The organism is Nonomuraea turcica (assembly GCF_030718205.1).
Classification (GTDB): domain Bacteria; phylum Actinomycetota; class Actinomycetes; order Streptosporangiales; family Streptosporangiaceae; genus Nonomuraea.
Genome location: NZ_JAUZQF010000007.1, coordinates 1 through 57671, shown reverse-complemented (window position 1 = coordinate 57671; position 57671 = coordinate 1). Strand labels below are relative to the sequence as shown.

Here is a 57671-nt window from a genome sequence, read left to right as displayed (position 1 = left end):
GCCCGGATGAGAACCCCGACTGGACGTCCGCCGCGAACGCCGGCGATTACACCGCCCGGCGGCTCACCTTCTACGCCCGGCCCTCGCTGGCCCGGGTGGACACCGCCCCCGTTTCGCGGCAGGTCGTCTCTCGCCCGGGCCGGACGGCCACCAGCGTGTCTGTGCCGGTCAGCGGGGTGGCACTGGACCCTGACGTCACCGCGGTCGAGCTGCGGATCACCCGCGACGGCCGGCGGACGACCAGACGGGCAGCCGTGTCACCTGCGGCACCGCGGTTCTCGTTGACCCTCTCGCTGCCTGTGGCGCTGACGTCGACCGACCTGGAACTCATCGCGCACACCTCCGACGGCGGCAGCCGCCGCATCGGACGCGCGCTCGACGTCGTCGCCGGTGACGTCATCGTCGTGCAGGGGCAGTCGAACGCGCAGGCCGGCCAGCAGGCTAACTCGACGTCGTCGGAGGAGGACCGGTCCCGGTGGGTACGTACCTTCGGCACGTCCAACAACAACACCCCGCGGCTGGCCGCCGCGATGGGCGGCTGGACCTACGCCATGGGCGACAACGTCCAGCGGGTCGCGGCGATCGGCCAGTGGGCGGTCCGGATGGGACAGCTGATGTCGGCCGAGCTCGGCATCCCGATCGCCATCGTCAACGGTGCCCGTGGTGGCCAGCCGATCAGCTACTTCGCCCGCAACGACGGCGACCCCACCGACGGCGCGACCAGCTACGGGATGCTGTTGCAACGGCTCGCCCGGGCCGGCCTGACCGGGCCGGACGCCATCGACGTCATGCTGTGGTACCAGGGTGAGGCTGACCGCGACAAGGCTGAGGTACACGTCGCCGGCTTCACCGAGCTGGTCGCGGACTGGCGCCAGGACTACGGCGCCGACTTGCCGGTATACGTTCACCAGGTCCGGAGCTCCCCATGCGACCAAACCATCCCGGTGGCGCTGCGTGACGCCCAACGGCGGCTGCCGGACACCATCGACAACCTGCGGGCGGTGTCGACGACCGGCCTCAACGGCCACGACGGTTGCCACTTCCACTACATCGACGGCTATCGCACCCTAGGTGAGCACAACGCGGCCATGCTCCTCGACGACCTGTACCGCCCGGGGGCCCCGAAGGTGGCGCCGCCCAACCCCAGAGCGGCTCACCGGGTCGACGGCAACCCGAACCAGCTGGCGGTGGCACTCCGCTCCCCGGCCGGCCCGCTGACCGTCGAGGACGGCGCCGCCGCGGACTTCCTGGTGCCGGGCACCGTCGTGGAATCCGTACGCTGGCAACGCGGCCGTGGTCTGGTGCTGACGCTGGACCGGCCGGTACCTGCCGACGCCACCGTGGCCTACATCGCCCACCGTCGCGCCGGCCCCCGCGTCGTCGACGCCCTCGGCATGGGGCTGCTTGCCTTCCAGATCCCCGTCGAATAGCCACATGACCGTCATCGTGCCGGGCACCACGTGCGGTGCCCGGCGCGCGTCTGGCCCTCTGCCCGCACCGCCGCCCGGCAGGCTCGACCGCCCAGCCGGTCATCTCCCGGCACCACTCCAATAAGCGATGTCACTGTGACGACAGATAGGCAGCCTCGGGCTCGCTGAGGTCCTCGAGCAGGCAGACCGGTAGCTCAATCAGCTGGCGCATGACCAGCCAAGCCGGCCCGGGGCATGGCCGGGACACCCGAGAACCCGTCCAGCCGGCCGGGACAGTCCGATTCCCCGGATCCCTGAGGCGAAGGAGCTGGTCGACGAAGGGAAATACTTCGTCGTTCGCGGACCCAGGCAGAGCGGCAAGACCACCTCTCTCCAGGCGCTGGCCGCCGAGTTGGGCGCCGAGGGTGAGCACGCGGTGGTGTACGTCTCCTGCGAGAGCGCCTCCACCAAGGCTGCCGAGGACGCCCCTGCCGAAGTGCGTATCCTCTCCGAGATCGCGGCCACGGCCCGGCTGTCGGGCCTCCCGGACGGCTGCCTGCCGCCGGAGCCGTGGCCGGAGGCTCCGGGAGGCACCCGGCTGCTCAGAGGGCTCTCCACGTGGGCGGCCGAGTGCCCTCGCCCGATCGTGCTGCTTTTCGACGAGATCGACGCCCTCCAGGGGGACGAGCTGATCAGCGTTCTGCGGCAGCTCCGCCACGGGCACAACACCTGGTCACTGCCCTTCCCGCACAGCGTGGCTCTGTGCGGGATGCGGGACGTGCGGGACTACAAGGCGGCCTCCGGTGGCGATCCGTCCCGGCTGATCGGGCCATCGCCGTTCAACATCCTGGCCAAGTCCATGAGGCTGGCGGATTTCACTTTCGAGCAGGTGGCCGAGCTCTACGGTCAGCACACGGACGCCACCGGTCAGGAGTTCACGCCGCACGCGATTCAGCGGGCCTTTCATGCCTCTCAGGGGCAGCCGTGGCTGGTCAACGCCCTGGCCAGGGAGATCATCCGGGAGATGCGCGTCCCAGCCGCGCAGCCGATCACCGATGAGCACATGAACGTGGCGGTGGAGCGGCTCATCGTCACCCGGGCCACCCATCTGGACTCGCTGGCCGCCAAGCTGCGCGAGCAGCGCATCCAGCGTGTCGTCGAACCGCTGATCACCGGTGGTGTCCTGGCTTCTGACGTCTACGACGACCTGGCCTATGCCCGCGACCTGGGGCTGATCACCCAGTCCAACCCCATCCAGGTCGCCAATCCGATCTACCAGGAGGTCGTGCTGCGGGTGCTGGCCCAGCGGGCCGAGGCCGCCATCCGCATCGACCGGGCCGCGTTTCTCACTCCGGACGGACGGCTGGATATGCGCGTGGTGCTGGCCGGGTTCGTGGAGTTCTGGCGGCGCAACGGGGAGATCCTGGAAAGCGGCGAGACCTACCACGAGGCGGCCTGCCATTTGATCTTTATGGCCTGGCTGCACCGGGTGGTCAACGGTGGCGGGGTGATCGACCGGGAGTTACGCGCTCGGCAGGGGCCGGATGGACATCTCGACGGCTACCTCGACCGCCTCGATCTGAAACAAGGCACGCTCGTCGTGTTCGACCGACGCCCCACCGCGCCGCCCCTCCTCCAACGCGCCGCCCTCGAGCAGGTCACCAGCCCAGCCGGGCATGCCGTCACTCTCGTCCGCGCCTGACTTCCGCGTCCCGGATCATTCGGCAGTCCCGCATGGAGGACGCCGCGCTGCGGCGGGTCCGGCGCGGTGGTCGGGTCCGTTGGCGGTAATTGCGAGCAGCAGAGCAAGAATCACCTTTACGTCGGGTCGGGCATTGCTGAATATAGGTGATTCTTTGGCTCGTTTGAGTGTTTGCGAGAGACCTGATTCGCCATTCGCACTGTCCACGGCCGGTATTGGGCTTGGCGCGACTATTACGGCAGAGCCCATTTATTGATCGTCAGGCACGGTAAGTAACCGAAAGTCTGCAACAACTGTGCAGGCGGGCGGAGGCGCCCCTTCCAAAGGAGAGACCCATGACTTTCGCAACGCAACCATTCCAGACCCAACAGTACGGCCAGCAAATTCCGCCGCACCTCCAACTGCAGCAGTACGGCCAGCAGATCCCGCCGCACCTTCAGCAGCAGCAGTACGGCCAGCAGATCCCGCCGCACCTTCAGCAGCAGTACGGCCAGCAGGGCATGACACCCATGGGTGTTCCCGGTGGTATGCAGGGTGCACAACTGCAGCCCTTCCAGGTGGCGGGCGAGCAGATCTTCCCGCAGGAGCACCAGACGAGCCCTGTGACTTTCTGGGACAAAATTGCCCGCTGCGGTCTGCGGTACGGGCCGGGCGTTGTCCGGCAGATCCTCACGACCGTCGAGCAACAGCAAATGCAGCAGCCCATTGGCCAGCAGATGCCGCAGCTTCAGCAGTTTGGTCAGCAGTTGCCGCAGCAGCCGTTCGGTCAGCAGATGCCGCAGCAGTATGGTCAGCAACTGCCTCAGCAGCAGTATGGTCAGCAACTGCCTCAGCAGTTCGGCCAGCAGTTGCCAGTCGGTCTGCAGGGGCAGATGATCCCGCAGCAGATGCAGCCCATCGGCGTGCCGGGCCAGATGGTCTCCCAGCAGCAGCCGGCCTTCGCGGGCATCGGCCAGTAAGCGGGGATCGGATGGAGCCGATGGTGGGACAGGAGCGCTGGTCGAGCATGCCCTTCGGGGGCGTCGCCCTGGCGCCGCAAAACCCGCAGCAGCAGTGCGCGATGGCGCTGATACAGCTGCACGGCTGGCTGCAGGCGACGCTGCCGCAGGCGCCTCAGCTCGCCGAGGCCATCCCGCCGATGGTGCAGGCCGTGCGCCTGTACCGAAACCTGCAGTTCGAGGCGTGCATGGCGCAGGTGCAGCACGTGGTCAACCTCGTCGGCGGGGCAGGTCAGCCGGGCCGGCCATCGCAGTGATCAAGCCATCGGAGGAGCCCGGATCGGCCAGTGGTCGGTCCGGGCGCATGCCGTACATGATCGGCGGCGAGCCGGCGGTGCTCGCCGACCTGGCGCGGGCGCTCGGCGGGGATGCCGAGGTGACGGTACGGCGTATCGTCGGGCCGCCGGAACGACCCACCCTGATCGCGGTGGACATGCCTGCGGCGCGGGCCGAGGCCCTGCAAAAACAGCACGGATCCCGCCTCACGATCGAGCCTGATTTGCCTGTTGAGCTCTTTTAAGCACAGAAAGTGGCGACAGACGTCATGACCAACAGCACTGGTTCCCATAACAACAACAACGAGTCGCGGCCGCGGTCGTCGGGGCGGGGCAAGCCGGCGCAGCAGCAGGAAGTGCAGTCACGCACGCGGCAGTACATGGCGGCGGTCCTGCCGCGGCCGTACTTGGAGACGATGGGGGTGAACGCGCACCCGCTGGATGCCGCCGACCTGCGTGACATGCTGGAGCGCGACACGCAGGTCGAGGTGCTGCGGCATCTGGAGATGCGCCAGAGGGCCGGGGTCGGGCTGATGGGCGTGCCGGGCGTCTCCTTCCCCAGCGTGACGGTGGTGCGGATGAGCCGCGAGAAAGCCGAGTCGCTGAGCAGGCAGTTGCCCCAGGTGCATGTCGAGCGTGACCGGTTGCTCACCTACACGCAGGTGTCGGCCATGCCGCGCAGGGAGACACGTCACCAGGTCGTCGAGCCCTTGGGTATCGAATCCACCTTCACCTTCTTGGTCACCGATCCCGGCGGCAAGCCGGTGCCCGACGTCACCATCATGGTCAACGGCTATCTCTGGCCCGCGCAGACCGTGACGGGGGCCGACGGGCGAGGCACGGTCACGATGACCGGCGAGACGCCGGAGTCGATCGCCAGTGTGCTGGTCAAACCCCGCAGCGGGTATTGGAGCCGTATCGTCGACCGGCCGGACCTCAGGCCGGACCGCGACAACCTGATCGTGCTCAAGAGGCTTTCCGACACCTTGCCCGGCTTCCCTGACCGGCAGCTGTTCGGCTGGGGGCAGCAGGCCATGCAGCTGCACCGGCTGCCTCCCACCTTCCGGGGGGCGGGTGTCAAGATCGCAGTGGTCGACTCGGGCGCCGCCGTGGCGCACCCGGACCTGGCCGGCGAGGTCGTCGAGGGATGTGACCTGTCCGCTCGCAAGGCAGGCGGCTGGAAGACCGACAAGGTGCACCATGGCTCGCATTGCGCCGGAGTCATCACCGGCGCCGACAATGGCCAGGGCATCGTGGGGTTCGCTGTGGAGGCGGAGGTCCACGCCTGCAAGATCTTCCCGGGCGGGCGGCTGAGCGACCTCATCGAGGCGCTCGACTATTGCCTCGCCCAGGAGATCGACGTCGTCAACCTCAGCCTCGGCACCAAGGAGTCCTCCCCGCTGGTGGCGGCCAAGATCGAAGAGCTGCGGAGCGCGGGTGTCGCCTGTGTGGCCGCGGCCGGCAACGACGGCGGGCCGGTCAGCTTCCCCGGCAACCTGCCGATCGTGCTCACCGTCGCGGCCATCGGCAAGGCCGACACGTTCCCGGGCGACAGCACCCACGCCGACCAGATGCGCCAGCCGCCCACCGGCGAGGGCTATTTCTCGGCCGAGTTCACCTGCTTCGGTCCGGAGATCGACGTCTGCGCTCCCGGTGTGGCGGTCGTGTCGGCGATACCGCCGGACGGTTATGCGGCGTGGGACGGCACCTCCATGGCCGCCCCCCATGTCACCGGCCTGGCCGCGCTCGTTCTGGCCCACCACGTCGACTTCACCAACGGGTTCAGGCACCGCGACGCCAGACGCGTGGACCGCCTCTTCCAGATCATCAAGTCCAGTTGCACGCCACTGAACTTCGGTGATCCGCTCCGCACGGGCATGGGGCTGCCCGACGCCGTCCGCGCCCTGGCGCCGTCGCTGCCCGGCGTCATTCCGCAACCGTCCGAGATCCAGGCGATGATGGACCAGCTCACCAGCGAGATGATCTTGGCTGGGCTCCTGCCGCAGCAGACGACCGGGCTTACGGCGTATCAGCCCATGGCTGGCGTCTATGGCGCGCAGCCGAGCCAGGAGATGTACGGAGCCGGTCCCGTCACCTCTCCTCACCCGTACGGCTGGCGGTAGCCAGCACGTCTTCACAGATCCGGATTCAGCGCAGGGTCGCGTCGGCGAGGAACTGGGCGAAGCGTTGCGGCGTGTCGGCACTGGCCCACATCGCGCGCTGCCTGTCGGCACCCGTACCGCGCAGGGCGAGCCGGTGGAGCAGCCGGGCGATCGCATGGGGATCAGGCAGGCGGTTGAGTACGCCATCCAGCAGGAGGCGGTGCGGCACCATGGATCCGGTGTACGGATCCACGGTATGCGCGAGCAGGCCGTGCCGGGCGGCGGCGCGCAGTTCGTCGGCGATCCGCCGGTTGCTGATGGCCTTGATCGGTACCTGGCGTCTCTCGTCGCTGATCGCCAGCGCGACCAACGCCTGTGCCAGTCCGGCCACCAGGATGGTGTCCTCGACCGTGAGGCAGGCGTCCATGATGCGCAACTCCACGGTCGGGTAGCGCGGTGACAGGCGGGCGTGGAAGTAGACGCCTCGCTCGTCCAGCGCATCCCCCCGGAGGATCAGCCGGCGTACGGCGGCGTCGTAGTCTGCTGCGGATCGCCAGACACGGGGAGGCACCGCCGACGGCCATCGGGTCCACCGCAGGTAACGGCTGCTGGCCCAGCCGGTGTCGCGACCGTCGGCGACGGGCGAGTTCGCGCTGAGGGCCAGCAGCGTGGCCAGGTACGGCCGGAGCCTCGACAGGACCCGCACGCCCAGGTCCCGTGACGGGATGCCGACGTGCACATGGCAGCCACAGGTGCCGGGGCCCGCGGCCAGGGCGCCATAGCGGGCGACCAAGCGCAGATAACGGGGGTCGGCCGTGACCGGGCACAGGGCGGAGCCGCGCTGCGGTGCCATACCGGTGGCGACGAGATGGCAGTCCAGCGCCGTCGCCGCGCCGGCGGCAAGCCGTCGCGACCACGCGAGCTCCTCCGCCACCTGCCCCAGATCCGTGCACACACCGGTGACGGTCTCCAGCTGGTAGCGCAGGAACTCGTACTTGACCCGCGGCTCGCCACCGAGCAATGACAGGATCCCGGGCGCCCGGTCGACCGGGCACCCGTCGGAGCGGTCCAGCAGGAGGAACTCCTCCTCGACGCCCAACGTCAGCGTTGGTCTTCCGGAACGCTCCGCAGTGGTGGACGTGCCGCCCGCTCTCATCGCAGCCTCCCGACGTACCGGCCACTTCGCGGCAGATGATCACTCACCTCGATGGCGCAGACTCCGGCTCGGCCTCCGCCGCGTTATGGGCTGACACCGGTCACTACCCTCACTTCGAAGGTCTTGTCCAAGAACACCACGGGAACCACTCAGCTGATCGAGATCCGGGCCCGCGCCGACCAGGCGGCGCGGGCCCGTTAAGTGATCAAGGGCTGATGGTTCAGGCCCCGGTCAGACAGGCATCGGGGCGGAGGGCGAAGTCGGTGGTCACCGTCTTTCCCATCTTGATCCTGACCTCCTTGGTCTGGGGTATCCAGCCATCCCTGGCCACGATCACCTCGACCGGGTTGGCGCTGAACGGACCCCAGATCGCGTACGTGCCGTCGGTGCCGGCCTTCAGGGTGTACGTCCAGCCGTGCTTGCCGTTGACCTGGACGGTCGCGCCCCGCAGGGCGGTGGCGCCGGTGCCCTGGCAGTCGACCCCGGTGACGCTCCCGGCCAGCTTGCCCCAGGTAGAGGGCGGCTTCACGGTCATCGTCGCGCCGATCGGCGCAACCGGGTACGGCGTGTCGGACCTGACACCCAACTGGGCGGTGTAGGTGCCGGGCTGCTCCACTTCCGCGGCCGTGGTCGCGTCCAGGGTGACCGTCACGGTGACGCTCTGCCCGGGGCTCAGCGTCGCGGTGGCCGGTGTCATGGACAGCCAGGGCACGTCGGTGACCGTGGCGCACTGGTCGAAGCCGGGCAACATCTCTCCCTGCGGCGTGGGAGTGAACCCGCCGGTGGACCCGCCGATCTTCACGAATCCACAGGCCGCCCCGGACCGGTATCGGGCGTGGTTGGCGTTGGGCAGTGCCGTCCAGGAGTTGGCCGCCGGGTCGTACGCCCAGCCCTGGTTGGTCACCGTCGTGTTGTTGTTGATGACGCCGGTGGACAGCAGCAGCAGCCCGTTCGCGGTGTCCGCTCCCGCGGCCCAGAGGTCGACGGGGAGATCGGCCATCGGGGTCCACGCGTTGCTGCCGGGGTCGTAGGCGTAGGTGCTCTTCAGCGTCGTCGTCCCGCTGCCGCCGGCGCAGTACACCGTGCCGTTGATCCCGCCGCAGCCCTGCCAGGCCACCGGGACCGGGTACGGCGCGACGGTGGTGAACGTGTCGGCGGCCGGGTCGTACCTGACCACCATGTCGGATCGTGCGCAGGCGCCGTTCGTGCAGCCGCCGATCAGGTAGATCTCCCCGTCGACCACGGCCAGGCCGGGTGCGGCACGCGGCGCGGGGTTGACGGCCGCCTTGGCCGCCCAGGCGTTGGTGGCCGGGTCGTAGACGTAGACCTTGGCCGAGGTGGCGCCGGCCGGATCCCAGCCGCCGAAGACGTACATCTTCCCGTCGACGAAGGCCGCGGCCGGTTTCTCCAGGGCAACAGGCAGGTCGGCGATCCTGGTCCAGGTGGCCGTCGCCGGGTCGTACGCGTAGCCGTTGGCGAGGTTGGCGCCGCCGGAGACGCCGCCGACCGAATAAACCTTGCCGTCGTACGCCGCCGCCGCGTTGTCCATCACCGCCACCGGATAGTTAGGGGTGTCGATCCACGGGGGTGCGTACGGTGACGGCTCGAACGGGACGCCGGGCTTGCTGTCTCCTCGCCAGCCGGCCGAGACCCCGCCGCCCTTGACCATGTTGAGCTGCAACGGCGCCCCGCGCGGGCCGAGCATCTCGAACGCGCCCTGCCGCTCGGTGAGCTCCACCGTCGCCGGTGCGTTGCCGGTGTTGCGTATCGTCGTCTTGACCGTCTTGACCTGGCCCATGGTCTGGGTGCCGTTCACCGATGGCTCGGTGACGGTCAGCCGGCCCGCCTTGAGGGTGAATTCCGCTCGGGTCGCCTGGTCGGCCGCCACGTCCACCGAGGAGGAGACGGGTGTGTAGTTCCCCCGCGATCCGGTGAACTGGTGGCTCCCGGTCACCGAGGAGTACAGCCAGTAGAAGCCGTCGCCCAGGTTGTCGTCGTCGGGCGTCGGCGCCGTGGTGGCCTTCTCGGCCGGTTTGCCGTCACTGGTCACGGTCGCGGCGTTGAGGCCGTCGCCGGTGTTGCCGTCGAGCACCCGGCCGACCACGAGTCCTCCGGGGATCGGATCGCAGGTCCGGTTGAGCAGCGAGACGTTGTCCAGCTCCCACCACCACGCGTACGAGCCCCGGTAGTGGAACCGGATCCGGACGTCGGGCTTCCCGCCGGCGTTCGGGATCGGCACTTCCTCCACGACCGGGCCGCGCCGGCTCGCGGTGGTCCAGGTCGACGCCGTGCTCCAGGTCGTGCCGCCGTCGACGCTCACCTCGACGTTGGCGAACCCGTTGAGTGCCCGGTAGTCGCTGTTGAACCGCAGCACGGGCGCCGGTACGCCGGTCAGGTCCAGGGACGGCGTCATCAGATCGGTGTCGATGGTCGTGCCCGATCCGGCCGCGTCACTGTCGGCGATGGCGTACTTGCCGGTGCCGCCCGTGAGGTTGCCCCGGTTCTTCGGGTCGGTGAACGCCCAGCCGCCGCTTTCCGTGCGGTTCACCACGCTCCAGCCGTCCGGTGCCGACTCGGCCTCGAACGCCTCCGTGATCACCGGAGTGCCGTACGTGAACCGGTATCCGGCCGCGGAGCAGGTGTTCTCCACGGGCACGGCGACGTCCTTGGCCTGGTCGCCGTCACCGACCACCAACGGCTCGGTGACCTCCTGGTACGACGGGTACATCGCCTTGACCGTCAGGCCGTACGTGCCGCTCGGCAGCTCCACGCTGTACGCCCCGGTGGCGGGGTCGGTGAACACCGGCGCACCGGGCTTGCCCGCCACGTCGATCCGCGCGTAGAGAGGCCAGCCATGTCCCGAGCCGTCCTTCACCACGCCGGAGACCCGGCGCTTGGGCACGGCGGCGAGCGTGAAGTCGGCGGTCACCGTGCCGCCGTCGGTCACCGTCACCGTCTTGGTCTCCGTCGCGTACCCGAAGGCGGAGACGGCCACGTCGTGCTCGCCGACGGGCAGGCTCAGCCGGTAGGCGCCGTCCTCGCCGGTGACGGTGCCGCTGCCGCCCACCCGTACGGATGCGCCGGCGATCGGCTCGCCCGCCTCCGTGGTGACCTTGCCGAACACCTGGCCACTCGGGCCGGCCACGCAGTTCGGGAACTTCATCGCCCCGACCCGGGTGTGCCAGTCGGCGGAACTGGTCGCCGCCAGGTATTCGGAGGTGAACCAGAACGTGCAACCATCGGTCGGGTCCACGGACATGGAGCTGTAGTCGCCCCAGCGGGCCGCCGAGTGGGTCTGCGCCCCCGTGCCGGCGATCAGGGTCCGCTCGCTCTGCCCGAGCATGCCGAGCGGGTCGCCGGAGAGCCGGCCGGCCACCCGGATCGAGGGGAATGACGTGCTTCCCGAGGCGGAGTATCCGAACGCGATGTTGCCGGCGACGTCGATCGCGCCGCTGGCCATCCAGCGATGCTCGGCGTCGGGGGCGTAGGTGCCCTGCTGGTGGATGGTCCAGTCCGCGGGGCCGGTGCTTCGCAGCTCATACCAGCGCACACCGGCGTGGTCGGTGCCGTCGGCGTCCACAGTGTGGTTGAGCGCGATCGAGGCGTGGTCGCCGAAGTTGCGGTACGCGGCCCGGTACATCAGCCGATCGGGGATCGAGTCCAGCCTGGCTGTGGTGCCCTGCTGGGGTATGCAGGAGCGGGCGTAGTCGCACATGTTGGAGTCGAACGGCTCGGTCTCCAGGAACCGGCTGGGCGCCAGGTTGTTGCCGAACGTGGAGTTCGCCGGGTTTCCCCAGTCCACCTTGAAGTCCCACATCAGCAGCCGGTCGGTGGGAGAGATGCCCCAGGCGTCGTCGTCGAACATCACGAACGGGTTCGGCGCGCCGGCCGGCGGGGCCTGGCCCTCCACGTCGGAGGGCAGCAGGCCGCCGAAGTCCGGGCCGAGGTGGAAATACACCATACGGGCCGGTTGCCCGGTGAGCATCTTCTCCCGCTCGAACGCCACCGCTCCGGCGCCGGCGAACGACGGCGAGAACTCGTTGGTGGTCATGTAGTACGCGTCCGGCCAGATCCCGTACTTCGGGTAATCGTTCATCCGGCTCTGGTGGTAGAAGAAGTCGTAGCGGTAGTAGGCCCCGGTCGGATCGGGGGTCTGCGAGATCGCCATGCACTGGTGGTAGCCGGCGGACCCGCCGGGCAGCGCGAACTGGGTGACCATCCACCTGTCGGCGGCCTCGTCGTACAGCACCACCGGGTCACCGTCGTTGGTGGTTTCGCACGGCCCGCCGAATCCGCTGAACAGTGCGTTGGCGGGCAGGGGGCCGAGCAGGAGTCCGCCGCTCTTGTTGTAGACCGCGTACGAGAGATTAACCATCTGCACGTAGTGGCCGGGACCCACGTCACCGTTGGTGTCCGGGGGTAATACGCCGTTGACGTTGCCGACACCTTCGAAGTCGACGGTGAACTCTGGGATCTGGGTAGCGGTCAGTTCCTGTTGCACCACGTTACTGCCCGCTTTGGCCGGCGCCTTCTCCACTTCGCGCGGCAGCGGCCGGCTCGACTGCTCCGCGATACCGGCGTTCACGGCACGATTGCGGCTCGGGGGAAGATCCCGTAATTTCCCAGAAATATCGTGTTTGATGGCTTCACGTACTTCGGGCTTGGGAGCGGCCGCTGTCGTGGCCGTCTGACCAGCAGGTTGTGCGGCGGCCGGCAGGCCGCTCAGGAGCGTGAGCAGGGTGGCGGCAGCGGCCACCCACGATCCCGCTCGTAATAATCCAGGGCGCTTCTTGCTCAAGAGGGAAAACCTCCTCTGGCGGCCTATAAGGGTGTCGGCCGCCGAAAGATACGGAACGGGACACCTTTCTTTGCGGTGGGGTTACAGCCCGCCGCAAAGTCCGGGGCGATGGGGCTGCGTGGTTGTCGCAGTCCGCGCTCATCGTCAACTGCAGAGGTTCTTTCCTCAAGATCAGAATAGGTGTAATAGTGGGGCAGAATCGGCCCGGAAGGGCTCAGGTTTCGTCTTGACTACAAAAGATGAAGAAGGAAAGTTTCTTATTGACTCTCCCCGGCCGCGATTGCTTTCCTTGGCGCATGAGCGTTAACCCGGCGGATGACTTCGGCGAACAGCCGGTCATCTTGTGCGTGACCGCCAGTCGCGCCAAGCGAGCACGAGTGGCTCGATTGATGAGCGGCTCCGGCACCGTGCTGATGTTTCCCGACCTGGAGTCGATCCGTAGCGTGCTGTTCAGTGCGCAGGACGTCACCTCCGCCCCGGTGACCGGGACGGAGGCGGTGGTGCTGGGCAGCCTGGTCATCGATCCCGACCGGCAGCAGGTGAGCTGGGCCGGCACCGCCCTTCCCCTGACCCGCATCGAACGTGACATGCTCGCGGTCCTGGCCGCCCCGCCCCTGCGCGTGTGGACGTACCAGCAGTTGTACGAAAGCGTGTGGGGCGCCGACTATCTGGATGACGCGTCCGCGGTCCGCTCGGCGGTCAAGCGGCTGCGCGCCAAACTCCGCGACGCCGGCGTGACCGTCGTCGTCGAATCGATGCGCGGGGTGGGATTCTCCCTGGCCGGCGACCTATGCCTCACCCGGCCACCAGAGGGTGACCAGTTCGCGGCCGGATGAGCCGAGGTCGGACAGGCATTCCTCGGTGAGACCGGCGTTCGTCAGCGCTGCGGCGACGTCGTCGCGGCGCTCCGGTGGCAGGCAGAGGCGGCGGCGGGTGACGTCCACGAGGGTCGCGAAGCTGCCGTATTCGGCCATCGCCGGGCGGGTCCAGTGCTCGGCCTTCACCTGCAGGCCGAGCGCTTGGAGGATCTCGATCACCTGCTCGGCCGTCGGGCCTTCGGGCCGGTCCAGGCCGTGGAACTGCTTCCAGTACGGGTTCAGATCGGCCAGCGGGTGCCGTACGGTGATCTCCGCGACCACCCGGCGGCGAGCGTGCCCGGTCAGCGCCGCGATGAACGGCGCCAGATCCGCCACGTTGTAGATCACATGGTGGCAGAGCACCACGTCGGCCTCCGGCACTGTGGCGGTGGCCTCGGGCCAGGTGCCGCAGACGACCACGGGGGTCAGGCCCAGCGGCGCGGCGCGGCGCACCAGGTCGTCGAGGAGCGGCTGGTGCGAGTCCACCGCGGTGAGAGCGGTGGTACGGGAGGCCAGGGGCAGACTGGCCGCGCCGGCCCCGGCGCCGACGTCGAGCACCGAGCCGCTGGGCCCGAGGGCCTCCATCGCCCGCTCGTACGACGGTCCGCAGGGCGCGGCCAGATAGTGGTCGGCGCGGCGGGCGAAGACCTCGTCCGGCAGGACCCAGGGCGACTCGGTGACGCCGGACAGGATCGACTCGGGAATGCGCCATGCCGCCAGGTCCTCGGCCCAGGCACGGAGCAATGCGGTTGCGCGCACGATCCCTTCCCCCTTTCTCATGTGACCGCTCCTAGCCTGCGCCTGAGCGTGCGGGAGGCCAAATCGACCAGCAGGATCACCGCGAGAACGGCGATGACCAGGGTCGACAGCTCGTCGTAGCGGAAGAGCTTGAGCGAGACCGCCAGCTCCTGACCGATTCCCCCGGCGCCGACGAAGCCGAGCACGGTCGAGGTGCGCAGGTTGCACTCCCCCTGGTAGAGCAGCAGCGAGGCCAGGCCGGGCGCGGCCTGCGGCACCACGGCGAGCGTGGTGGTGGCCATCCGGCCGGAGCCGGTGAGGCGCAGCGCCTCGACGGGCGCGGGGTCCACCGCCTCGAGTTGCTCCGCGCAGAGCTTGGCCAGCAGCCCCGCCCCGTGCACGGCGAGAGCCAGCGATCCCGCGGCCGCTCCGGGCCCGAGCATCGCCACGAACAGCAGCGCCCACAGCAGGTCGGGGACTCCGCGCAACGCCGCCGCGGTCGTCCTGGCCGCCGCTCGCAGGGCCGGCGCTGCCTCGACGTTGCCCGCGATCAGCACGGCGAGCGGCAATCCCAGCAGGGCGGCGAAGAACAGGCCGGTCAGCGAGATCTGCACGGTCTCCACGAGCGCGCCGGCCACATCCGCCAGGAACGCGCCGGACAGGTCGGGGGACAGGAAGCCCTCGAGGAGCAGGAGGGCTCCTCCAGCCCCGTCGGCGAGCGCGCCGATGCTCAGCCCGGTGCCGTGCACGGCCCAGCCGAGCACGAGGGCGAGCATCAGGGCATGTCCCCAGCGCGGCCACCCCGGACGCCGGCTCATCGGGGACGTCCCCCATCGCCATAGACTCCCGCAGCCGTCGTCTCGTCGAGGGATGGCCCGTCGTGAACGAGCCTGCCGTCGCGCATGGCCAGAATGCGCGGAAAGCGCCGGGCCACGGCCAGGTCGTGGGTGGCGACCACGACCGTCATCGATCCGGCCGGCGAGCAGAGGGCGTCGACCACGGCCGCCGCGGTGACCGGATCCAGCCCGCTGGTCGGCTCGTCGGCCAGTAAGAGCCGCGGACGGGGGAGCAGGGCGCGGATGACGGCCACCCGCTGGCGCTGCCCGCCGGACAGCTCCCGGACGCGCGCGGGCAGCGAGTCCGTGATCCCATGCCGGTCGGCGAGGGCCGCGAGCCGTTCCTCCTGCGCCGCCGGCACCCGGCCGCCGAGCACCCTCACCCAGTCGCGCAGGGTCCAGGACGGGCTGGTGCCCATGGTGGCGTTCAGCCGCGCCGACAGCCCGGGCACCAGATCTCCGCCCTGCCGGACGAACCCGCTGGCTCGCCGGATCGCCCGCCGCTCGGCGGCGCTGCCGTACGGGTCCGACCCGCCCACCCGGACCGTGCCCGTGATGGGAACCGCGCCGAGCAGTGCCCGCAGGAGCGTGGACTTGCCCGCGCCCGAGGGCCCGAGCAGCGCCACCTGCTCACCTTCCGCGATCCGCAAGGTGACCCGGTCGACCGCGCGCAGCCGCCGGTCGGGGAAATCCACGCTCAGCTGTCGCGTCTGGACGTCGATGTCCGCCTCCGTTCCGTAGGCTCACTGCTTGACGGTGAGCAGCCCGAGGTCGGCCGCGGCGCGGCGGACCTCGTCATAGTCGGCGGCGGTGACCGTCACATAGCGTTTGGCCCGCATCAGGTCGAGCAGCGCCGGATCCTCGATCGAGGTGAAGGCCTCGGTCAGGACGGCACGCGCGCGCTCTCCGAGCGCCGCGCGCATCACCCACGGATAGCCCTGGACCCGGCGCTCGGCGATCACGCGCAGCTGCCCCGCCGGGATCTTGCCCTCTTTCTCCAGACGCCGCAAGATGCGCAGCTCGATCCCGCCCGCGTCGGCCTGCCCGCTCAGCACCGCCTGCGCGGTGGCGTCGTGCCCGCCCGTGAACGTGACCTTCCGCAGTGGCGGGCACTCGTCCACGCGCCGCGGCGAGCACGTCGCACCCGCCTCGGTCAGCATGATCCGCGGGTAGAGGCTGCCCGACGTGGAGCTGACGTCGCCGAAGGCGAACGACCGGCCGGCCACGACGATGTCCTTGCGCAGATCCTGGTACGGCGCATCGGCGCGGACCACGACCGCGGAGACGTACTGCGGCGTCTCGGTGGCGTGGTCGACCTCGGTGACCAGGGGAGTGAGCTGGACCTGCTGCTCGGCTTGGACGTAGCTGAGCCCGCCGAGGTAGGCCAGGTCGATCCGGCCCGCGGCGAGCGCCGCGACGACCCCGGCGTAGTCGGAGGCCACGAACAGGTTCACCGGCACGCCGAGCCGGCGTTCCAGGAACGTCGCGAACGGCTCGTACTTCGCGCGCTGTTGTTCGGGGGAGATGTTGGGGATCAACCCGACACGCAGCGTGTCAGGGATCGCCTGCTCGTTCGCGGACCCGTTCACGGAGGTCTCGCCCGCACCTCCACACCCCGTGATGAACGAGGTGGCCAGGAGCAGCGCGAGCAATAAGTGGCGCATAACGGTACCTAACCACGGACGTATGGGGAGGTGCTTACGAAGCTGTGACGTCGTCCGGAGCGTCGCTGACGGTGGAGATCATTCGGCATACCGTGAGCTGCATGAGTGCCGTGCGATTGCTGACGGCCGATCAGGCGCCGCTGCTGGCCCGCCCCTTCTACGGGAACGGCGATCCGGGGCCTATCGTGACCGCCCTGGCTCATGTGCCCGAGCTGCTGGAGGTGGCGCTGCCGTTCATCGGAGCCGCCCTCGGCCCGTCCGCCCTGTCGTGGCGGACCAAGGAGCTGGTGATCGTGCGGGTCTCGGCGCTTGCCGGTTGCCGCTACTGCGTGCAGACCCACACCGCGGTCGCGCTGGATGCGGGCCTGTCCCGCGAGGAGATCCTCGCGCTGCGCTTGTCCGGCGACTATCGGGAGGTGTTCGCCGACGCCGCCGAGCGCGCGGTGATCGCCTGGTCGGACGCCGTCGCGGGAGGGCATGGCCCGGTGCCCGACCAGGCGCGGGCCCGGCTCCGCGAGCATGTCGCCGATCACGAGATGGTGGAGCTGACCGTGGTCGCGGGGACCACCCTGATGCTCAACCGCGTGGCCACGGCGCTCGACCTGCCCACCGCGCCCGACACGCTGTCCAGGCTGAGGCTGGAGGACCTGCTGTGAAGGTGAGGGGATCCGATGAGCACAGTCGCTGAGGCGGTGGCAGAAGGACGGCTTCCCGGCCGGGTCTGGATGTATGCCGACTACCACTGCAACCTCGCCTGCACCTACTGCCTGACCGAATCCGCGCCGCAGGTCGCGCGCCGCGAGCTCGGCCACCAGCGGATGGTCGAAATCGCCGCGGAGGCGGCGCAGCTGGGTTTCACCGACCTCGGCGTCACCGGCGGCGAGCCGTTCCTGGTGATGGGGTTGCCCAAGACTCTGGCGGACATGGCCGAGCACCTGCCCGTGCTGGTGCTCACCAACGGCACGCTCTTCACGCCCAAGCGGCTCGATCGGCTCGAGCCGATCCTGGGGCGGCCGGTGGCGATGCAGATCTCGCTGGACCGCCCCGACCCCGACGCCAACGACGAGATGCGCGGCCCGGAGAACTTCGGCAAGGTCGTCGAGGCGATCCCACGACTGGTGGAGCGCGGCGTCAAGGTGCGCATCGCCACCACCGTCGAGTCGATCGAGGACGCCGAACTCGACCGCCTCTGCTCCCTCCACCGCGACCTCGGCGTGCCCGACGAGGACCACATCATCCGGCCGATCGTCCGGCGAGGCCGCGCCGCCGACCACGATCTCGGCGTGATGGCCCGGCAGCAGGACCTGCCCGCCGAGCTCACCATCACCACGGACGGGGCGTTCTGGAGCCCGTTCGGCCCCACCGTGTCCGCCGGCGTGGTCGACACCGATCTGCTCATCACGCGCACCACCCGTCCGCTCGGGGTGCCCGCCCGTGCTCTGCTCCGCCTCGTCGAGAACCGGCCGGCCGGCGAGGACGTGGCGCTGAACATCCGTTGAGCGTGAGCCGTACAGTGTCCGGTCGGGCACTATCTGACAACCCCGCCCCGAGGTTGGGTAGGGGGCAGCCTCTCTTCGAGGAGTATGCCGATGTCCGACGTCGCCACCCTCTCGCGCGGTGCTCCCGCCACCCTGGCGGTGGTGCGCGTGGCCACTGCGCTGTTGTGGATACAGAACGCGGGCTGGAAGACGCCCGGCGACGGGTTCGGCCAGACGTCGCCGCCACGCGGCCTGTTCCTGTTCACGGGGTACGCCGTGCAGTATCCGGTGCTCCCGCCGTACTCGTGGCTGGTCGAGCACCTGGTGCTGCCCAACTTCACGATCTTCGGCTGGCTGGTGCTGCTGGTCGAAGCGGGGCTGGGGGCCTTCCTGCTGGTGGGGCTCGCCACGAAGTGGTGGGCGCTGATCGGCATCGGGCAGACCTTGGCGATCACGCTGTCGGTGCTGAACACGCCGAACGAGTGGCACTGGGCGTACTTCTTGATGATCATGGTGCATCTCGCGCTCTTGGCGACGGCGGCGGGACGCTACTACGGGGCGGACGGACTGCGGGACCCGGAGCGCCGCGTCGGCTGGGCGCCGGATCGGTACGCGCTCGCGCTCGGCATCGCCTCGGTGGTCAGCGCCGTGTTCGTGGTCACCGGCGGCGACTGGCGCTTCGTCGAGATGACCCCGGTGACCGCGTCCGTCGGGGTGGTGCTCGGCCTGGTGGCCTGCCTGGCCGCGCGCCTGGGCCGCCCGCCGCTGGTGCTCGCCGCAGGCGCGCTGTTCCTGGTGGCGGCCGTGGTGGTGCTGGTCGAGCTCGGCTTGGAGCTTTCGCTGACCGGCGCCACCGCTTCCGTCTTCAGCCTGTGGCTCGGCCTCGGTGCGGGACTGGTGGCGGCGGGGCGTGCGGGAAATACCGCGTGACGGCTGGATCCCACGCGACCCTTGCCTTCCAGAGGGTTGAGATACCTGCTTGAGGCGGCAAAATCGCCGGCGGATGTGACTTTCGTGCCGGTGTGCGGGCACGTGTCGAGGCGAGGGGCCTGGTGCGGTCGCTCCGTCGGCGACCGGCCGAGGCCGCGGTGCCGGCCTCTCATCCGCGAGTGTTTCTGCTGCTGAGGACCTGATATGACACGTCGCGTTCGGGATGTGATGACGAAGGATGTCGTGATGGTGAGCGTCGATTCCACGCTGGTGGCCGCGGCGCGGGAGATGCGCGCGTACGACATCGGAGACGTCTTCGTCATGGAGGATGGACGGCTGGTCGGGGTGTTGACCGACCGGGACATCGTGGTACGGGCGGTTGCGCAAGGCCTGTCACCCGACCTCGTTTCGGCCGGTGACATCTGCAGCCGGACGCTGGTGACCGTCGCTGCCGACGATGGCGAGTGGTACGCCGTGGAGTTGATGCGCCTGCACGCGATCCGCCGGCTGCCGGTGCTCGACAACGACCGGCCGGTCGGGGTGTTGTCGCTGGGCGACCTGGCCCTGGATCTGGAACGCGACTCCGCCCTGGCCGCCATCAGCGCCGCACACCCCAATACCTGAGATCCGAGACGCGCCTACCTCGACGGCTGGCCGATCGCGTGCCGGCGCTGGCCCTCGATGTACGACTTGAGCCGCATCAGATCCTCCTTGAGCTTGGTAGCCGGGTCCGCGCCCAGCAGTCGCGCGACCGCATGGCCGGCCGCGCCCACCACCGGGTTGTAGGACAGCCGCACCTGCACCCGCGTCCTGCCGTCCTCTTCGGGCGTCAGCCGCACCGTCCCGGCGTGGGCGATGAGCTGGCCGTCGGCGGACTTCCACGCGATGTGCCGGCCCTCCTCGCGACTGGTCTCGATGGCGTCGAGCCTGATGAGCCGGCCGGCGGGGCCGGTGATCTCCCAGTGCGAGCGGAGGCCGTCGGCCGAGCGCCGGACCTCGCGGACATCGGGCATGACCGTGGCGAAGATGGAGTAGTCGCTGACCAGCGGCCAGATTTCCTCCGGGCTCGCCGCGATCGAGATGGCGCGGTTGACGTCGATGGCGCGCCGGCCGGCGTTGATGCCCGTGAGTCTGCGGAGCGGGAGGTTGGTGGCGGCGCGGGCGGCGAGCACGGCGCCTGCGCCGCGCAGGGGCCAGGCGATCGCCGGGCGGAATCGGCGGGCGAGGACCCACAGGGCGGCGGCGGCCGTACCGGTGACGAACCTGGCCGAGGGCGCCCAGTGCTGATGGAGCAACTCGGGAGCGGGCGGCCGGGCACGGCCCAGGCCCTGGAGCTGGGGCACGTTCGACGGGTCCCGGTGCACCTTCCACCTCGCATCGACGGCCTTCACCCCGGGGATGCGACGGATCGCGCGCTCCGCCGGTCGCTCCTCGCGGCTGAGCACGTCGCCCTCAAGCCGCGCGACGCGGTTCTCCACGCTCACATGAACGGCGTGTGGATGGGTCAGATAGCGGCCGAGCTCCGCTCGCACACGTTCATGCAGGATCCGGTCGTCCGCGGAACGGCCGGTCAGCCTGAAGCGGGCCTGCGCGGCGATCCCGCGTGAGCGGTTGCGCAGATCGCGGCCCACGCGGCCCAGACCGTGCGAGAGCGCGTGAACGGCGTGCGAGGCCTGATCGCGAACCTTGGCCCGGCGGCTGCGCCCACGGTCAGGGTCGAGCAGATACTCGATGGTGGCGCCGGCGGCGGCGCCGGTGCCGATCATGCCCACGGTCCTGGTCCACGGGCGCCCTGCCGCGGTGGCCACGCCCGAATCGAGATCATGAGTGGCCATGACGTCCCCCTTCCTCGCCTCCTGACCGCGGCTACCCCAGCCCGTGGACCGCTAACGATCTGCTCGCCGGCCGTCGGCCGACTCCTCCCGCCCCATCGGGGTAGAGGAGTCCCTCGTGAGCTTGAACGTGACGCAGAAGTTGATCGCCGCACATCTGGCGAGTGGTGAGCTGCACCCAGGTGAGGAGATCGGGCTGCGGATCGACCAGGCGCTGATCCAGGACGCCACCGGCACGATGGTGATGCTCGAACTGGAGGCTCTCGCCCTGGACCGGGTACGCACCGAGGTGGCCGTCCAGTACGTCGATCACAACCTGCTGCAGACCGACGAGCGCAACATGGCCGACCACGTGTTCCTCCGCTCGGCCTGCCGCCGGTTCGGCATCTGGCACTCGCGCCCGGGCAACGGGGTGTCCCACCCCACCCACATGCAGCATTTCGGCGTGCCGGGCAAGACGCTCGCCGGGTCCGACTCGCACACTTGCGCGGCCGGCTCGCTCGGCATGCTGGCCATCGGCGTCGGCGGCCTGGAGGTGGCCATGGCCATGGCCGGGGAGCCGCTGTTCGTCACGATGCCCGAGATCTGGGGCGTACGGCTCACCGGCGCGCTGCCGCTGTGGGTGAGCGCCAAGGACGTGATCCTGGAAATGCTGCGCCGTCACGGCGTACGAGGCGGCGTGCACCGGATCATCGAATACCACGGGCCCGCACTCGGCACGCTGACCGCGATGGACCGGCACGTGATCGCCAACATGGGCGCCGAGCTGGGCGCCACCACCACGGTCTTCCCCTCCGACGAACGGGTCCTGGAGTTCCTGCGCTCGCAAGGCCGGGCCGGCGACTTCACCGAAATCCTGGCCGACCCCGGCGCCGCTTACGACCTGCACGACGAGATCGACCTGTCCACGCTCGAGCCGCTGATCGCCCGCCCCGGCTCGCCGGGAAACGTCATCCCCGTACGGCACGCCGCGGGCGAGCCGGTCCACCAGGTCGTCGTGGGATCCTCGGCCAACCCCGGCCTCCGCGACTTCGCGGTGGTGGCCGACATCCTGCGCGGCAGGCAGGTGCACCCCCAGGTATCCCTGGACGTGAACCCCACCTCCCGGCAGATCCTCACCGATCTCACCAAAATGGGCGCCATCACCGCGCTCCTCGAGGCCGGCGCCCGCATTCACCAGACCGGCTGCCTGGGCTGCATCGGCATGGGCCAGGCGCCCGCCGTAGGCCGCAACAGCTTGCGCACCTTCCCCCGCAACTTCCCCGGCCGCTCGGGCACCCACGACGACTCGGTCTGGCTCTGCTCACCCGAGACCGCCGCCGCCGCGGCGCTGACCGGCGCCATCACCGACCCACGCGACCTCGGCCTCGACCCTCCACGGGTACGCCTGCCGCGGACGGTCAGCGCCGGCACGGCCCTCCTCGAACCGCCGCTGCCGGCCGGCCAGGCACGCGAGGTGGAGCTCAGCAAGGCCCCGAGCATCGGCTCGCTGCCCGAGCTCGACCCGCTGCCCGACTCCCTCACCCTGCCGGTCGTGCTCACGGCCGGCGACGACCTGTCCACCGACGAGATCATGCCGGCCGGCGCCCGGGCGCTGCCCTACCGCAGTAACATCGCGGCGCTGGCCGACTTCGCCTTCACCCAGATCGACCCGGACTATCCGCGGCGGGCCCGCGACGCGGGCCCGCACGCGATCGTCGCCGGCCGCAACTACGGCCAGGGCTCCTCACGCGAGCACGCCGCCATCGTGCCCCGCTACCTGGGACTCCGCGTCGTCATCGCCAAGTCCTTCGCCCGCATCCACTGGCAGAACCTGGCCAACTTCGGCGTGCTGCCGCTGGAATTCGCCGACGAATCCGACTACGACGCCATCGGCGGCGAACTCCATTTCGAAGGCCTGCGCCAGGCGGTCGAAACCGGCACCGAACTGACCGTGAACGGCGTGGTTCTCCGGCACCGCCTCTCCCACCGCCAGCGCGCCATGGTCCTGGCCGGCGGCTGGATCCCTTTGCTGAGACAGCATGCATCGAGGTAGTGCGCGACCTGCTGGGTAGGGGGACGGCGACCACACGATCCATCCACTACTGGGAGGCCGCACATGGGTCAGGGAATCGGCAAGACCGTCCGGGACGTGATGCACGAGGGAGCGCAGTGCATCGGCGCGCATGAGTCCCTGCGCAGGGCGTCGCAGATGATGCGCGACCTGGGGGTCGGCGCGCTGCCGATCTGCGGGGACGACGACCGGCTGAAGGGCATCATCACCGACAGGGACATCGTGATCAAATGCTGTGCCGAGGGCAAGGACCTCGACCGGACCGTGGCGATCGAGCTCGCCAGGGGCCTGGTGTGGGTGGAGGCCCGCAGCAGCGTGGAGGAGGCGCTGGAGAAGCTGGAGCAGCACCAGATCAAGCGCCTGCCGGTGATCGACCAGCACCGCATCGTGGGCATGGTCAGCGAAGCGGACCTGGCCAAGGAACTGCCCGACAACAAGCTCGCCGAGTTCGTCCACCGGGTTTACGCCCCCGCGTGAGACGGCATCTGCCCGGGGACGGCGTCCCTCCCAAGTCACCGCCCCCGGCTGGTCCCCTCGGAGGCCACACCATCATCATGCGTCCCCCGACCGGTGATGTGAATGATCTTTGCGCGGTTGGTAGAGACATTTGTGCACTCTTGACCGGTGAATGCCCATCTGTCGGTCAGCGTACGGCCGACGTGGCGATGTCCTCCTCACCACTGCGGTCGGGGCGTAGCCCAGGCGCCAGGCACACGGTGACCAGGACCGAGGCCGCCGCCATCGCGGACATGGCGAGGGAGGGAGAGGTGTATTGAGCGAGGGCGCCGGCCAGAGCGGCTCCGACGCCTTGCATGGTCATCATGCCGGAGGAGTGCAGTCCCAGGGCTTGTCCCCGTACGTCGGCGGGAGTGAGCGCGACCAGCCGCTCCTGTAGCAGGAGGCTGGCCGCATACCCGATGGAGGCCAGCGTGATGGCCACCGCCGCCATCGGCAGCCCGGGACGCAGGATGAAGATCAGGTATGGAACGGCCAGCAGCAGCCGCAGCGGGGCGGCGAGCCGTTCCCGCCACCGGGCCGGGACGAACCGTCCGATGAGCACGTCTCCGGTCAGCATGCCGAAGGCGGCCAAGGCGAACAACAGGCCCGCGTGCTCCGGCGCGTACGGCACGAAGAGCGCCTCGCAGCCGACGATCAGCCCGTTCGGCACCCACAGCGCCAGATAGACGTACCGGCGAGGCGCCGATGACCACAGCCGGACGTTGTTGCGCCACGTGGCGGCGACGGACGGGCGGCCGGAGGCGCGTGCCGGCCTGCGGGCCAGCCCCACGTACGCGATCAGTGCGGCGGCCAGGTCGAGGATCGCCGCGGCGAGCAAGGTGCCCTGCGGGGACAGGGCGCTGACCAGCAGGCCGCCGAGGGCGAACCCCACGATCTGCGTGATGCCCACCGACATGTTGAGCACGGATCGGCCGAGCAGGTAGCCCTGGCGCGGAAGGATCTCGTTCAGCAACCCGAAGCGCACCCCGCCACCCAGCGAAGCGACCAGCCCGAGGCCGAACAGGACGGCGAAGAGCGCCCACACCGGCAGGCCGGGGATCGCCATCACGGCCGTCCCGACCCCGAAGGCCGCGGCCAGGGCGGTCAACGCGGCGCGCGGCGGCAGCCGATCGGCCGCCGACATCAGCGCCGTCGCGCCGATCACCTGGGCGAAGGAGGCGCCGAACATGCTCAGGGCCGACAGGAGCGGCGACCTCGTCGCCGCGTAGACGAGCGTGCCCAGAGCCAGCCCGCTCACCGTCGAGGCCATCGTCTGTACGGCGGAGGCGGCGAACAACGGCGTGAACTCCGGCGCCCGGAAAAGGTCCCCATACGTACGCATGCGGGAATCTCATCGGCCTCAGCGGCTGGACTGTTAAGGTTTCGCAAGGGGGCGAAACATGGGCTGGTGGGAGGTCAACGCGGACACCCTTGCCAGGAGCCGGTTCGTGATCTCCCCTCTCGCCGAGACCACCGCCGGCTTGCTGACCTTGGCGAAGGGCGTGGCCGCGCATCCGAGAGAGCATGCGTGGCTCGATGCCCACCTGCCGGCCTACCGACGCCGGCTGTCCACCGACCCGGTCAGCGCGCTGCTCGTGCGTGCCGCGCTCGGCCACCGCTGGATCGCCGACTTCCTCGTGCCCACGCCCGCCGGCGACGGAGAGGCGACGTTCGAGGACGAACTGGAGCGCATACGTACGACTCCCGCCGAGATCGTCCACACGGACCTGAAGGTGTCGCTGGGCGGGCCGCTTCCCGCCGCGCTGGACCGCACCGATCTGGCCGAACGTGCCGCCGACCTCCTGGCGTGGGTATGGCGGGAGGCGATATCGCCTTACTGGCCGCGGCGCCGCAGGGTCATCGAGACCGACATCGTCGCGAGGTCGGAGCGGTTGAGCCAGGGCGGCTGGGCCGCGGCACTGGATGACATGCGACCGGGGATGCGCTGGCTGGGCGAGGGCCGGCTGCAGATCAACGCACACGACAACCCGCCCAGGGAGCTGTCCGGTGCTCAGTTGCTGTTCGTGCCGGTGACCCCGAGCTGCGGGTGGGTCAGCTGGCACCTGCCCCTCCGGTACGCCGTGATGTACCCGTGCAGGGGCGCCCTCGCCGAACAGGACCGGTTGCCGGTGCCTGACGCCCTGGGCAGGTTGCTGGGGCCGGCCCGGGCGGGGGTGCTCGTTCTTCTCAACAGCCCCAAGAGCACGACCCAGCTCGTGGCGCTGACCGGCCAGGGGCTCGGGTCAGTGGGCCGCCACCTCAAGATCCTGCTGGATGCCCGCCTTGTCCGGCGGCACCGCATCGGCCGGTCCGTCTTCTACTCCCGGACGAAGATCGGCGAGGCCTTGATCGAGGGCCAACGAGACGACTGACGCCGGCGGGCACGGCGGCCCGCCGTCGCCGGCTACCGGTAGGTGAGGTCGGATGAGGAGTAGATGCAGTTGGTGCCGTCCGCTCCGGTGCCCACCTGGGTGGGCTCGTCGCCGGTGTTGTTGCCGTTGTACTTGCGGCAGATCACCATGGCCCGGTTCGGGTCGTTGACGATCGTGATCCCGGTGAACCGGGCGGTGTCACCGTAGTTGACGTTGACGCCGGCCACCGTGTTGCCCGGGCGGGTCAGCGTGACGTTCCGGATCACCACGTTGCGCTGGTACTGCGTCGAGCAGTTGCCGCACGAGCGGTAGAACGTGCCGAAGTTGCTGGCCTGGAAGTTCTGGACGGTCAGCGTTCCGGGGCCGTTGTGCTGGAAGACCTTGTCGCCGGCCGACCGGGCGCCACCACCGTCCACGAGGAAGGCGGGCGAGCCGCTGCCGCGGAACGTGGCCGCGTCCTCGCCGACGTCCTCCCACCACACGTTGCGCAGCGTGCAGGGGCCGGTGCAGTGCACGCCGTCGCCGGCGGGCGCGCCGATGATGACGTTGGAGAGCGTCGCACCGGGGGCGAGCCGGAACATCGGGTCCTGGCTCTCCTCCTGGCTGCCGTCGCCGATGCAGCAGTAACGGCGCATGCCGCCGTCCAGGCCGCTTGCCGGCACCTCGATGGTGCCGTTCACGCCGACCTGCCCGGTCGGTGTCGGCCAGCTCGGGGTGGGCGGTGGCTGGCTGCCGACCTCGAAATCAAGGTAGTCGAGGTTGGGGAGGCCGGCGGCAGTGGTCGGGTTCAAGCGGATGGTGTTGCCGCCGGCGTTCACCGAGACGGTCACGGTCTTGGTGACCCAGGTCGACCACGCGCCGGTGCCTTCGAACGATGGGGTCTGGACGGTGGATCCGTTGACGATCAGGCCGGCGGGCCGCGCCGTGGTGGTCCCGTTGGCGAACCGGATGCCCAGCGTCGCGGTGCCGGCGGCGGAGGCGTTCACGGTGAACTGGGCGTAGGCGCCGGAGGCGTTGTTGCCGTTGCAGAAGCCGCTGCCGGAGTAGCCGGCCCAGTTGGAGTCGATGGTGCCGGTGCAGGTCGCCGGCGAGGTCTCGGCCTCGTAGCGCGTGGGCGCGGCCTGCGCGGCCGAGGGTGAGAGTGCGACGAGTACGCCGGCTAACAGGCCGGCGCACGCGATGACGGTTTTCAAGCGCATCGTTCGTCTCCGTGGGGGCTCGTCGTAGGTGCCTATCGGGGCTGGTAAGCGCTTTCCGTACGGTGAGCAGAGTTAAGCACCCACCACCGGGCGTGGAAAGGCGTCATGCGGCGACCTCCTCGCCGCGGCGCGGCCGACCCCGCCGGGAGCGGGCAAGTCGGGCGAGGTCACGGGCGGCAAGGCGGTGGGGAAGGGGAGGACTGTCCTCAGGCTGTGCAGGTGAAACTTTCACGAGAGGTGATGCCCGTGAGGGGCCTTCATGCCTCGGTGGGCGCTTCGGTCGAGGGCTCAGCGATGAGGAACGCGGGTGTCCACCGGCTGAGCGCGGCGCCGAGGACGCTCCCGGCGGTGGCGCTGCCGAGGACGATGCTCCAGGCGATCGGCCCGAGCGGGGTGCAGCCGAAGAAGCGGCTCACGATCGGCGTTTGGATGACGGCGGCGAGCACGGCGGCCGAGCTCAGACCGGCCGTCAAGACGTTGCGGTCCAGGCCGCCGGTCAGCAGGGTCTGGCCGAGCTGGGTGCCGACCAGGGCCGCGAGTGCCACGGTGGAGGCGCGGCGGGAGCGGCCGGTGAGGCGGGCGGCGAGCCACGCGCCGCCTGCTCCGGCGGTGGTGGCCAGGGCCCGGGTCGTCATCTCCTGGGTGAGCGGCTGGCCGAGGGAGATGTCGGGGCCCTCGCGGAGCAGGTGCGCGACGTCGTACCTGCTGGGCGGGCGCAGCGCGATCGCCAGCGCGGGCGCGAGGTCGGTGAGCAGGTTGACGAGCAGCAGCTGGCGGGCATTGAGCGGGGATCGGCCGGTCAGGGCCGTGCCGAGCACGGTGAAGGCGATCTCGCCGAGGTTGCCGCCCAGCAGGATGCCCAGCGCGTGCCGTACCGACGACCACATGGCGCGGCCCTCCACCAGCGCCTCGATGATCGTTTCCAGCCGGTCGTCGGAGACCACGAGGTCGGCGGCGGCCTGCGCGGCCGGGGTGCCGCGGCGGCCGAGCGCGATGCCGACATCCGCCAGCCTGATGGCGGCGGCGTCGTTGGCCCCGTCGCCGGTCATCGCGACGACCTTGCCCAGCCGCTGGTACGCCTGGATGATGCGGACCTTCTGCGCCGGGCTGCACCGGGCGATCACGTCGATCTCCGGCAGCCGCCGGTCCAGCGTGGCGTCGTCGAGCCGGTCGATCTCCGCCCCGGTGATGATCTGGTTGGGCTTGTGTCCGGGGTTCATGGTCGCCGCGATCGCGTCGGCCGTCGCCGGGTGATCGCCGGTGATCATGACGGTCTGCACACCGGCTTCGCGCAGGTGCTCGACCGCCGGGGCCGCGCTGGTGCGCACCGGGTCGGCGAGCGCGAGGAAGCCGAGGAACACCAGGTCGCGGATCGCGTTCTCGTCGACCTCGTCCGGCGTGATCGCCATGCGGCGCTCGGCTACGGCGAGCACCCGGTGGCCGGCTCCGGCGAGCCGCTCGGCCAGCTCCGTCATGGCCGCGCGCTCACCGTCCGTCAGATCTCGCTCGGAGCCGGCCAGCAGGCGCCGCCGGCAGCGGGACAGCACGACCTCAGGTGCGCCCTTGACGCTGAGCAGGGTGTCCTTGCCCGACCGGCCGAGGGTGGCGTGGAAGCCGCGCGACGGCTCGAACGGCAGCACGAGGAGCTTGTGCCAGCCGCGGTGCCCGGTTCCCGGCCGGATCCTGGCCCGGCGCGCGCACTCCACGACGGCGCGATCGGTCCGGTGCGCCAGGTCATGGGGATGCCGCGCGTCCGGGCTGGCCCGCAGCGCCGCCGCGACCACGGCCCGGCACGGATCGTCCAGCGACTGCGGCGGGCAGCCGTGGGCGCCGTCGTGAACCTCGCGCACCGCCAACCGGCCTTCGGTCAAAGTGCCGGTCTTGTCGAAGCACAACACGTCCACCCGCCCCAGAGCCTCGATGGTTCGCGGGTTACGCACCAGCGCGCCGAGGTCGGCCAGCCGGCGGGCGGCGGCCAGCTGGGCGGCGTTGACCAGGAACGGCAGCCCTTCGGGCACCGACGCGATCGCCAGGTTCACCGCCGCGCCCAGACTCTCGCGGACCGACGTGCCGTGCAGCAGCCCCGCCCCGACGACCGCGGCCCCCGACCCCAACGCCACCGGCAGACTCCGGCGGGTGAACCGGCGCAGATGGACCTCGACGCCGGTGGTGGGCGCGCTCTGCCGGGCGGCCGCCATGCTGCGCCCCACCTCGGTGTCCGCGCCGGTCGCCACGACGACCGCCACGGCCCGGCCGGCCGCCAGCGTCGTGCCCTCGTACAGCATGGAGCGGCGCTCGGCGACCTCCGCGGCGACCACCGGCGCCGGGTCCTTCACCACCGGCAGCGACTCCCCGGTCAGCGACGACTCGTCGGCCTCGACCCCCTCCGCCTCCAGCAAGCGGCAGTCGGCGGGGACGACGTCGCCGGGACCGAGCCGGACCACGTCGCCCGGCACAAGCTGCTCCGCGGTGACGACACGGTCGATGCCGTCGCGGCGGACGGTCGCCCCGACCGCCGATCGCGCCATCAGGTCGGCCAGGGCACGGTCGGTGCGTACCCGCTGCACGGCGCCGGTCAGCGCGGACAGCCCGGTGACCCCGGCCACCAGCCCGGCGTCCACCAGCGATCCGACGACCGCGCTCAGCGCCGCCCCGCCGGCCAGGATGGGGGTCAGCGGATTGGCCAGCTCTTCCATGAACGCCGTGCCCAGGCTGGTGCCCAACGGCTCCAGGCGACCGCCGGCCCGCCACCGCCGTCGTGCCTCGTCGCCGGTCAGCCCGCCATCGGTGGTGTCGAGCCGGCGAAGAACGGCCGCCGGCGGCATCAGGTGCCACGGCGGGCGCGCGGCGGCGCGCGTGGGCGTACGCGTGTGCAGGTGATGGGCGCGCCACACCCCGTCGAAGAAGCTCAGCGCCGCGCCCGCGTTGACCGCTGCGATACTCCGCGCGGCCGGCCGCGCCGGCCCGCCCTCCAGCGCGGCCACCGCGCCGATGCCGGTGGCCGCCTGCGCCAGCATGATGCAATCGCGGTCCACGCAGCGAGCCGCCGCCACGGCCTCCACCAGCAGAACCACCGTCCCGAACTCCGATCCGACCAGCACATGCGCGCCCCACGGCGGCGGCGAGCCGTCCTGGTGCACGCCGATGCCGCAGTCCGCGGCGCCCAGCGCCCGCCGATCACTGGAGATCATCATGACCGCTCCGCCGTCGGCCTGGAGCTCGCGGACCGCGGCGGTCAGGCCACGGGAGCGCTCCACCACGGCGTCGGCGTAGCCGGGCCGCGCCCGCTGGTCGTCGGTGGCCAGCACGATTCTGAGGCCGGCCCGGCGTGCCGCGCCGATCACCGCGTCGAGGCCCGCCGCGGTCTGTCTCTCTGCCGCCATCACGGCATCCAGCCGCCGGCCCCTGGCCAGGCCGAGGACCACCTCGGCCCGGCCCTTGGCCAGCCGCCGCCGCTCCCGTGCCCCGGTGCGGCCGCGCAGCTCCAGCTCCTCGACCGGCCCCAGCACCCACTCGCCAGAACGGCGGACGGTCCGGACGTCGTCGGGCGCGAACAACGCGAAACCGGCCTCGGCCACCTCGCCGGCGTCCACCCCGGCCAGCGGGACCAGGTCGGTCAGCTCCCACCGATTCGAGCGCAGGGCGACCTCGTCCAGCATGAGCGTGTCGAGGCGGCCCAGCAGACGCAGCACCGCCCGGTCCATCACCAGCGCGCCGCTCCGTGCCAGCACCGTCCCCAAGTGGGAGGCAAACGCGGCCCGCCCCGCCTCGGTCGCCTTGGGCAGCGTGGCAAGACCCACGGCCGCCGCCCGCCGCCACCCCACCAACGGCATGGCCGCGGGCACCGCGGCCGCCCCGAAGGCCAGCACCCGCCGCTGGTAACGCTCCACCGGGCCGTCGGGCAGCCGGCACGGGCGCTCGACCACCACGGGATCGGCTCCGGCGTGCTCGGGACCGCGGATGAACCGTGGCTCGGCCTCCTGCCACGCCTGCTGAGAGGCCCGGGCCTCCTGCCACTGGCCGATCCGCTGGGCGACGTCCAGCACCACGCCCGACCCGCCCGCCGCGAGGGCGTGCGTCAGTCCGGCGGCCATGGAGACCAGCGACTCCGCCCGCTCCTGCCCGTGCAGGTGGTCGGCGGCCACCTCACGCAGCCCTGGATGCAGCGAAGCGGCCGAGATGAGACCGGCCAGCTCGGTCGGCAGCGGCGCCCACGGCGCCAGCCGGGTGAGACCGGACAGGGCCAGCGCGGCCGTATCGACGGCCAGGTTCGGCAGCGCGCGGGTACGCGCAGGGCCCTCGGCGGGGTGGTGCAGCTCCTCCTCGGCGATCTCCTCATCGACGTTGATCGGAGCGGACTCGGCCTGCGCCACCAGAGCCACCAGCTCCCGGCGCGGCGGCGGCGGGTCGGCCAAGGCGACCACCACCCGGCACGCCGGGGCGTTCACCCGAGCCCACAGCACCCCCGGATGCCCCTGCAGCGTGCGCTCCACCCGGCGCGCCACGCGGGCGCCGCCCGGGCCGTGCACACCGTGCGTCTCGATATGCAGGCGACCGGGGCACTCCCACACATCCCGCGCATCGCGCTCACCACCCAGCAGCCAGCCTGCCACCCCGGTGACCAGACCCACCGCGCCAGAGACTGGGGCCGGTGCCCGCAGCCCCATCAACGCCATGTCTCTCCTTCCCGCACGTTCTGTGTCTGCTAGTGCCCGAGCCGGCTCTAGTCATGCCAGGGTGTCGTCGCGGGTGGAGGCATCGTTCACGTAACGCTGCACATGCTGGGGGAAGGTTCGCTGAAATGCCCGGGTTCTTCGTGGCCCGGGTTGAGCGCCGGGGTGCCGGCCGGAGCGAGGCGCTAGGTCAGTGGGCGTCCTCGTACTGCTTCACGACGCTGGCGGCGATGCGGCCACGCTCGCTCACCGGCAGACCTTGCTCCCTGGCCCACCGCCTGATCTCAGTGGACTTCTCACGGCTGATGGCCCGGCCGGTGGCGGCTGCCCCACGTCGCCCGCGAACGGCCCTGTCGGCGCGGACCGGGCGTGCCTTGGTGATGAAGACGGCGAGGGCTTTCTCCAACTTCTCCCTGTTCTGACCCGACAGGTCGATCTCGTAGGTCGTCCCGTCGAGAGCGAACGTTGTGGTTCCGTCGGCGTCACTGCCGTCGATGTCATCGATAAAGGATTCCACGATGCGCTTCACCATGATGTTGCTCCAATTACGTTATGGTTGCACGTACTGTAGCGCCCTTCAGTACATTATGCATCGGCTGGAGCCTGGCCTTCGAATCATGAGCTCCACGAACTGGCCCTGGACCGCAAAGGCCTTCACGCCTACATTCATGAGCCCGGACAGATACTGGTCGCTGATGTGGTCATGCACCCTAATCTTCCGGCCCAACGGGGGTCTCGGCGATTGAAGTCATGCGGTAACCCTCCCGAAGTCAATGGCGATGAGATCGGTTGTGTTGAAGGGGAATTCAACGCTTGCTCAACTGTATCGGCATTGACGGGCTTGCTGTGGGCGTGCGGGAGACCATGAAAATTCCGGTACGCCCGTTCGGGACTCTCGTGTCGTTTGCCCGGAGCGCTCGCGGCTTGAACGACGCGGCATTCGCCAGAACGGCCGCCTTCGGCGCGGTGTCCGATGGCGGCCGCGGTCAGGGAGGGCGGACCTGTACGTGGTCTGAGCGATCAGGACGGGACGGTCAGGACGCGGTCGAGGATCTCTGTGAGGTTGGACGTGCTGGTCGCGAAGTTGAGCCGGGCGAACGCGGCGGTGTCGACCGTGGTGTGCTGGGAGAACTCGGCTCCTTCGCTGAGCTTGACCCTCGCCAGGCGTTCGAGGCGTTCGGCGGGGGCGGCGGTCCCGATCGGGCTTGCCGTGAAGTCGAGCCAGCTCAGGTAGGTGCCCTGCGGGGAGTGGTAGCGCGCATCCCAGGGCAGCGTCGCCGCCCACTCCTCGACCAGGCGCCGGTTGCGCTCCAGGGTGCTCATCAGGGCGGCCAGCCAGTCGTCGGAGCGGCGCCAGGCGGCCACGGTGGCGACCCGGCTGAGGGTGCTCGGCGTTCCGAAGAAGTCGAGCGGGGCCTGGTCCAGCGCGTCGCGCAGCCGGTCGGGGCCGATGTGCGCGACGGCGCAGCGGAGCCCGGCGATGTTGAAGGCCTTCGTCGCCGAGGTGGCCGTGACCGTTCGCGCGGCGGCCGTGCCGATCGTGGCGAACGGCACGTGCCGGTGCGGGGCGAACACCAAATCGGCGTGGATCTCGTCGGCCAGCACCACCAGGTCGAGGTCCTCGGCCGCCGTGGCCAGGGCGCCCAACTCGGCGGGCGTGAAGACGCGGCCGGTCGGATTCTGCGGGTTGACGACCACCAGCATGCGGCAGCCCTGCTCCCGCAGGTGCCCGGCGAGCCCCTCGGCCTGGAAGCGCCACCCCGTCTCGCCGCGAGTCATGGGCAGCGGCACGATGCGCCGTCCTGCCCGGGCGATGCTCGCCAGGAACGGCGGGTACGCGGGGACGTGGATGGCGACGCCGTCACCCGGCTCCGTGGCGTACTCGATCATGACCTGGAGAATCTGCAGCAGGTCGCTGAACACCCGCGCCCGCCCGGGCTCCGGGCGCCACCCGTGGCGAGTGATCATGCGCTCCTCGAACGCCTCGATCACCGGGTCCGCGCCCGGCCAGTACGGGTAGCCGAAGTCCGCGCGCCGCGTGACCTGCAGGATGCTCTCGCTGACGGCGGGCGGGACACCGAAGTCCATGTCGGCCACCCACGCTCCGATGGTGCCGTGGGGCAGGGAGCCCCACTTGACGCCGTGCCCGGAGCGCAGCCGTTCGACGTCGATGGCCTCGAACAGGTCGGCGGGCGGGCGGTTCACGGCGTCACCGCCGTGTGCCGCCCGGCGAGGATGGCGTCGCGCAGAATCTCCATCTGGCCGTGGTGCTGCGCGAGCTCCTCATAGACGTGCAGCAGCGCCGCCCCTTGGGTCAGCTCCCGGTCGGGGCCGAGGAAGGCCGCGGGCGGTGTGCCGCGCAGCGGCGCGGCGGGATCGGCGGCGTGCACGTCCTCGGCGAGCCGGGCTCGTACCACTGCCACCCTGTCCAGCAGTGGGCTGACGGCTCCGGCGGCGGCGAACTCGGCGTCGCGATCGCGGACGACCTCCCGTCCGGCCACGAGCTGCCCCGCCCAGTACGACACCACTCCCAGGCAGTGGGTGAGCAGCGCGTACGGCGAGTTGGCGCCGGGGAGCGGCGGCCTGGTGCTGGCGAGCCGGTCGCCGAGACCGGCGACGATGCCGGCCATCCCGTCCAGGGCGCGGTCGACGTAATAGAGGTAGTCGTCATCGGTGATCACATGGGGCTCCTGCGCGAGATCCGGGGATGAGGTAACCGGCTTAGTAGGTGTACGCAAGATTGCGGCAGCGATATGTAACCTGTCAAGATGGTGTCGTGGGCTTCATCTTCGTCAGCGGCAACCTCGCTCTCGACTTCATGGGCACGCTCAAATGGCGGCGCACCGAGCCGGAGGAGCTCCTGGCCACCCCCGCCGATCTCGGCCGATGGGCCGTCGAGGCCGGGGTGACGAGCGAGGAGCCGGCCGTCGACGCCACGGATCTGCGGCGGCTGCGCACGCTGCGGGAGGCCGTCTACCGGCTCGTGACGACGGCCATGGACGGCCGTCCCTGGCCCGAGGGCGACCTGCGCGTCGTCAACGAGGAGGCGGCCGGAGCGCCGCCGCGGATGACGCTGACGCCTGCGGGGCTCGTTCGTTCCGGAGACGCGGGCACGGTCGCCTCGAGCGTGGCCCGCGCGGCGGCCGAGCTGCTCGGCGAGCTCGGCGAGCTGCGCATCCGCGAGTGCGCCCTGGAGGAATGCACGCGCATCTTCATCGACCGCTCCCGGGGCGGCAACCGCCAATGGTGCGGGATGGAGGAATGCGGCAACCGGGTCAAGGTCGCGAACTACCGCTCCCGCAAGCACAAGGCCGCAGAGATCAGTTGAGACGACTAACAAAGAAAAGGCTTGGCAAGCGCTTTCCCTAGCCGGTAAAACGTTTCGATACGATCACTCGGCTAGGAGCACGCCTGTGAGGCTCATCTTGATCGCCGTGACGGCCTTATCCGTCATGGCGCAGCCACTGTCGGCCATGCCAGCCCTGGCGGCGCCGCTCGACCCGGCGAACGGCCTGAAGTTCGACTTCGGCTCGACCACCAGCCCTCTCGCCGACGGGTACACCCGCGTCGCGCACACCACCCTCTACAGCGCCGAGACCGGCTTCGGCCTCGACCGCGCCGCCGGCTACCGGGACCGAGGCACCGCCGACCCGCTCACCCGCGACTTCACCGTCTCCGGCGAGTACGGCTTCGCCGTGGACGTGCCCAACGGCGAGTACGAGGTCTCGGTCGTCTCCGGCGACGCCATCGCGCCCAACGTCACCTCGCTGTCCATCGAGGGGGCCGGTCGCGGCGTCATCACCGCCGCCACCGGCGCGTACAGCACCTACACGGGCACGGCCGCGGTCGCCGACGGCCGGCTCGACCTGGCCTTCGGCCGGGACGGCCGGGACGGCCGGGTCAACGCGGTCCGCGTCGGCCCGGCCACCGCGCCCACCGGGCTGCGGGTGGCGGGCATCACCGCGAGCGCGACGCCGGCGGTCACGCTGGCCTGGAACGCGGCCGGGGGAGCGGCGGGCTACGAGGTCTACCGCGCCGAGAGCGCCGCGGGCCCCTGGCGGCGGCTGGGCTCCAGCGCGGGCGCCGCGACCACCTACACCGACACCACCGGCGAGCTGGGCCTGACCTACACCTACGCGGTGGCGGTGCCGGGCGGGACGCTGGGCGCGCCGCTGGCGGTCGAGGTCAAAGACCCTTCTGCGGCCGCGCCCGCCGCGCCCCAGGGGCTCGCCATGGTCGCGGCGACCACCGAGAAGGTGATCCTTCGGTGGAAGGAGAGCGAGGGGGCGCTGCTCTACCACGTCTATCGGGACGGAGTCCGCGTAGGCGTGACACGGGAGCCCGGCTTCGAGGACGAGCACCCGCCCGCCGACCGGCACGCCTACCGGGTCCTCGCCGCCGGGGCGGGCGGATTGTCGGCCTCCTCGGCCACGCTGACCTCGCCGATCACCCGCTACCCGCTGCGCCGCATGGAGCGCCTGGATCGCGGGCTGGTGGCGGTGCCCACGAGCGAGGGCACCCTGGTGAGCTGGCGGCTGCTGGGCACCGACCCGGCTCAGATGCGCTTCCGCCTCTATCGCGACGGCGAGCTGATCGCCGAGACGGACAAGACCAACCACGTGGACGCGGGCAAGGGCGCCTACAGCGTCGCGGCGGTCGTCGACGGTCGGGAGGGGCCGAGGTCCGCGCCGGTGCGGCCGTGGGCTCAGCCGTACCTGGACATCCCCCTGGACAAGCCGGCCGGCGGCGTCACGCCGAGCGGCGGGACGTACGACTACCGGGCCAACGACGCCTCGGCCGCCGACCTGGACGGCGACGGCGCCTTGGAAATCGTTTTAAAGTGGGATCCGTCCAACTCCAAGGACAACTCCCAGGGCGGCTACACCGGTGAGACGATCTTCGATGCGTACGAGCTGGACGGCACCCGCCTGTGGCGGATCACCCTGGGACGCAACGTCCGCGCCGGCGCGCACTACAGCCCCTTCCTCGTGGCCGACTTCGACGGGGACGGCCGCGCCGAGTTCGTGGCGCGCACCGGCGACGGCGCCGTGGACGGCGCGGGCACGGTCATCGGCGACGCGAACGCCGACTACCGCACCTCGAGCGGGCGTATCGTGTCCGGGCCCGAGTACCTCACGGTCTTCGACGGGCTGACGGGCAAGGCGCTGCACACCGAGGACTTCCAGCCGGCCCGGGGCAACATCGCCGACTGGGGCGACAGCAGCGCCAACCGCTCCGACCGCTTCCTGGCGGCAGTGGCCTACCTGGACGGCGAGCTGCCCAGCATCGTCATGACCCGCGGCTACTACGCCAAGTCCATGCTGGCCGCCTACGACTGGCGGGACGGCAAGCTGACCAAGCGGTGGATCTTCGACAGCACGGACAATCCCGGCTACGGCGGCCAGGGCAACCACAACCTGTCGGTCGCCGACGTGGACGGCGACGGGCGCGACGAGATCGCCTACGGCGCGATGACCCTGGACGACGACGGCACCGGGCTGTATACCACCCGCCTGGAGCACGGCGACGCCATGCACCTGGGCGACCTGGATCCCGGCCATCCCGGCTTGGAGATCGTCGGCGTGCACGAGCACACCAACATGCCCTACGGCCTGGAGATGCACGACGCCGACACCGGCGAGATCCTGTGGGGCGTGCGGACCGGGCAGGACACCGGCCGTGGCCTGACCGGCGACATCGACCCCGCCCATCCGGGCGAGGAGGTGTGGGCCTCCACCGGCGCCGGCCTGCACACGGCCACCGGCCAGACGCTCTCGTCGAAGACCCCGGCGATCAGCAACACCATCTGGTGGGACGGCGACCTGTCGCGCGAGATCCTCGACCACACCTACTCGGCCGACCTGGCCGCGGGCGTGCCCACCATCGGCAAGTGGGACCCGGCGGCCCTGGCCACGGTCAACCTGCTGACCGCGACCGGCACCTACTCCAGCAACACCACCAAGGGCAACCCCTCGCTCCAGGGCGACCTGCTGGGCGACTGGCGGGAAGAGGTGCTCGTGCGGACCGAGGACTCCACGGCACTGCGCATGTACGGGACGCCGTACCCGACCGAGCACCGTTTCCCCGCGCTCATGCACGACCCGGTCTACCGGCTCGGCATCGCCTGGCAGAACGTCGGCTACAACCAGCCGCCGCACACCGGCTACTTTCTCGGCACCGGGATGGCCGCTCCGCCCGCCCCCTACCTCAGCACAGGAGCGCCCGTCCCCGCCCAGCTCACCCTGCACGGCGACCGGCTCGCCGTGCATGTGAGCGGCCGGATGCTGCCCGGCACGATCCGCGCCGTCGCGGACGGCAAGCTGGTGGACCTGGCGGCGCGCCCCCTGGAGACCGGCGAACTGGCCGTCGACGGCCAGGCCGTCCGAGACGCCCTCACCGGCTACGCCGGCACGGTGTCGGTCACGATCACCGGCCACCTGACCGACGGGCGCACGTTCACCGGGACGGTCAAGGTGCGTCTCTAGTCCTGCGGCCGGCAGAGAAAACCCGGCTCCTCGCGAGCCGGGTTTTCCGCCGCGCGAGCCGGTGCAGCGGTCCGGGTTCGCCGGACACCTACAGCCGTTCGAATCCGCGTACACGCTCCCAGTCCGTGACCGCCGTCTCGAAGGCTGCCAGCTCGGCCCGCGCCGCCTGAGCGTAGTGGCCGAGCACCGCGTCGCCGAAGACCTTGGCCGCGATCTCGCTGGTCTCCCACCGGTGCAGGGCCTCGGCCAGCGTCGTGGGCAGGCGCGGCACCGCGGGGTCGGCCAGCGCGTTGGCGGCGTGCGGAGCCGGCAGGGGCAGCCGGTTCTCGATGCCGTGCAGTCCCGCGGCCAGCACGGCGGCCACGGCCAGGTAGGGGTTGGCGTCCCCGCCGGGCACGCGGTGCTCGATGCGCAGCGACCCGCCCGCGCCCACCACGCGGATCGGGCAGGTGCGGTTGTCCCTGCCCCAGGTGATGCCGGTGGGGGCGAACGCGCCCGGCCGCAGCCGCTTGTATGAGTTGACGTTCGGGGCCATGAGCAGCGCGAAGTCGGGCAGGCAGGCGAGTTGCCCGGCCACGAAGTGGCGCATCAGCTCCGACATGCCGTTCTCGTCATCACCGGCGAAGACGAACGAGTCGTCCGTGCCGGAGCTCGCGCGCAGCGACAGGTGGATGTGGCAGGAGTTGCCCTCACCCTCGTCGAACTTGGGCATAAAAGTGAGCGCGACGCCTTCCTGGGCGGCGATCTGCTTGGCGCCGTTCTTGAAGAACACATGCTTGTCGCAGGTCGCCATGGCCTCGTCGTACCGGAAGACGATCTCGTACTGGCCCGCGTGGCACTCGGCCCGGGCGGTCTCCATGGTGAGCCCGGCGCGGACCATCTCGCGGCGGACACGGCGCACGACCGGCTCGATGCCGGCGAGCCCTTGGAGGGAGTAGTCGACGTTGTAGCGGGTGCCCGTGCGCAGGCCGTGGTAGCGGCGCTCCCAGGCGTCCTCGTAACTGTCGCGGAAGACCAGGAACTCCAGCTCGGTGCCGGCGTACGCGGCCAGCCCGCGCTCGGCCAGCCGGTCGAGTTGCGTGCGCAGCACCCGCCGCGGGGCCACCTCGACCGGTTCACCGCCCGGCCAGGTGGCGTCGGCGATGACGAGCGCGGTTCCGGGATCCCACGGGAGGGGCCGGAGCGTGGCGGGGTCGGGGCGCAGGACGAAGTCGCCGAAGCCCGTGTTCCACGCGTCGATGGCGTAGCCCGGCCCGGTGTCCATGTCGACGTCGGTGGCGAGCAGGTAGACGCAGGCGCCGAAGCCCTGCCGGGCCGCCTCGTCCAGGAAGTACGGCACGGCCAGCCGGCTTCCCTGCAGCCTGCCCTGCATGTCGGGAACGCTGACGATCACCTCCTCGATCCGCCCCGCCTCGGCCTCGGCACGCAGCCATTCGTAGGTCATGTCAGCTCACCTTTGACAGCGGGTTGGGCACGGTGCCGTGGACGACGTCGAAGCCCTCGTCGCGCTCGGCCCGGTCGTGGAAGCCGCCGCCGAGCAGCTGCTCCCGGTTGAGCGCCACGCGATCGAACTCGGGCGCGAACAGCCCGAACGCCTCGAACCTGTCCGCGAGCTCAGGGAAGCGGGCGTGATACCGCTCGATCTCGGCGCGGACCAGGCCCCAGAACTCCGCCTCCGGCACGCCGAGGTGCTCCTCGGCCAGCGGGGCGAAGAACCGGAAATGGCCGGCGAAGACCGCGCTGAGCAGCGAGTGCGCCAGCTCACCCGGGGGCCAGCGCAGCAGCACCGCGTCGGCGCGTGGGGACAGCCCTGCGTACTCGGGACGCGGCTCCGGCAGCAGGTTGACGTCCTCGGCGAAGTCCTTGACCGCGACGCCGAGGGGAATGTCGGCGGCGTCGTAGAGGATCACGGTGTTCTCGCCGTGGGGGCAGTACGCCACGCCGTACCGGTAGAGGTAGTGCAGCAGGCCCGGCAGCAGGGCGGCGAAAAACCTGGCGAGCCAGGCCCGGGCGTCGAGCCCGGAGCGGGTGACGAACTCGGCCGCCAGCGCGCGCCCGTCCGAGCCGACCTTCAGCAGGGCCGCCATGGTCCTGGCCCGCTCGCCGTCGCGCAGCAGTGCCGCCACGGGCTCGCGCCACACCGCGCCGAGCAGCTCGTGGTAGCGGTAGGGGGCGTCGTGGACCGCGTCGTACAGCGGGTGGCGCACGGCGACGGAGGCCACTTCGCCGAGCGGGTGAAAGCGCAGCTCGTCCCGCAGGTACGGGTCCGCGTCGCGCAGCGCGTGCAGCCAGGCCGTCACGTCGGGCGCGGCCCGGGTCGGCTCGGTGGACAGCCCCCGCCACACCAGGGTGTTGCGGATGGCGAGCGGCACCTTGACGTTCCTGCGCCCGGGATCGTCCAGGTTGGCCAGGGTGCGGATGGACTGCAGCGGCCGGTAGCGGTCGGGGCCCTCGCCGAGCAGGACGATCCGGCCGTCGGCCAGGTAGGGGGCGAAGAGCGTCTCGACGGCCTCGTCCCAGTGGAAGGGGTGAACGGGCAGCCAGACGTACGCGGAGGGGTCCGGCAGCAGGTCCGCGAACCGTTTGCGGGTCTCCTCGTCCAGCTCCTCGGCCAGCAGCGTCTCGGCGTCCAGCCCGGGCACGCCGGAGTATTCGGCCAGCGAGGGGTGCACGGCCGCCCACAGCAGCCGGACGGCGCCGGCCGACTCGGGGGCGTAGGCCGCGGCGTCGGAGGCGGCGAAGCCCAGTCTGCCCTTGTTGAGCAGCATGCAGGGATGGCCGTCCTGGTACGCCTCCAGCTCCAGGTGGTCCAGATCCGCGAGCTCGGCGGCGGTCCGGGCGCGGGAGAGCAGCTCCGCCTCCGCCCGCCGGGTCGCGGTGAGCTCGCGCAGCACCTCGGCGGTGGTGGGGCCGTCCCAGCCGAGGACCGTCCTGGCGTCGAGCAGCAGCCGCTCGGGCTCGGGCGCACCGTCGCCGGGGTGGCGCCGCACGGTGCCGTCCACCAGCCGCCAGGTCCCGAACGTGCCGCGGGCCGCACGGAACGTCCAGCGGACGCCGTCGCCCAGCTCCAGCCGGTAGGCGCCGGGGCCGGCCGCGGGGTCGGGCTCCGGGCGGAGCAGCTCCTCGTAGGCGAACTCCTCGACGGCCTTGGTGAGCAGGCGGCGGCCGGCCTGCTGCCAGGTGTCGCGGGTGAGGCGGTTCATCGGATCTCCTCGGAGTACATGAGAGCGGGTTGCGGCCGGGGGAGGGGGACACGTCGCAGGGACAGGCCGGTGGCGAGCAGGTGGACGGCCGCCGCGACGGCGAGGGGCAGCGCGAGGTCGTACGAGACCGCGGCCGCGGCGGCCACCGGCGCGGCCAGCAGGCCCGCCGACCGGGCGGTCTCCACGGCGGTGAAGGCCGGACCGGCCGTGCCGGTGGCCCGGAACGCCCACAGCTCCACGGCGACCTGCCCGACGCCGAGGCCGACGCCGAACAACAGTCGCCCGCCGGCCAGCCCGGGCAGCGAGGACGACAGCGCCTGCCAGGCCAGCCCGGCGGCGGCCACCGCCAGGGCCAGCGGCAGCAGCCGGTCACCGAGCAGGTCGTGGCAGCGGCGCACGACGGGCAGCACGGCGAGCGCGGCCACGCTCGGCAGGAAGAACAGCACCGCGGACCCGGTGGAGCCGCTGCCCAGGTCGACGGCGAGCTCCGTGAAGAACGGCCGCGCCACGTTGACCGAGAAGTCGAACGCCACGCCGATCAGCGCCGCCTGCACCAGCATCGCCAGCCCGCCGAACCGCCTCCAGGCGGCCGAACCGCCGGAACCGGTGGCACCGCCTGAATCGGCGGCACCTCCGGGACCGCTGGCACCGCCAGGACCGATGGCACCGCCTGGACCGATCGCACCGCCTGGACCGCCGGCACCGCCGGAACCGGCAGCACCGACAGCATCGACGGCGCCGCTCAGGCCGTCCGCCGCGCCTGCGGTGCCCGTGCCGATGGGGGCGCGTTTGCCCAGCACGCGGTAGGTGAGCACGGCGAGGAGCACGTCCAGGAGGGCGAAGGCGGAGATGCCGACCCGCGGCTCGGGCAGCGCGAGCACCCCGGCGCCGACCAGCGTCGCGGCCACGGTCGACAGGTGGAAGACCACCACGATCGAGCAGATCCCGGCCAGCCTGGCCCGCTCCCCGCCCGACGGATCGGCGTCGTGCTCGGCGATGAACGCCGGGTAGGCCAGCAGCAGCGCGCTGTTGGTGGTCACGATGGCCGCCGACAGCACCGTGTACGCGGCATAGCTGGGCGCGAGCCCGAGCAGCAGATCGAGCACCGCGGAGCCGCACAACCCGGCCAGGACCAGCCGGTGCAGCGGCCACCGCCGGGCCGCCAGCCCCCACAGCGGCAGCGCGGCCAGCCCGACGATGCGGCAGATCCACAGGTAGAGGCCGGTGGCGCCGGGCTCGTCGATGCCGTACAGCCGCTCGAACAGCTGCGGCAGGAAAGGGGTGAGAGACGTCTCGGCGACCAGGTGCAGGCCGATCACCGAGATGAGCACGACCTTGGCACGGCTCACCGTAGCGAGCCCACCGAACGTGGCGCCGCGGGCTCCGGCAGGCCGGCGGCCTCGGGAGCACGGGGCGCGCCGAAAGTCGTCCAGGCCACCCGATCGGGGACGGGCAGCACCGCGCGCCCGGCCACCGCGTTGAGGATGGTCGCGGCCCGCCACGCGCCGAGCGTGAGGTCGGGCGTCCCGACACCGTGGGTGTGGAGCTCGGCGTTCTGGACGTAGAGCTCGCCGGACACCCGCGGGTCGAGCGCGACCCGGTAGTCGCCGCCGACCTGGTAACGGCCCTTGCCGTCCCAGTCGACCAGGTCGGACAGCGGCTCCAGGAACGCGGGGCGGGCCGCCGCGTAGCCGGTCGCCGCCACCACGGCCGAGGTGTGGATCTCGAAGACCGCGTCCTGCGGGTTGTGCCGGCAGGTCAGCGTGTAGCCGCCGGCGTCGCCAGTGGTGGTGGCGGTGACCGCCAGGACCTCCGCTCCCGGGTGCAGCGCGGCCGGCGGCTCGGCGCCGCCGATGGTCCGCTCGTACAGCTCGTCGTGGATATCGGCCAGCGTCTCCGTGCTGACCCCCTTGTACAGCTGCCACTGCTCGCGGACGAGGCGTTCCCGTTCGGCCTCCTCGAGCCCGCGGAAGTACCGGATGTAGTCGGGGGTGAAGTGCTCGAGGCCGATCTTCGAGTACTCCATGGGGGCGAACGCCGGCGTACGGGCCAGCCAGCGGACGAACGGCCCGCCGGAGCGCAGCAGGTCGAGCACCACCTCCGCCCCTGACTGGCCCGCGCCGATCACTGTGACGTCGGGCGCGGCGGCGAGCCGGTCCCGATGGGCGCGGTAGCCGGCGCTGTGCAGCACGCGGCCGGCGTGCGCCTCGGTCATGAGCGGGCGCAGCGCCGCGGGGACGACCGGCTCCGTGCCGACGCCCAGGACGACCTTCCTGGCCAGGACGCGGGAGACCGCCCCGGCCGCGGACCGGTACGTCACCGCGAAGGCCGCGGCCGCCTCGTCCCATTCCAGCCCGGTCACCTCGGCGTCGAAGCGGCAGGAGGGCAGCCGCTCGGCGACCCAGCGGCAGTAGTGGTCGTACTCGCGGCGCGGAATGTGGAACCGCTCGGAGAAGAAGAACGGGAACATCCGGTCGTGGTGCCGCAGGTAGTTCAGGTACGACCAGGGGCTGGTCGGATCCGCCATGGTCACCAGGTCGGCGAGGAACGGCACCTGCAGCACGGTCCCCTCCATCAGCAGGCCCGGGTGCCAGGAGAAGGCACGCCTGCCGTCCAGGAACAGCGAGCGCACCTCCGGCACGCCGTCGCAGAGCGCGGCCAGGGACAGGTTGAACGGGCCGATGCCGACTCCCACCAGGTCGTATGTGGTCACCGCTGCACCTCCGAGAGAGGGTTGGGAAGGTCGATGTAAACGGACTGGGTGTGCACGTCCCCGACGAGCTCGTCACGGCCGTCCACGCAGGTCAGGAAGTTGCCCTTGCATCGCAGGGCCGGCGCGTCGAGCAGCAGGTCGAGCAGGCCCTTCGCGCCGGGCTCCGCCGCCCGCAGCCGCTCCAGCGCGGCACGCAGCACGCGCAGCAGGTCGCCCTCGTCGGCCAGCCCCAGCGCCCCGAACGCGCCCACCAGGCCGAGCAGGTTGTTGATCCCCAGGTAGTAGGCGACCCGCTCGTCCACGAACTCGTCGTCGAAGACCAGTTCCAGGCCGTCGGTCAGCTCGGGCAGCAGCCGCTCCAGCTCATCCGCCCTGGAGGCGGCCACGTAGTAGCCCTGGCTGTCCCGGTACCAGCCCGCGCGCGGCAGGCCGTCGCCGTCCAGCGCCACCAGCGTGTTCTGGTGGTGCGGCTCCAGCGCGATGCCGTACCGCGCGTGCAGCCTGATCAGCGGCACGGCCAGCACGTCGAGGTAGCGGGCCAGCCAGCGGGCCGACGCCTCGGCGATCGAGACGCCGTGCGCGCGGGCGAGGCGTGCCGTGGCGGCCGACAGCAGCGCGCGGTGCCGGGGCGGTGTGCCGTCACCCGGACCCATGCGCTCGGCCAGCAGCCCGGCCACGCACTGTCCGTCGCCGGGGCCGCCGCGGAAGGGGTTGTCGCGGATGGCGGTCTCCAGCCCGGTCTCCGGCCCGTCGGCGCCCGCGGAGACCCAGGCGAAGTCGCGCAGGATCATGAACTCCGGGTGTTCGGCGCGCAGCCACTCGCCCGGTCCGGCGGCCAGCAGGCGGGCGGCCCGGACGCCGAGCCGCAGCTCGCCGCGCAGATTGTTCCTGCGCGAGTTGGTGATCCGCATGCCGAGGGAGAGCTTGAGCATCACGCCGGCGTCCGGGCGATGCACGGTGCGTACCGAAGAGGTCGGATGCCACGCGGGCCCCGCCGCCCCGAGCGGTCGCAGCAGTCCCGCCTCGACCAGCGCCGCCACCTCGGGACGGCGCAGCACCTCGCGCGCCTGCCACGGATGGGCGGGGACGGGGATCATGCCGTCGGGGAGCTCCAGCCTGGCGGCGAGGCCGTGCAGCAGCTCGGCCGGGGACCGCCCGTCGGCGCTGTCTCCCACGACGACGGCCGGATCGGCGGCGAACCAGTGCAGCCGGAACGCGCCGCGCAGCTCCGGCGAGTATGCCTCCAGCTCCCCGTCGGACGCCTCCTGCCTGCTCTTGGGCGCAGGATGGAACGGATGCCCCAGCAACAGCGCCTGCTCGGCCTCAAGGAACGGCGCCGGCGCCGCGCCGCCCTCGGCCCGCCGCCGCGCGAGGAACGTCCCGGTACGGCGGGCCGAGTCCAGCACCCGGGCGACGGCGTCAGACCCGAGGTGATGCGGCAACCGCCGCCGCACGACCGCCTCACGGATGGCGACCGCGGCCACCAGCGGGGCATCGGCGCAGACCGGATCGGCGGCGACCGGATCGGCGGAGGCTGGATCGCCGGCGACGAGCGTGGCGCCGGCGGGTGGCGGCTCGGCGATGACGCGCGGCTCGCCGAAGCGGTGCCAGCCCGTCGCCGACCGGTAGCGCACCGGGACGCTCAGCCGCACGCCGCTGGCCGGGAAGCCGAGCACCAGCTCCTCACCGGCCGCCGGGACCGGGACCGCCGTCTCGCGCACGTAGGCACGCAGCAGCGTCTCCATCGCCGCGGCCGCACCCGCGTGGAAGGGGTCGGGATGGTCGAGGGGATCCGCGCCAAGGGGCGCACCATGGGGACGCCCGAGACCGGTCACAGCGTCGCCTCCTCAGCCTCGCCCGCCGCGGCGACCAGGTGGACGAGCCGCTCCACCTCGGTGGCCGTCGCATGCGGGTTGAGCAGGGTGAGCTTGAGCCGGACGCGACCCGGCCCCTCGCCAGGGAGCTCGGTACGGCCGACGACGGCGCGTCCCTCGCGGAGCAGGCGGCGCCGCAGCCCGGCGTTCACCCGGTCAGCCGAGGCGGGATCGGCGGGGAGAAACCGGAAGAGGAAGGCCGTCAGCACGGGGTCGGCGTGCAGCTCCAGCCGGGGGTGTGTACGCACCGCCGCGGCCCCGGCGCGGGCCAGGTCGTGGCAGGTGTCCACGAGGCGGCCCAGGCCGTCCCTGCCCAGGGCGGCGAGCGTGACGGCGATCTTGAATGCGTCGGGGCGGCGGGTGGTGCGCAGGGAGAGCCCCAGCAGGCTGGAGTAGCCGGCGTCCTCGTCGTCGGCCGGGTTGAGGTAGGCGGCGCGCCGGGCCAGCGACGCGTACGTCTCGGCCTGCCGCACCAGGAAGACCCCCGCCGCGGCGGGTTGCCAGCCCAGCTTGTGCCAGTCCAGCGACACCGAGTCGGCCCGTTCCAGGCCCGCCAGCAGCGGGGCCAGCCGGTCGGAGAGCAACGCGCCGCCTCCGTAGGCGGCGTCCACGTGCGTCCAGGCGCCGTGCTCGGCGGCCAGGGTCGCGCAGGCGTCCAGCGGGTCGATCGCCCCGGTGTCGGTAGTGCCGGCCGTGGCGACCACGGCCATGGGCAGCTCGCCCTTCCGGACGCACTCCTGGAGCGCCTGCGCCAGCGCCTCGGGCCTCATCCGCAGCTCATGGTCGACGGGGATGGTCACGACCGCGTCCTCGCCCAGGCCCAGCAGGGCGGCGGCGCGCCGTACCGAGAAGTGGGCGGCGGCGGAGGCGAAGATCCTCGCCTGCGGCGGGCCCGCGGGCAGACCGGTCCGCTCGATCCTGCGCCCGCTCGCGCGCCCCAGCACCCGGTCCCTGGCCAGCATCAGGCCCATGAGGTTGGACTCGGTGCCGCCGGAGGTGAGCACGCCCGCGGCCGTGGACGGGTATCCCACCAGCTCGGCCAGCTCGCCCAGCAGCAGGGTCTCCAGGGCGGTGGTGGCGGGAGCCTGGTCCCAGGAGTCCTGCGACGGGTTGAGCGCGGAGATCGCCAGGTCGGCGGCCACCGCCACGGCGAGCGGCGGGCAGTGCAGGTGCGCGGCGCAGGCCGGATCGGCCGGGTCGGCGCTGCCCGCGGCCACCAGCGCGGTCAACCGGCGCAAGGCGCCGCTGTCCGGCTCGGCGACGGCACGACCGGCCTGGAACCCGCTCGGCTCGGTGAGGGCGCGGGCGACTCGTGCGAAGAGCTCTTGGGGGGTGCCTGCGGGGATCGGCCCGCCACGCCGTGCCGCGCCCTCGGCCAGGGCCTCCAGCACCGTACGCACCATCGGCTCCAGGGCGGCGGCGCCGGAGACGCCGCCGGACAGCGCGGGCGCGAGGGCGGCCTTCATGCCCGCTGCCCCGTGAGACGGAGAGCCGTCACCTCGGCGATCGCGTCGGCCAGCCGGTCCAGAACGGTCTCCGCCTGCTCGTCCGCGATGGTCAGCGGCGGCAGCAGCCGGACGGTGGAGTCGTGACGGCCGCCCAGCTCCACGATGAGGCCGCGGTCCAGGCACGCGGCGCGAACCTCGGCCGCCGTACGCGGCGCAGGCGGGCGGGCGCCGCAGGAGTCGGGCTCGCCCTCGGGATCGACGAGCTCGACACCGATCATCAGGCCGCGCCCGCGGACGTCGCCGATCACGGGCAGCTCACCGCGCAGCCCGTCCAGCCGGGCCGTCATCCGGGCGCCGACCGCGGCGGCCCGCTCGGCCAGCCCTTCGCGGGCGACGTACCGCAGGGTCGCGGTCCCGGCCGCCATGGCGAGCGTGTTGCCGCGGAACGTTCCCGTGTGCGCGCCGGGCCGCCAGCCGTCGTAGTCCTCGTGGTACACCACCACGGCCAGCGGCAGGCTCCCGCCGATGGCCTTGGACAGCACCATCGCATCGGGAACCACCCCGCTGTGCTCCACCGCCCAGAAGGCGCCGGTGCGCCCCACGCCGGTCTGCACCTCGTCCACGATCAGCGGGATGCCGCGCTCGGTGGTGATCCGGCGCATCTGGCGCAGCCACGAGTCCGGGGCGGGCACCGCGCCGCCCTCGCCCTGCACCGCCTCCAGGATCATCGCCGCCGGCGGCACCACACCGCCGGAGGGGTCGTCGAGCAGCCGTTCGGTGTACGCAGCCGACAGCTCCGCACCCCACTCCCCGCCGACGCCGAACGGGCAGCGGTAGGAGTACGGGTACGGCAGGCGGGTCACGTCCGCGGCGATCCCGGCCACCGGCTCCTTGACCGCGACGCTGCCGGTGACGGCCAGGGCGCCCGCGGTCATGCCGTGGTAGGCGCCGGTGAAGGCGAGCAGCCCGCGGCGGCCGGTGGCGGTCTGCATGAGCTTCAGCGCCGCCTCCACCGCGTCCGTTCCCGCGGGCCCGCAGAAGTGCACCCGCGCGTGGTCGGCGAAGGCGGGAGGAAGGGTGGCGAACAGCGCTTCGGTGAACTCGTCCTTTTCCGGTGTGGCCAGGTCGAGCACGTGGAGCGGCGCGCCGCTGTCCACGGTGCGCCGGATGGCCTCGACCACCACCGGGTGGTTGTGGCCGAGCGCGAGGGTGCCCGCGCCGGACAGGCAGTCGAGGTAGCGGCGGCCGTCGGCGCCCTCGATCGTCATGCCGTGCGCGCGTACCGGGACGACCGGGAACGAACGGGCATAGGTCCGCGCCGAGGACTCCCGGTCGCGTTGCCGCCGCAGCACGGCGTCGATGCCGACAGCGGGGTCGAGGTCGGTCGGATGCAGAGTCATTCAGGCTCCGGATGGCAGAGATGGACGACGGTACGGCCCGGCGGGCCGGACGAGCTCAGAGCAGATGCCGCTCGGCCACGGGGTGACCGAGGAAGGCATGCATGGCGAATTCCCAGCCGTAGGAACCCGCATTCGGAAAGACGACCAGGTCACCGGCCCGCACCCGGTCGACGCGGACGTCGCGCAGCAGGGTGTCCTCCGGTGTGCACAGCTCGCCGACGACCGTGACCTCGGCGTCCCCGGCGGCGGGGCGTGGGCAGCCCTCGGGCCAGCGCTCGATCGGCAGCACCGCGATGTTGTGCACGATGTCCCAGGACGTGGGGAGCTGGAAGTGGTTGATGCCGCCGCGCAGGACGACGAACCGCCTGCCGTAGGAGGTCTTGACGTCGGTCACTTCGGCGGCGTACCAGCCGCAGTCGGCGACCAGGAAACGGCCGGGCTCCAGCAGCACCCGCACGCCGGGCGGCGGCTCGGCCTGCCCGGCCAGCTCGCCGAAGCGGGCGACGTCGAAGGGCTTCTCGTCCTCGAACGCGACGCCGATGCCGCCGCCGATGTCGACGTGGCGCAGCTCGACGCCGTTGCCCGCGGCGGTGCGCACGCTCCAGTCCAGACACCAGCGCAGGTAGGCGGCGTGGGATTCGGCGTCCAGGTTGCCCGAGGCGGCGTGGACGTGGAAGCCGACCAGATCCAGACCGGGCAGCCGGGCGGCGGCCCGCAGCACCTCGGGCACGTCGGGCTCGGCCACGCCGAACTGGGACGGCACGCCGCCCATGTGCAGGGAACCCGTGACGGGGATCTCGGCCGGGTTCACGCGCAGCGCCACCCTGGCCGTGGTGCCCTCGGCGACCGCGATCCGGCTGATCCGGTGGAGCTCGAGCAGGCTTTCCGCGTTGATCGCCTCCACACCGGCTCTGACCAGGGCGGTGAGGACGGGGACGGACTTGGCGGGTCCCGCGGCCACGACCCGTGCCGTACCGGTGAGGCCGAGGGCGAGGTCCAGCTCCGACTCGGAGGCGACCTCGAACCCGTCCACGTAGGGGGCCAGCGCCGCGACGACGCCGGGAAAGGAGTTGGCCTTGACCGCGTAGTAGACGGCGGCCCACTCGGGCAGCGCCGCGCGTAACTCGCGGGCCCGCTCGGCGGCCACCTCGCCGTCGTAGACGTAGGCGGAGACCGGCGTGCCGGACCGCGCCAGGCCGAGGAGACGGTCCTGGACGGAGCGGGGGAGCACGTCCACCGGGTAGGCGGAGCGCGGCGCAGCGGACGGCGGCAGCTGGATGGACATGGCTTCTTCCTGTGAGGGAACAGACGAGAAGGGGCATGCCCCCAGAACCCAAGATTAACTTAGGTAAGGCTAACCTAAAATTAATCTGCGCCCAACGCAAGACGTCAGTGTGTGATCCAGGGCACGACATGAGTGTGGGCCGCGACCCACTCGGTCGCGGCCCACACACCAAACCCGGCGAGTCACCGCGTCGGGACGGCCAGCGCGCCGGCGGGGAGCCCGCCCCCAGGGGGGGGGGGGCCCACACTCGAACCCGGGCGAGTCAGCGCGTCGTGACGGCCTGCTCGCGGGCGGTGCGCAGAGCGGACAGGAAGGTGTCGGCCGGCTGCGCGCCGGACACGCCGTAGGCGCGGTTGAGCACGAAGAACGGCACACCGGTGATGCCGAGCCCGCGGGCCTCGCGGATGTCGGCCTGCACGGCGTCCGCGTAGGCGTCGCCGCTCAGGACCCGCCGGCTCTCGTCCTCGGGAATGCCGAGCTCGGCGGCCAGGCGGACCAGGGTGTCGGGGTCGTCCACGATCTCGCCCTCGACCAGGTGGGCGCTGAGCAGCCGCTCGTGCATCTGCCCGCCGAGGCCGTGCTCCGCCGCCAGGTGGCTCATCCGGTGGGCGTCGATCGTGTTGACCGAGATGGCCTTGTCGAGGGCGTACGTCAGGCCTTCGGCGGCGGCGAGATCGGTGACCTGCTGCGTCATCTGCCGTATCTGGGCGAGCGGCGCGCCGATCTTCTTGGCCAGGGTGTCGAAGGACGGTTCGCGGTGTCCCTTGGGGTGGGAGGGATCGAGCTGGAAGCTGTGCCAGTGCAGCTCCACCTCGTCGGCGTGCTCGAAGCGGGCGAGTGCCGACTCCAGGCGTCGCTTGCCGATGTAGCACCATGGGCAGACGACGTCGGACCAGATGTCGATGCGCAGCGTGCTCACAGGACGCACACTCCGTCCGTGCACACGGGGGCGGTGTCCGAGCCCAAGACGACCAAGGGGGTCACCGGTTCGGTCTCAGGGTCGTCGTCGGGGGCAAGCTCAAGCTCTGCGGACTCGGGCAAAGCGGACATGATTACTCCGATCGGTTAGAGAGGCGCGTCAGGCGCGCAGGGTGGGCAGGCCGGCGGCGAGCGCTGCCAGGGTGCGTTTCAGGGTGGGCAGCAGCTTGGGGCACGTGGCGGCGAGGTCGGGGCGTTGCCGGTAGAGCTCGACCAACGTGGGGGGCGGGTTGGCGGCGGGATAGTACGTGCCCGCGCAGCCTGTCGCCCGCGCCACCAGCTCCTCGGCCTCGTCCTGGGTCAGGTCGGGGCGCGCCTGCGCGATCGCCGCGCCGAGCTCGCCGGTGATGTCCAGGACCGTGACCTTGAAGGTCAGGGCCGCCGGGACGGAGAGGTTGTGTTCCAGGGCCGTCCCCAGCTGGCTGAGCAGGTCGCAGAAGAGCGGGCGCGCGGCGAGTGGTTCGGTCAGCGCGTCGATCACGTCGTCGCCTGCCCGGAGGCGTCCGAGGACGTCGTCCGCCCAGTCCCGCCAGCTCTCCACGGTCAGCTCGAGAAAGATCTCCTCCCTGGTGCTGAAGTAGCGCACCACGTTGGACTTGGCCAGCCCCACCTCTGCCGCGACCCTGCGCAGGCTGACCTCACGCACCCCTGACTCGATGGCGAGTTCGCGCGCCACCGCGAGGATCGCCTCGCGCCGCTGCTGCTTGTGCTCCGGTCGCCGGGCGCGTTCGAACGCCCGGTCGGGCACGCTCCCGCTATCACCCACGATGACGACATTAACAGGACACTGGGCTCTTGTTAAAGAGACGGTGTCCTGTTAGTTGCGTCACAAAAGCCGAGAACGGCGACAGTACGAGCTGTCCAGGAGCCCCGTTTGGCGATCTGTCCCTGGGATAGAGGGACAGCGCCCGCACCTTCCATCCCCGACGATCCGGTGGGCGAGACGATCATGAGCGTGCAGTTCGAGCTGCGCTGTCCCGTCAGCGACGACCTAGGCTTCATCCGCGACCTGGTACGTGTCAGCGGCCGGCACGCGGGCCTCACCGGTGAGCGGCTTGATCACCTGGTGCTGGCCGTCAACGAAGCGGTCACCAACGTGCTCGACCACGGGGGAGCGGTCGGGCTGGTCACCGCGCGCGGCACCCACGAGGGGATCACCGTGGAGATCCTCGACATCGCCGGCCGGCTGTCGGCCGGCCACCTGGCGACCGCCCGGATCGACCCGACCGGCGCGCACGGGTTCGGCCTGTGGGTGATCCAGCACCTGTGTGACGGAGTCGGCCTCGAGCAGACCGGCCTCGGATCGCTGCTGAGCCTGCACCTGCGCCGTAACCCCACCACGGGTGTCCGGAGCCTGGGGCACTCGGGCAGGGAAAGGCAGCCGGCCCGCTGAATGGCCCCGTTAACCCTGACTCATCAGCATCTTCCCGGCATGAGCGTCATCGCCCTCGCCGGCGAGGTCGACCGCACCAACAGCGCCCAGCTCGCGGACTACGTCGCACGCATCCGCCGCCCCGGCGACCATGTGATCTTCGATTTGGCCGAGCTGTCGTTCCTGGACAGCTCCGGCCTGCACGTCCTGCTGGCCTGCGCCCGCACCTGCGCCGACGAGGGCGCCGCCGCGCACCTGGCCGCAGCCAAGGGCGCTCCCGCTCGCCTGCTGCGCATCACCGGGGTGGACGCCCGGCTGCCCACGTACGTCACGACGGAGCACGCCATCGCCACGGTCCTCGCCACCCGTACCAGCTGAATTCGGGACTAGGCTCGATAAAGAAGGGACATGGCCATGGACATCAACATCGTGCTCGGAGTCATCGCCTTCTTGCTCTTCCTGCTCGCGGTCACCGGGGTGAGGGTGGTCAACCAGGTCGAGCGCGGCATCGTCTTCCGCTTCGGCAGGGCGCAGCCGCAGATCCGGCAACCGGGCCTCAGATTTCTCATCCCCGTCGTGGACAGCATGCGGAAGGTCAACGTCCAGATCGTCACGATGCCCGTACCGACGCAGGAGGGCATCACCAGGGACAACGTCTCCGTACGCGTCGACGCGGTCGCCTACTTCAAGGTCCAGGACCCCATGCGGGCCGCCGTCGAGGTGCAGAACTACCTGTTCGCCGTCGAGCAGGTGGCGCAGACCTCGCTGCGGTCCATCATCGGCAAGAGCGAGCTGGACGATCTGCTGACCAACCGCGAGGAGCTCAACAAGGGCCTCGCGCTCATGATCGACAGCCCCGCGCTCGGCTGGGGCATCCACATCGACCGGGTGGAGATCAAGGACGTTCAGCTGCCCGAGGGCATGAAGCGCTCCATCGCCCGGCAGGCCGAGGCCGAACGGGAGCGCCGGTCCCGGGTGATCGTCGCGGACGGCGAACTGCTGGCCGCGCACAAGCTCGCCGACGCCTCGGGCATCATGTCGAAGACGCCGGGCGCGCTGCAGCTGCGGTTGCTGCAGACGGTGGTGGAGGTGGCGGCCGAGAAGAACTCCACCCTGATCATGCCGCTGCCGGTCGAGCTGCTGCGCTTCTTCGACCGGGCGGCGCAGCCCGGCACACCGGCCGAGACCGCGCAGCCCGCCAGTGAGTCCGCCACTGGGCCCGCTACGGCCGATGCCGAGCGGGTCCAGCCGAAGATCGAGCAGCGTGCCCTCGCCAAGGACCGCGTCTCCGAGGGGGAGCAGCCCGCCCTGACCGAGCACGGTGTCGTTGAGGGCGAGCAGCCCACCCTCGCCGAGCACAGTGTCTCGGGCTCGGCGGAGCGTGCCGAGTAGACCTCGCGCGGGACGCGGCGTTCCAGCCGGGCGGCGACTCAACGCGCCCGGCTGCGGATATATACGTTTTCTTGACGCCCTGACCTGATGAAACTCCGCTCTGCCGTGGATAGGGTGCGATGCGTCTTTGTGGGGTTTTGGTGAAGGGTGACCGTTATGGTGCTGGCGAAACGGCCAGCTGCCACGGAAGGGACGCTGCGCTCCTGGCTGCTCCAGGGCCTGCAGACCGACCGTAAGCAGATCGAGCACGGTCCCCACGTCAAGCACCCCTGGTGGCGGGTGATGTGCCTGACCGGCGTGGACTACTTCTCCACGCTGGGCTACCAGCCGGGCATCGCCGCGTTGGCGGCCGGGCTGCTCTCGCCGCTGGCCACGCTGTTGCTGGTGGCGCTGACGCTGCTGGGCGCGCTGCCGGTCTACCGGCGGGTCGCGGCCGAGAGCCCGCACGGGCAGGGCTCGATCGCGATGCTGGAGAAGCTGGCCCCGCAGTGGTGGGGCAAGCTGTTCGTGCTGGCGCTCCTCGGCTTCGCTGCGACCGACTTCGTGATCACGATGACGCTGTCAGCCGCAGACGCGACCGCGCACATCCTGGAGAACCCGTTCGTCCCGGACTTCATGCACGGGCAGCGGGTGCTGGTGACGCTGGTGCTGCTGGCGGCGCTCGGCGGGGTGTTCCTGCTGGGCTTCAGCGAGGCGATCGGCATCGCCGTCCTGCTGGTGTTCGTCTACCTGGCGCTGAACGCGGTCGTGGTGGCGGTCTCGATCGTGCAGGTGCTGGAGGCGCCGCAGGTCGTGGTGGACTGGCAGCGGGCGCTCAGCCTGAACTTCAGCAGCCCGCTGGCCATGATCGGATTGTCGTTGCTGGTGATGCCGAAGCTGGCGCTGGGCATGTCCGGGTTCGAGACCGGCGTCGCGGTGATGCCGGTCGTCAAGGGCGACATCCCGCAGCGGATCGCGGGCACTCGGCGCCTCCTCACGGTCGCGGCGCTGATCATGAGCGTGTTCCTGATCTTCTCCAGCTTCGTCACCACCGTGCTGATCCCACACCAGGAGTTCGAGGAGGGCGGCAAGGCCAACGGGCGGGCGCTGGCCTACCTGGCGCACGGCTATCTGGGCGACTGGTTCGGCACCGCCTACGACGTCTCCACGATCGCGATCCTGTGGTTCGCCGGCGCCTCGGCGATGGCCGGGCTGATCAACCTGGTGCCGAGGTACCTGCCGCGCTACGGCATGGCGCCGGAGTGGACCGGTGCGGTGCGGCCGCTGGTGATCGTGTTCTCGCTGATCGCCTTCGCCATCACGATCATCTTCGACGCCGACGTGGACGCCCAGGGCGGCGCGTACGCCACCGGCGTGCTGGTGCTCATGCTCTCGGCCGCCGTCGCCGTGACGCTGTCGGCCCGCAGGAAACGCCAGCACAAGGCGGCGGCCGCGTACGCGGCGATCACGGCGGTGCTGGCGTACACGCTGGTGGACAACGTGATCGAGCGGCCGGACGGCGTCAAGATCGCCTCCTTCTTCATCGCCGCCATCATCGTCACCTCGCTGATCTCCCGCGCCACCCGCTCCACCGAGCTGCGCGTCACCGAGGTGCACCTGGACGCGCTGGCCGAACAGTTCGTCAACGACGCCTGCGGTGAGGTGCACGTGATCGCCAACGAGCCGCACACCCGCGACCAGACCGAGTACACCGACAAGCTGCGCGAGACCTGGCTGAACCACCGGTTGCGCAGCTCCGAGCCGATGCTGTTCGTCGAGGTGACGGTGCCGGACGCCTCGGAGTTCGAGACAGAGCTGCACGTCAAGGGCGAGGAACGGTACGGCCACAAGATCCTCACCATCGAGAGCTCCGCTGTCCCCAACACGCTGGCCGCGCTCCTGCTGTACCTGCGTGATCGCACCGGCTCGGTGCCGCACATCTACTTCCACTGGACCGAGGGCAACCCGGTCGTGGCGATGCTGCGTTATCTGGTCTTCGGCGGCGGCGACGTGCCGCCGCTGACCCGGGAGGTGCTCCGCCAGGCCGAGTCCGACCTGGAACGCCGCCCGCACGTCCACGTCGGCTGAAGTCGACTCGGCCCGGCGGGAGGAGGTCAGGCGGCGATCGGCGAGTACGCGGCGGCGTCGCCCGCCAGCACCACGCTGGGCCGCCCATCCACACCGACCGGCACGTCGCCCGCGATCGTGACCCGGTGCAGGCGGCGTGGACGGTCGCCGAAGTCGTGCACCACCCGGTGCTGGGTGGCCCGGTTGTCCCAGACCGCCACGTCACCGGTGGCCCAGCGCCAGCGCACTGTGTTCTCCACCTCGGTGACGTGCTCCTGGACCAGCCGGATGAGCGCGGCCGACGTGGACGAGGACAGACCCACCAGCCGCTTGGCGAAGTCGCCCAGCAGAATCGAGCGCTCCCCGGTCTCGGGGTGCACGCGCACCACCGGGTGCTCGGTCTCGAACACCGTGGAGGCGAACACCTTGGCGTAGTCGCGGGCCCGGTCGTCGGTCCCGGCCAGGCGGGCGTAGTCGTAGGCGTTGGTGTGCACGGCCCGCAGCCGGTCGAGCAGGGCGCGCAGCTCGGCCGGCAGGTGCTCGTACGCGGTCACCGTGTTGGCCCACAGCGTGTCGCCGCCCGCGTCCGGCACGGTCACGGCCCGCAGCACCGAGGCGAGCGGCGGCCGGTCCACGAACGTCACGTCGGTGTGCCAGCGGTCCACCTTGTGGCCGTTGCGGTAGTCCAGGTCGAGGATGTGGGCGTTGCCGTCGAGCGAGGGCACGGTCGGATGCGCCGCGGTCGGCTCGCCGAGCAGCGTGGCGAAGGCCACCTGGCTCTGCTCGTCGAGGTGCTCCTGACCGCGGAAGAAGATCACCTTGTGCTGGAGGAGGGCCAGGCGGATCTCCGCGACCACGTCGGCGGGCAGGTCGCCGCCGAGCCGCACGCCGGTGATCTCGGCGCCTATGCGGCCGGCGACAGGGGTGATGGACAGGGATGACATGGGTTCGTTCCTTCCGGTAGAGGGTTGGCCTGCGATCGGAAGGGGGGACACAGCGCGCTGGCCACGCGACAAAAGTCCACGTGACCCTGGATGGTCAGAGCCGTGGTCGTCACGTCTTCAACTTGACGTGCTCCTCCCCATGAATGGGGGGATTCTCATGGCCGCTACGCTGCCGCTCCTTGGGGGATGGTGCGCGCAGTCCCACCATGAGGTGCTTGACGCTTCATCGGCCCCAATACGGCAGGGCCTCCACGTCCGGTGACCGCCCGTCCGGCGGCTGAGTTGTACCGGTGCAACTGGGTGCGGGCGGCGTTGACGTCGGCGTTGCCGATCCACCCGCATGCTGTGTTCTTGCACACGAACCGGGACTGACTCTCCCGGGAGCCCTCGATGATCGTGTGGCAGGCGTGGCATTCCTGGCTGGTGCCCGGCGCCGGGATGTAGACGACCTTGCCGCCCTTGTCGGTGGCCTTGTAGGTGAGGAACTCGGCGGTGCGTCCCCATGCCTGTCCGGCGATGGCGCGGTTCAGGCCGCGCTTTTGGGCGACATTCTTGCCCGGCGCTTCCAGGATGCCGGCGGCGCTCGCCATCATGTTCGTGACCTTGAGGTCTTCCAGCACGATGACGGAGAACCGGTCGGTGAGTTCGGCGGTGGTCTGGTGCTGCCAGTCGATGGCCCGGCGCTTGGCTTTGGCGCGCAGGCGGGCGATCTGGTCGTAGGTTGTCTTCAACCGGCTGCTGGCAGGCTGTCCGGGTTTCGCGGCTCGTTTCTGGCGGGCGGCTTTGCGTTCCAGACGGAGCAGGCGCTGCTGCTCCCCGCCGGACAGCCACTCGTTACGGTGGAAGATCTTCTCTCCGGTGGACAGCGCGAGCGGGACGGCGATGCCCCGGTCGATCGCGGTGTTCGGCCCCGGATGCGGGGCGGGCACCGGCTCCTCGGTCTGGATACGGAACACGATGT

45 protein-coding genes (1 of these 45 running past the window's edge) are annotated in these 57671 nt (G+C 71.1%); 20 read left to right on the top strand and 25 right to left on the bottom strand.

What is annotated here, in order from left to right; genetic code table 11:
* From Q9G87_RS19350 to Q9G87_RS19325, 6 genes are all read left to right on the top strand, one after another.
* A protein-coding gene (locus Q9G87_RS19350; protein ID WP_305917785.1) for a sialate O-acetylesterase crosses the window boundary here: on the top strand, window positions 1-1430 show its 3' portion. Its footprint begins 682 nt before the window's first position; only the last 1430 of its 2112 coding nucleotides appear in the window; the start codon falls outside the window, past its left edge; the stop codon is at window positions 1428-1430.
* Between the two features lie 202 nt (window positions 1431-1632).
* Entirely contained in the window at window positions 1633-3111 is a 1479-nt protein-coding gene (locus Q9G87_RS19345) for an ATP-binding protein (protein WP_371825800.1), read from the top strand.
* Window positions 3112-3446: 335 nt separating this feature from the next.
* On the top strand, window positions 3447-4070 hold the full coding sequence (locus tag Q9G87_RS19340; RefSeq protein WP_305917784.1) for a hypothetical protein: 624 nt from the start codon (window positions 3447-3449) through the stop codon (window positions 4068-4070).
* Between the two features lie 20 nt (window positions 4071-4090).
* A complete protein-coding gene (locus Q9G87_RS19335; RefSeq protein WP_305917783.1) occupies window positions 4091-4366 on the top strand; it encodes a hypothetical protein in 276 nt (91 codons plus the stop codon).
* 47 nt (window positions 4367-4413) lie between these two features.
* Window positions 4414-4629, top strand: coding sequence for a hypothetical protein (locus Q9G87_RS19330; protein ID WP_305917782.1), 216 nt, complete (start codon window positions 4414-4416; stop codon window positions 4627-4629).
* 9 nt (window positions 4630-4638) lie between these two features.
* A complete protein-coding gene (locus tag Q9G87_RS19325; protein ID WP_305917781.1) occupies window positions 4639-6507 on the top strand; it encodes a S8 family serine peptidase in 1869 nt (622 codons plus the stop codon).
* 25 nt (window positions 6508-6532) lie between these two features.
* Here Q9G87_RS19325 and Q9G87_RS19320 read toward each other — a convergent pair whose 3' ends face one another.
* Complete coding sequence (locus Q9G87_RS19320; protein WP_305917780.1) at window positions 6533-7642, bottom strand: carboxylate-amine ligase; 1110 nt, start codon at window positions 7640-7642, stop codon at window positions 6533-6535.
* Window positions 7643-7862: 220 nt separating this feature from the next.
* Window positions 7863-12227 (bottom strand): carboxypeptidase regulatory-like domain-containing protein, encoded by a 4365-nt coding sequence (locus tag Q9G87_RS19315; protein ID WP_305917779.1) that lies wholly within the window; start codon window positions 12225-12227, stop codon window positions 7863-7865.
* A gap of 509 nt (window positions 12228-12736) precedes the next feature.
* On the opposite strand from Q9G87_RS19315, the gene Q9G87_RS19310 reads away from it, so the two are divergent.
* Window positions 12737-13276 carry a winged helix-turn-helix domain-containing protein gene (locus Q9G87_RS19310; RefSeq protein ID WP_305917778.1) on the top strand — a complete coding sequence of 180 codons (540 nt, stop codon included), beginning with the start codon at window positions 12737-12739 and terminating at the stop codon, window positions 13274-13276.
* Here the strand turns inward: Q9G87_RS19310 and Q9G87_RS19305 are convergent.
* Genes Q9G87_RS19305 through Q9G87_RS19290 form a run of 4 tightly spaced genes read right to left on the bottom strand, consistent with a single transcriptional unit; the run spans window position 13229 to window position 16535 of the window.
* A complete protein-coding gene (locus Q9G87_RS19305; RefSeq protein ID WP_305917777.1) occupies window positions 13229-14077 on the bottom strand; it encodes a class I SAM-dependent methyltransferase in 849 nt (282 codons plus the stop codon). The two genes, Q9G87_RS19310 and Q9G87_RS19305, sit on opposite strands and share 48 nt — an antisense overlap.
* Window positions 14074-14853 carry a phosphonate ABC transporter, permease protein PhnE gene (gene phnE / locus Q9G87_RS19300; RefSeq protein ID WP_305917776.1) on the bottom strand — a complete coding sequence of 260 codons (780 nt, stop codon included), beginning with the start codon at window positions 14851-14853 and terminating at the stop codon, window positions 14074-14076. Before phnE ends, Q9G87_RS19305 begins: the two co-directional genes overlap by 4 nt.
* Window positions 14850-15566 (bottom strand): ATP-binding cassette domain-containing protein, encoded by a 717-nt coding sequence (locus Q9G87_RS19295; protein ID WP_305917775.1) that lies wholly within the window; start codon window positions 15564-15566, stop codon window positions 14850-14852. Before Q9G87_RS19295 ends, phnE begins: the two co-directional genes overlap by 4 nt.
* Before the next feature lie 48 nt (window positions 15567-15614).
* Window positions 15615-16535, bottom strand: a complete 921-nt coding sequence (locus Q9G87_RS19290) for a phosphate/phosphite/phosphonate ABC transporter substrate-binding protein (RefSeq protein WP_305917774.1) — start codon at window positions 16533-16535, stop codon at window positions 15615-15617.
* Window positions 16536-16636: 101 nt separating this feature from the next.
* On the opposite strand from Q9G87_RS19290, the gene Q9G87_RS19285 reads away from it, so the two are divergent.
* The 4 genes from Q9G87_RS19285 to Q9G87_RS19270 all read left to right on the top strand — a co-directional run bounded on the left by Q9G87_RS19285 (window position 16637) and on the right by Q9G87_RS19270 (window position 19567).
* On the top strand, window positions 16637-17191 hold the full coding sequence (locus Q9G87_RS19285; RefSeq protein ID WP_305917773.1) for a carboxymuconolactone decarboxylase family protein: 555 nt from the start codon (window positions 16637-16639) through the stop codon (window positions 17189-17191).
* Between the two features lie 15 nt (window positions 17192-17206).
* Complete coding sequence (locus Q9G87_RS19280) at window positions 17207-18034, top strand: radical SAM protein (protein WP_305917772.1); 828 nt, start codon at window positions 17207-17209, stop codon at window positions 18032-18034.
* A 90-nt stretch (window positions 18035-18124) separates the two neighbouring features.
* Window positions 18125-18943, top strand: a complete 819-nt coding sequence (locus Q9G87_RS19275) for an Rv1678 family membrane protein (protein ID WP_305917771.1) — start codon at window positions 18125-18127, stop codon at window positions 18941-18943.
* 204 nt (window positions 18944-19147) lie between these two features.
* Window positions 19148-19567 (top strand): CBS domain-containing protein, encoded by a 420-nt coding sequence (locus tag Q9G87_RS19270; RefSeq protein WP_305917770.1) that lies wholly within the window; start codon window positions 19148-19150, stop codon window positions 19565-19567.
* 14 nt (window positions 19568-19581) lie between these two features.
* Here the strand turns inward: Q9G87_RS19270 and Q9G87_RS19265 are convergent, their stop codons facing one another.
* Window positions 19582-20778, bottom strand: coding sequence for an SRPBCC family protein (locus Q9G87_RS19265; protein WP_305917769.1), 1197 nt, complete (start codon window positions 20776-20778; stop codon window positions 19582-19584).
* 115 nt (window positions 20779-20893) lie between these two features.
* On the opposite strand from Q9G87_RS19265, the gene Q9G87_RS19260 reads away from it, so the two are divergent.
* Window positions 20894-22810: an aconitate hydratase gene (locus Q9G87_RS19260; RefSeq protein WP_305917768.1), complete on the top strand. Its 1917-nt coding sequence runs from the start codon at window positions 20894-20896 to the stop codon at window positions 22808-22810.
* Window positions 22811-22873: 63 nt separating this feature from the next.
* Complete coding sequence (locus Q9G87_RS19255; protein ID WP_305917767.1) at window positions 22874-23305, top strand: CBS domain-containing protein; 432 nt, start codon at window positions 22874-22876, stop codon at window positions 23303-23305.
* Between the two features lie 166 nt (window positions 23306-23471).
* Here the strand turns inward: Q9G87_RS19255 and Q9G87_RS19250 are convergent, their stop codons facing one another.
* Window positions 23472-24668, bottom strand: coding sequence for an MFS transporter (locus Q9G87_RS19250; RefSeq protein ID WP_305917766.1), 1197 nt, complete (start codon window positions 24666-24668; stop codon window positions 23472-23474).
* Window positions 24669-24726: 58 nt separating this feature from the next.
* On the opposite strand from Q9G87_RS19250, the gene Q9G87_RS19245 reads away from it, so the two are divergent.
* Entirely contained in the window at window positions 24727-25698 is a 972-nt protein-coding gene (locus tag Q9G87_RS19245) for an ArsR/SmtB family transcription factor (RefSeq protein ID WP_305917765.1), read from the top strand.
* A 32-nt stretch (window positions 25699-25730) separates the two neighbouring features.
* On the opposite strand, the gene Q9G87_RS19240 is transcribed toward Q9G87_RS19245, so the two are convergent.
* The 5 genes from Q9G87_RS19240 to Q9G87_RS19220 all read right to left on the bottom strand — a co-directional run bounded on the left by Q9G87_RS19240 (window position 25731) and on the right by Q9G87_RS19220 (window position 34251).
* Window positions 25731-26897 (bottom strand): pectate lyase, encoded by a 1167-nt coding sequence (locus Q9G87_RS19240; RefSeq protein WP_305917764.1) that lies wholly within the window; start codon window positions 26895-26897, stop codon window positions 25731-25733.
* Between the two features lie 257 nt (window positions 26898-27154).
* Entirely contained in the window at window positions 27155-31573 is a 4419-nt protein-coding gene (locus Q9G87_RS19235) for a cation-translocating P-type ATPase (protein WP_305917763.1), read from the bottom strand.
* A 187-nt stretch (window positions 31574-31760) separates the two neighbouring features.
* The gene (locus tag Q9G87_RS19230) at window positions 31761-32102 is read right to left on the bottom strand and encodes a histone-like nucleoid-structuring protein Lsr2 (RefSeq protein WP_305917762.1); all 342 of its coding nucleotides are present in this window, start codon (window positions 32100-32102) and stop codon (window positions 31761-31763) included.
* A gap of 488 nt (window positions 32103-32590) precedes the next feature.
* Entirely contained in the window at window positions 32591-33775 is a 1185-nt protein-coding gene (locus Q9G87_RS19225) for a MalY/PatB family protein (protein ID WP_305917761.1), read from the bottom strand.
* Window positions 33772-34251, bottom strand: coding sequence for a mycothiol transferase (locus Q9G87_RS19220; RefSeq protein WP_305917760.1), 480 nt, complete (start codon window positions 34249-34251; stop codon window positions 33772-33774). Before Q9G87_RS19220 ends, Q9G87_RS19225 begins: the two co-directional genes overlap by 4 nt.
* 95 nt (window positions 34252-34346) lie before the next feature.
* Here Q9G87_RS19220 and Q9G87_RS19215 point away from each other — a divergent pair, with 95 nt between their 5' ends.
* Window positions 34347-34898 carry a CGNR zinc finger domain-containing protein gene (locus tag Q9G87_RS19215; RefSeq protein ID WP_305917759.1) on the top strand — a complete coding sequence of 184 codons (552 nt, stop codon included), beginning with the start codon at window positions 34347-34349 and terminating at the stop codon, window positions 34896-34898.
* A gap of 85 nt (window positions 34899-34983) precedes the next feature.
* The gene (locus Q9G87_RS19210; RefSeq protein WP_305917758.1) at window positions 34984-38055 is read left to right on the top strand and encodes a rhamnogalacturonan lyase family protein; all 3072 of its coding nucleotides are present in this window, start codon (window positions 34984-34986) and stop codon (window positions 38053-38055) included.
* 88 nt (window positions 38056-38143) lie between these two features.
* Here Q9G87_RS19210 and Q9G87_RS19205 read toward each other — a convergent pair whose 3' ends face one another.
* The 10 genes from Q9G87_RS19205 to Q9G87_RS19160 all read right to left on the bottom strand — a co-directional run bounded on the left by Q9G87_RS19205 (window position 38144) and on the right by Q9G87_RS19160 (window position 51722).
* Window positions 38144-39499, bottom strand: coding sequence for a glutamine synthetase family protein (locus Q9G87_RS19205; RefSeq protein ID WP_305917757.1), 1356 nt, complete (start codon window positions 39497-39499; stop codon window positions 38144-38146).
* A 1-nt stretch (window position 39500) separates the two neighbouring features.
* Complete coding sequence (locus Q9G87_RS19200; RefSeq protein ID WP_305917756.1) at window positions 39501-41258, bottom strand: IucA/IucC family protein; 1758 nt, start codon at window positions 41256-41258, stop codon at window positions 39501-39503.
* The gene (locus Q9G87_RS19195; RefSeq protein WP_305917755.1) at window positions 41255-42607 is read right to left on the bottom strand and encodes a hypothetical protein; all 1353 of its coding nucleotides are present in this window, start codon (window positions 42605-42607) and stop codon (window positions 41255-41257) included. The genes Q9G87_RS19200 and Q9G87_RS19195 overlap by 4 nt, the downstream gene beginning before the upstream one ends.
* Window positions 42604-43971 (bottom strand): lysine N(6)-hydroxylase/L-ornithine N(5)-oxygenase family protein, encoded by a 1368-nt coding sequence (locus tag Q9G87_RS19190; RefSeq protein WP_305917754.1) that lies wholly within the window; start codon window positions 43969-43971, stop codon window positions 42604-42606. Before Q9G87_RS19190 ends, Q9G87_RS19195 begins: the two co-directional genes overlap by 4 nt.
* On the bottom strand, window positions 43968-45806 hold the full coding sequence (locus tag Q9G87_RS19185; protein ID WP_305917753.1) for an IucA/IucC family protein: 1839 nt from the start codon (window positions 45804-45806) through the stop codon (window positions 43968-43970). The genes Q9G87_RS19190 and Q9G87_RS19185 overlap by 4 nt, the downstream gene beginning before the upstream one ends.
* Entirely contained in the window at window positions 45803-47311 is a 1509-nt protein-coding gene (locus tag Q9G87_RS19180; protein WP_305917752.1) for a pyridoxal phosphate-dependent decarboxylase family protein, read from the bottom strand. Before Q9G87_RS19180 ends, Q9G87_RS19185 begins: the two co-directional genes overlap by 4 nt.
* Window positions 47308-48693: a diaminobutyrate--2-oxoglutarate transaminase gene (locus tag Q9G87_RS19175; protein ID WP_305917751.1), complete on the bottom strand. Its 1386-nt coding sequence runs from the start codon at window positions 48691-48693 to the stop codon at window positions 47308-47310. The genes Q9G87_RS19180 and Q9G87_RS19175 overlap by 4 nt, the downstream gene beginning before the upstream one ends.
* A gap of 55 nt (window positions 48694-48748) precedes the next feature.
* Entirely contained in the window at window positions 48749-49978 is a 1230-nt protein-coding gene (locus tag Q9G87_RS19170; protein ID WP_305917750.1) for a type III PLP-dependent enzyme domain-containing protein, read from the bottom strand.
* A 262-nt stretch (window positions 49979-50240) separates the two neighbouring features.
* Window positions 50241-50897 (bottom strand): DsbA family oxidoreductase, encoded by a 657-nt coding sequence (locus Q9G87_RS19165; protein ID WP_371825797.1) that lies wholly within the window; start codon window positions 50895-50897, stop codon window positions 50241-50243.
* Window positions 50898-51056: 159 nt separating this feature from the next.
* On the bottom strand, window positions 51057-51722 hold the full coding sequence (locus Q9G87_RS19160; RefSeq protein WP_305917749.1) for a TetR/AcrR family transcriptional regulator: 666 nt from the start codon (window positions 51720-51722) through the stop codon (window positions 51057-51059).
* A gap of 183 nt (window positions 51723-51905) precedes the next feature.
* Here Q9G87_RS19160 and Q9G87_RS19155 point away from each other — a divergent pair, with 183 nt between their 5' ends.
* The 4 genes from Q9G87_RS19155 (at window position 51906) to Q9G87_RS19140 (ending at window position 55787) form a co-directional block, all read left to right on the top strand.
* Entirely contained in the window at window positions 51906-52349 is a 444-nt protein-coding gene (locus Q9G87_RS19155; RefSeq protein WP_305917748.1) for an ATP-binding protein, read from the top strand.
* On the top strand, window positions 52350-52706 hold the full coding sequence (locus tag Q9G87_RS19150) for an STAS domain-containing protein (RefSeq protein ID WP_305917747.1): 357 nt from the start codon (window positions 52350-52352) through the stop codon (window positions 52704-52706).
* Window positions 52707-52742: 36 nt separating this feature from the next.
* On the top strand, window positions 52743-53720 hold the full coding sequence (locus Q9G87_RS19145) for a slipin family protein (protein ID WP_305917746.1): 978 nt from the start codon (window positions 52743-52745) through the stop codon (window positions 53718-53720).
* A gap of 156 nt (window positions 53721-53876) precedes the next feature.
* Window positions 53877-55787 carry an APC family permease gene (locus Q9G87_RS19140; protein WP_305917745.1) on the top strand — a complete coding sequence of 637 codons (1911 nt, stop codon included), beginning with the start codon at window positions 53877-53879 and terminating at the stop codon, window positions 55785-55787.
* 26 nt (window positions 55788-55813) lie between these two features.
* Here Q9G87_RS19140 and Q9G87_RS19135 read toward each other — a convergent pair whose 3' ends face one another.
* Window positions 55814-56710: a TauD/TfdA dioxygenase family protein gene (locus tag Q9G87_RS19135; protein WP_305917744.1), complete on the bottom strand. Its 897-nt coding sequence runs from the start codon at window positions 56708-56710 to the stop codon at window positions 55814-55816.
* A 164-nt stretch (window positions 56711-56874) separates the two neighbouring features.
* Window positions 56875-57671, bottom strand: a 797-nt coding sequence (locus Q9G87_RS19130) for an RNA-guided endonuclease InsQ/TnpB family protein (protein WP_305917743.1), incomplete at its 5' end; no start/stop codon positions are given.

What these genes read in the sequence shown, in the direction of transcription:
- Q9G87_RS19330 (WP_305917782.1), top strand. Translation starts at nt 4,414, where the DNA reads ATGCCGTACATGATCGGCGGCGAGCCGGCGGTGCTCGCCGACCTGGCG.
- Q9G87_RS19230 (WP_305917762.1), bottom strand. Translation starts at nt 32,102, where the DNA reads ATGGTGAAGCGCATCGTGGAATCCTTTATCGATGACATCGACGGCAGT.
- Q9G87_RS19170 (WP_305917750.1), bottom strand. Translation starts at nt 49,978, where the DNA reads ATGTCCATCCAGCTGCCGCCGTCCGCTGCGCCGCGCTCCGCCTACCCG.
- phnE (WP_305917776.1), bottom strand. Translation starts at nt 14,853, where the DNA reads ATGAGCCGGCGTCCGGGGTGGCCGCGCTGGGGACATGCCCTGATGCTC.
- Q9G87_RS19280 (WP_305917772.1), top strand. Translation starts at nt 17,207, where the DNA reads ATGAGCACAGTCGCTGAGGCGGTGGCAGAAGGACGGCTTCCCGGCCGG.
- Q9G87_RS19285 (WP_305917773.1), top strand. Translation starts at nt 16,637, where the DNA reads ATGAGTGCCGTGCGATTGCTGACGGCCGATCAGGCGCCGCTGCTGGCC.
- Q9G87_RS19205 (WP_305917757.1), bottom strand. Translation starts at nt 39,499, where the DNA reads ATGACCTACGAATGGCTGCGTGCCGAGGCCGAGGCGGGGCGGATCGAG.
- Q9G87_RS19270 (WP_305917770.1), top strand. Translation starts at nt 19,148, where the DNA reads ATGACACGTCGCGTTCGGGATGTGATGACGAAGGATGTCGTGATGGTG.
- Q9G87_RS19320 (WP_305917780.1), bottom strand. Translation starts at nt 7,642, where the DNA reads ATGAGAGCGGGCGGCACGTCCACCACTGCGGAGCGTTCCGGAAGACCA.
- Q9G87_RS19240 (WP_305917764.1), bottom strand. Translation starts at nt 26,897, where the DNA reads ATGCGCTTGAAAACCGTCATCGCGTGCGCCGGCCTGTTAGCCGGCGTA.
- Q9G87_RS19275 (WP_305917771.1), top strand. Translation starts at nt 18,125, where the DNA reads ATGTCCGACGTCGCCACCCTCTCGCGCGGTGCTCCCGCCACCCTGGCG.
- Q9G87_RS19155 (WP_305917748.1), top strand. Translation starts at nt 51,906, where the DNA reads ATGAGCGTGCAGTTCGAGCTGCGCTGTCCCGTCAGCGACGACCTAGGC.
- Q9G87_RS19335 (WP_305917783.1), top strand. Translation starts at nt 4,091, where the DNA reads ATGGTGGGACAGGAGCGCTGGTCGAGCATGCCCTTCGGGGGCGTCGCC.
- Q9G87_RS19250 (WP_305917766.1), bottom strand. Translation starts at nt 24,668, where the DNA reads ATGCGTACGTATGGGGACCTTTTCCGGGCGCCGGAGTTCACGCCGTTG.
- Q9G87_RS19150 (WP_305917747.1), top strand. Translation starts at nt 52,350, where the DNA reads ATGGCCCCGTTAACCCTGACTCATCAGCATCTTCCCGGCATGAGCGTC.
- Q9G87_RS19180 (WP_305917752.1), bottom strand. Translation starts at nt 47,311, where the DNA reads ATGAAGGCCGCCCTCGCGCCCGCGCTGTCCGGCGGCGTCTCCGGCGCC.
- Q9G87_RS19265 (WP_305917769.1), bottom strand. Translation starts at nt 20,778, where the DNA reads ATGGCCACTCATGATCTCGATTCGGGCGTGGCCACCGCGGCAGGGCGC.
- Q9G87_RS19140 (WP_305917745.1), top strand. Translation starts at nt 53,877, where the DNA reads ATGGTGCTGGCGAAACGGCCAGCTGCCACGGAAGGGACGCTGCGCTCC.
- Q9G87_RS19200 (WP_305917756.1), bottom strand. Translation starts at nt 41,258, where the DNA reads ATGAACCGCCTCACCCGCGACACCTGGCAGCAGGCCGGCCGCCGCCTG.
- Q9G87_RS19310 (WP_305917778.1), top strand. Translation starts at nt 12,737, where the DNA reads ATGAGCGTTAACCCGGCGGATGACTTCGGCGAACAGCCGGTCATCTTG.
- Q9G87_RS19145 (WP_305917746.1), top strand. Translation starts at nt 52,743, where the DNA reads ATGGACATCAACATCGTGCTCGGAGTCATCGCCTTCTTGCTCTTCCTG.
- Q9G87_RS19305 (WP_305917777.1), bottom strand. Translation starts at nt 14,077, where the DNA reads ATGAGAAAGGGGGAAGGGATCGTGCGCGCAACCGCATTGCTCCGTGCC.
- Q9G87_RS19340 (WP_305917784.1), top strand. Translation starts at nt 3,447, where the DNA reads ATGACTTTCGCAACGCAACCATTCCAGACCCAACAGTACGGCCAGCAA.
- Q9G87_RS19135 (WP_305917744.1), bottom strand. Translation starts at nt 56,710, where the DNA reads ATGTCATCCCTGTCCATCACCCCTGTCGCCGGCCGCATAGGCGCCGAG.
- Q9G87_RS19235 (WP_305917763.1), bottom strand. Translation starts at nt 31,573, where the DNA reads ATGGCGTTGATGGGGCTGCGGGCACCGGCCCCAGTCTCTGGCGCGGTG.
- Q9G87_RS19245 (WP_305917765.1), top strand. Translation starts at nt 24,727, where the DNA reads ATGGGCTGGTGGGAGGTCAACGCGGACACCCTTGCCAGGAGCCGGTTC.
- Q9G87_RS19255 (WP_305917767.1), top strand. Translation starts at nt 22,874, where the DNA reads ATGGGTCAGGGAATCGGCAAGACCGTCCGGGACGTGATGCACGAGGGA.
- Q9G87_RS19290 (WP_305917774.1), bottom strand. Translation starts at nt 16,535, where the DNA reads ATGCGCCACTTATTGCTCGCGCTGCTCCTGGCCACCTCGTTCATCACG.
- Q9G87_RS19175 (WP_305917751.1), bottom strand. Translation starts at nt 48,693, where the DNA reads ATGACTCTGCATCCGACCGACCTCGACCCCGCTGTCGGCATCGACGCC.